Origin of the sequence: Actinacidiphila acidipaludis, from assembly GCF_019890725.1 — a bacterium.
In the GTDB taxonomy this organism is placed as follows: domain Bacteria; phylum Actinomycetota; class Actinomycetes; order Streptomycetales; family Streptomycetaceae; genus Actinacidiphila; species Actinacidiphila acidipaludis.
Genome location: NZ_JAINZZ010000036.1, coordinates 1 through 56,690 on the forward strand (window position 1 = coordinate 1; position 56,690 = coordinate 56,690).

The 56,690-nt window shown below is 71.7% G+C and carries 52 protein-coding genes and 2 tRNA genes (1 of these 54 running past the window's edge); 12 read left to right on the top strand and 42 right to left on the bottom strand.

The window, feature by feature from the left end; translation table 11 throughout:
• Positions 1-964 (bottom strand): hypothetical protein (locus K7862_RS24265; protein WP_222966049.1); only part of this gene is annotated, 964 nt, incomplete at its 3' end.
• A 193-nt stretch (positions 965-1,157) separates the two neighbouring features.
• A complete protein-coding gene (locus K7862_RS24270) occupies positions 1,158-2,636 on the bottom strand; it encodes an APC family permease (protein WP_222966051.1) in 1,479 nt (492 codons plus the stop codon).
• A gap of 159 nt (positions 2,637-2,795) precedes the next feature.
• On the opposite strand from K7862_RS24270, the gene K7862_RS24275 reads away from it, so the two are divergent.
• Positions 2,796-3,959, top strand: a complete 1,164-nt coding sequence (locus tag K7862_RS24275; RefSeq protein WP_222966053.1) for an ROK family transcriptional regulator — start codon at positions 2,796-2,798, stop codon at positions 3,957-3,959.
• 51 nt (positions 3,960-4,010) lie between these two features.
• On the opposite strand, the gene K7862_RS24280 is transcribed toward K7862_RS24275, so the two are convergent.
• The gene (locus K7862_RS24280) at positions 4,011-4,430 is read right to left on the bottom strand and encodes a DoxX family membrane protein (protein WP_222966055.1); all 420 of its coding nucleotides are present in this window, start codon (positions 4,428-4,430) and stop codon (positions 4,011-4,013) included.
• Positions 4,431-4,650: 220 nt separating this feature from the next.
• Here K7862_RS24280 and K7862_RS24285 point away from each other — a divergent pair, with 220 nt between their 5' ends.
• Entirely contained in the window at positions 4,651-5,901 is a 1,251-nt protein-coding gene (locus K7862_RS24285) for an MFS transporter (protein ID WP_222966057.1), read from the top strand.
• 29 nt (positions 5,902-5,930) lie between these two features.
• Here K7862_RS24285 and K7862_RS24290 read toward each other — a convergent pair whose 3' ends face one another.
• From K7862_RS24290 to K7862_RS24340, 11 genes are all read right to left on the bottom strand, one after another.
• Positions 5,931-7,877: a TIGR03960 family B12-binding radical SAM protein gene (locus K7862_RS24290; protein ID WP_222966059.1), complete on the bottom strand. Its 1,947-nt coding sequence runs from the start codon at positions 7,875-7,877 to the stop codon at positions 5,931-5,933.
• A 175-nt stretch (positions 7,878-8,052) separates the two neighbouring features.
• A complete protein-coding gene (locus K7862_RS24295) occupies positions 8,053-9,651 on the bottom strand; it encodes a CYTH and CHAD domain-containing protein (RefSeq protein WP_222966061.1) in 1,599 nt (532 codons plus the stop codon).
• Positions 9,652-9,699: 48 nt separating this feature from the next.
• Positions 9,700-10,896, bottom strand: a complete 1,197-nt coding sequence (rodA, locus tag K7862_RS24300; RefSeq protein WP_222966063.1) for a rod shape-determining protein RodA — start codon at positions 10,894-10,896, stop codon at positions 9,700-9,702.
• A complete protein-coding gene (gene mrdA, locus K7862_RS24305; RefSeq protein ID WP_222966065.1) occupies positions 10,893-13,130 on the bottom strand; it encodes a penicillin-binding protein 2 in 2,238 nt (745 codons plus the stop codon). The genes rodA and mrdA overlap by 4 nt, the downstream gene beginning before the upstream one ends.
• Positions 13,131-13,215: 85 nt before the next feature.
• Positions 13,216-13,905: a rod shape-determining protein MreD gene (mreD, locus tag K7862_RS24310; RefSeq protein WP_222966067.1), complete on the bottom strand. Its 690-nt coding sequence runs from the start codon at positions 13,903-13,905 to the stop codon at positions 13,216-13,218.
• 4 nt (positions 13,906-13,909) lie between these two features.
• Positions 13,910-14,992, bottom strand: coding sequence for a rod shape-determining protein MreC (gene mreC / locus K7862_RS24315; protein ID WP_222966069.1), 1,083 nt, complete (start codon positions 14,990-14,992; stop codon positions 13,910-13,912).
• 109 nt (positions 14,993-15,101) lie between these two features.
• Complete coding sequence (locus K7862_RS24320; RefSeq protein WP_222966163.1) at positions 15,102-16,124, bottom strand: rod shape-determining protein; 1,023 nt, start codon at positions 16,122-16,124, stop codon at positions 15,102-15,104.
• 208 nt (positions 16,125-16,332) lie between these two features.
• Entirely contained in the window at positions 16,333-16,746 is a 414-nt protein-coding gene (ndk, locus tag K7862_RS24325) for a nucleoside-diphosphate kinase (protein WP_222966071.1), read from the bottom strand.
• Positions 16,747-16,800: 54 nt separating this feature from the next.
• Complete coding sequence (locus tag K7862_RS24330; RefSeq protein ID WP_222966073.1) at positions 16,801-17,136, bottom strand: DUF4233 domain-containing protein; 336 nt, start codon at positions 17,134-17,136, stop codon at positions 16,801-16,803.
• A gap of 25 nt (positions 17,137-17,161) precedes the next feature.
• Entirely contained in the window at positions 17,162-18,745 is a 1,584-nt protein-coding gene (folC, locus tag K7862_RS24335; RefSeq protein WP_308012156.1) for a bifunctional tetrahydrofolate synthase/dihydrofolate synthase, read from the bottom strand.
• Between the two features lie 88 nt (positions 18,746-18,833).
• Positions 18,834-21,464, bottom strand: a complete 2,631-nt coding sequence (locus K7862_RS24340; RefSeq protein WP_222966075.1) for a valine--tRNA ligase — start codon at positions 21,462-21,464, stop codon at positions 18,834-18,836.
• Between the two features lie 116 nt (positions 21,465-21,580).
• Between K7862_RS24340 and K7862_RS24345 the strand changes: the two genes are divergently transcribed.
• A complete protein-coding gene (locus K7862_RS24345) occupies positions 21,581-22,555 on the top strand; it encodes a hypothetical protein (RefSeq protein ID WP_222966077.1) in 975 nt (324 codons plus the stop codon).
• Positions 22,556-22,633: 78 nt separating this feature from the next.
• Here K7862_RS24345 and clpX read toward each other — a convergent pair whose 3' ends face one another.
• From clpX to K7862_RS24370, 5 genes are all read right to left on the bottom strand, one after another.
• Positions 22,634-23,917: an ATP-dependent Clp protease ATP-binding subunit ClpX gene (gene clpX, locus K7862_RS24350; protein ID WP_222966079.1), complete on the bottom strand. Its 1,284-nt coding sequence runs from the start codon at positions 23,915-23,917 to the stop codon at positions 22,634-22,636.
• 230 nt (positions 23,918-24,147) lie between these two features.
• Positions 24,148-24,831, bottom strand: a complete 684-nt coding sequence (locus K7862_RS24355) for an ATP-dependent Clp protease proteolytic subunit (protein ID WP_272493240.1) — start codon at positions 24,829-24,831, stop codon at positions 24,148-24,150.
• Between the two features lie 84 nt (positions 24,832-24,915).
• On the bottom strand, positions 24,916-25,533 hold the full coding sequence (locus K7862_RS24360) for an ATP-dependent Clp protease proteolytic subunit (RefSeq protein WP_222966167.1): 618 nt from the start codon (positions 25,531-25,533) through the stop codon (positions 24,916-24,918).
• A gap of 295 nt (positions 25,534-25,828) precedes the next feature.
• Positions 25,829-27,250 (bottom strand): trigger factor, encoded by a 1,422-nt coding sequence (tig, locus tag K7862_RS24365; RefSeq protein ID WP_222966081.1) that lies wholly within the window; start codon positions 27,248-27,250, stop codon positions 25,829-25,831.
• Positions 27,251-27,420: 170 nt separating this feature from the next.
• Positions 27,421-27,497, bottom strand: a tRNA-Pro gene (locus tag K7862_RS24370).
• Between the two features lie 110 nt (positions 27,498-27,607).
• On the opposite strand from K7862_RS24370, the gene K7862_RS24375 reads away from it, so the two are divergent.
• Positions 27,608-27,681: transfer RNA gene (locus K7862_RS24375), tRNA-Gly, on the top strand.
• A gap of 65 nt (positions 27,682-27,746) precedes the next feature.
• Here K7862_RS24375 and K7862_RS24380 read toward each other — a convergent pair.
• The 9 genes from K7862_RS24380 to K7862_RS24420 form a co-directional block, all read right to left on the bottom strand.
• Complete coding sequence (locus K7862_RS24380; protein ID WP_222966083.1) at positions 27,747-28,895, bottom strand: tyrosine-type recombinase/integrase; 1,149 nt, start codon at positions 28,893-28,895, stop codon at positions 27,747-27,749.
• On the bottom strand, positions 28,895-29,098 hold the full coding sequence (locus K7862_RS24385) for a helix-turn-helix domain-containing protein (RefSeq protein WP_222966085.1): 204 nt from the start codon (positions 29,096-29,098) through the stop codon (positions 28,895-28,897). Before K7862_RS24385 ends, K7862_RS24380 begins: the two co-directional genes overlap by 1 nt.
• A 2-nt stretch (positions 29,099-29,100) precedes the next feature.
• Positions 29,101-30,489 carry a replication initiator protein RepSA gene (repSA, locus tag K7862_RS24390; protein ID WP_222966087.1) on the bottom strand — a complete coding sequence of 463 codons (1,389 nt, stop codon included), beginning with the start codon at positions 30,487-30,489 and terminating at the stop codon, positions 29,101-29,103.
• A gap of 7 nt (positions 30,490-30,496) precedes the next feature.
• Positions 30,497-30,682: a hypothetical protein gene (locus K7862_RS24395; RefSeq protein WP_222966089.1), complete on the bottom strand. Its 186-nt coding sequence runs from the start codon at positions 30,680-30,682 to the stop codon at positions 30,497-30,499.
• 93 nt (positions 30,683-30,775) lie between these two features.
• On the bottom strand, positions 30,776-31,102 hold the full coding sequence (locus tag K7862_RS24400) for a hypothetical protein (protein WP_222966091.1): 327 nt from the start codon (positions 31,100-31,102) through the stop codon (positions 30,776-30,778).
• A gap of 15 nt (positions 31,103-31,117) precedes the next feature.
• The gene (locus K7862_RS24405; RefSeq protein ID WP_222966093.1) at positions 31,118-31,309 is read right to left on the bottom strand and encodes a mobile element transfer protein; all 192 of its coding nucleotides are present in this window, start codon (positions 31,307-31,309) and stop codon (positions 31,118-31,120) included.
• Between the two features lie 18 nt (positions 31,310-31,327).
• The gene (locus K7862_RS24410; RefSeq protein ID WP_222966095.1) at positions 31,328-32,011 is read right to left on the bottom strand and encodes a DUF2637 domain-containing protein; all 684 of its coding nucleotides are present in this window, start codon (positions 32,009-32,011) and stop codon (positions 31,328-31,330) included.
• Between the two features lie 80 nt (positions 32,012-32,091).
• Complete coding sequence (locus K7862_RS24415; RefSeq protein ID WP_222966097.1) at positions 32,092-33,447, bottom strand: FtsK/SpoIIIE domain-containing protein; 1,356 nt, start codon at positions 33,445-33,447, stop codon at positions 32,092-32,094.
• Between the two features lie 6 nt (positions 33,448-33,453).
• The gene (locus tag K7862_RS24420) at positions 33,454-33,810 is read right to left on the bottom strand and encodes an SCO3933 family regulatory protein (protein WP_222966099.1); all 357 of its coding nucleotides are present in this window, start codon (positions 33,808-33,810) and stop codon (positions 33,454-33,456) included.
• A gap of 157 nt (positions 33,811-33,967) precedes the next feature.
• Between K7862_RS24420 and K7862_RS24425 the strand changes: the two genes are divergently transcribed.
• The 3 genes from K7862_RS24425 (at position 33,968) to K7862_RS24435 (ending at position 35,861) form a co-directional block, all read left to right on the top strand.
• Complete coding sequence (locus K7862_RS24425; protein ID WP_222966101.1) at positions 33,968-34,765, top strand: GntR family transcriptional regulator; 798 nt, start codon at positions 33,968-33,970, stop codon at positions 34,763-34,765.
• A complete protein-coding gene (locus K7862_RS24430) occupies positions 34,762-35,274 on the top strand; it encodes a GNAT family N-acetyltransferase (protein ID WP_308012157.1) in 513 nt (170 codons plus the stop codon). Before K7862_RS24425 ends, K7862_RS24430 begins: the two co-directional genes overlap by 4 nt.
• A 92-nt stretch (positions 35,275-35,366) precedes the next feature.
• Positions 35,367-35,861 (top strand): hypothetical protein, encoded by a 495-nt coding sequence (locus K7862_RS24435; RefSeq protein WP_222966103.1) that lies wholly within the window; start codon positions 35,367-35,369, stop codon positions 35,859-35,861.
• Between the two features lie 480 nt (positions 35,862-36,341).
• On the opposite strand, the gene K7862_RS24440 is transcribed toward K7862_RS24435, so the two are convergent.
• The 5 genes from K7862_RS24440 to K7862_RS24460 all read right to left on the bottom strand — a co-directional run bounded on the left by K7862_RS24440 (position 36,342) and on the right by K7862_RS24460 (position 38,803).
• Positions 36,342-36,545, bottom strand: a complete 204-nt coding sequence (locus tag K7862_RS24440) for a hypothetical protein (protein ID WP_222966105.1) — start codon at positions 36,543-36,545, stop codon at positions 36,342-36,344.
• Between the two features lie 164 nt (positions 36,546-36,709).
• The gene (locus K7862_RS24445; protein WP_222966173.1) at positions 36,710-36,931 is read right to left on the bottom strand and encodes a hypothetical protein; all 222 of its coding nucleotides are present in this window, start codon (positions 36,929-36,931) and stop codon (positions 36,710-36,712) included.
• Positions 36,932-37,120: 189 nt separating this feature from the next.
• Complete coding sequence (locus K7862_RS24450; RefSeq protein WP_222966107.1) at positions 37,121-37,420, bottom strand: hypothetical protein; 300 nt, start codon at positions 37,418-37,420, stop codon at positions 37,121-37,123.
• Between the two features lie 273 nt (positions 37,421-37,693).
• Entirely contained in the window at positions 37,694-38,194 is a 501-nt protein-coding gene (locus K7862_RS24455; RefSeq protein ID WP_222966109.1) for a Dps family protein, read from the bottom strand.
• Positions 38,195-38,350: 156 nt separating this feature from the next.
• Entirely contained in the window at positions 38,351-38,803 is a 453-nt protein-coding gene (locus K7862_RS24460; protein WP_222966111.1) for an Lrp/AsnC family transcriptional regulator, read from the bottom strand.
• Between the two features lie 141 nt (positions 38,804-38,944).
• On the opposite strand from K7862_RS24460, the gene K7862_RS24465 reads away from it, so the two are divergent.
• Complete coding sequence (locus K7862_RS24465; RefSeq protein WP_222966113.1) at positions 38,945-39,976, top strand: asparaginase; 1,032 nt, start codon at positions 38,945-38,947, stop codon at positions 39,974-39,976.
• Here K7862_RS24465 and K7862_RS24470 read toward each other — a convergent pair.
• Both K7862_RS24470 and K7862_RS24475 read right to left on the bottom strand, forming a co-directional pair.
• Positions 39,941-40,135 (bottom strand): hypothetical protein, encoded by a 195-nt coding sequence (locus tag K7862_RS24470; RefSeq protein WP_222966115.1) that lies wholly within the window; start codon positions 40,133-40,135, stop codon positions 39,941-39,943. The genes K7862_RS24465 and K7862_RS24470 overlap by 36 nt on opposite strands.
• 145 nt (positions 40,136-40,280) lie before the next feature.
• Positions 40,281-41,411, bottom strand: a complete 1,131-nt coding sequence (locus tag K7862_RS24475) for a PP2C family protein-serine/threonine phosphatase (protein ID WP_372461649.1) — start codon at positions 41,409-41,411, stop codon at positions 40,281-40,283.
• 159 nt (positions 41,412-41,570) lie between these two features.
• Here K7862_RS24475 and K7862_RS24480 point away from each other — a divergent pair, with 159 nt between their 5' ends.
• Positions 41,571-42,803 carry a GNAT family N-acetyltransferase gene (locus K7862_RS24480; RefSeq protein WP_222966120.1) on the top strand — a complete coding sequence of 411 codons (1,233 nt, stop codon included), beginning with the start codon at positions 41,571-41,573 and terminating at the stop codon, positions 42,801-42,803.
• A 139-nt stretch (positions 42,804-42,942) separates the two neighbouring features.
• Here the strand turns inward: K7862_RS24480 and K7862_RS24485 are convergent, their stop codons facing one another.
• The 5 genes from K7862_RS24485 to K7862_RS24505 form a co-directional block, all read right to left on the bottom strand.
• On the bottom strand, positions 42,943-43,746 hold the full coding sequence (locus tag K7862_RS24485; protein ID WP_222966121.1) for an Fpg/Nei family DNA glycosylase: 804 nt from the start codon (positions 43,744-43,746) through the stop codon (positions 42,943-42,945).
• Positions 43,747-43,750: 4 nt separating this feature from the next.
• Positions 43,751-44,239: a ribose-5-phosphate isomerase gene (locus K7862_RS24490; protein ID WP_222966123.1), complete on the bottom strand. Its 489-nt coding sequence runs from the start codon at positions 44,237-44,239 to the stop codon at positions 43,751-43,753.
• Positions 44,240-44,365: 126 nt separating this feature from the next.
• Positions 44,366-44,980 carry a biotin transporter BioY gene (locus tag K7862_RS24495; RefSeq protein WP_222966126.1) on the bottom strand — a complete coding sequence of 205 codons (615 nt, stop codon included), beginning with the start codon at positions 44,978-44,980 and terminating at the stop codon, positions 44,366-44,368.
• A gap of 278 nt (positions 44,981-45,258) precedes the next feature.
• Positions 45,259-45,645, bottom strand: a complete 387-nt coding sequence (locus tag K7862_RS24500; RefSeq protein WP_222966128.1) for a VOC family protein — start codon at positions 45,643-45,645, stop codon at positions 45,259-45,261.
• Positions 45,646-45,667: 22 nt separating this feature from the next.
• Positions 45,668-46,309, bottom strand: a complete 642-nt coding sequence (locus tag K7862_RS24505) for a mycothiol-dependent nitroreductase Rv2466c family protein (protein ID WP_308012158.1) — start codon at positions 46,307-46,309, stop codon at positions 45,668-45,670.
• 187 nt (positions 46,310-46,496) lie between these two features.
• Between K7862_RS24505 and pepN the strand changes: the two genes are divergently transcribed.
• The 3 genes from pepN to K7862_RS24520 all read left to right on the top strand — a co-directional run bounded on the left by pepN (position 46,497) and on the right by K7862_RS24520 (position 53,862).
• Positions 46,497-49,091, top strand: coding sequence for an aminopeptidase N (pepN, locus tag K7862_RS24510; RefSeq protein WP_222966130.1), 2,595 nt, complete (start codon positions 46,497-46,499; stop codon positions 49,089-49,091).
• Positions 49,092-49,299: 208 nt separating this feature from the next.
• Positions 49,300-50,316 (top strand): hypothetical protein, encoded by a 1,017-nt coding sequence (locus K7862_RS24515; RefSeq protein ID WP_222966132.1) that lies wholly within the window; start codon positions 49,300-49,302, stop codon positions 50,314-50,316.
• Between the two features lie 207 nt (positions 50,317-50,523).
• Positions 50,524-53,862: a S8 family serine peptidase gene (locus tag K7862_RS24520; RefSeq protein ID WP_262413724.1), complete on the top strand. Its 3,339-nt coding sequence runs from the start codon at positions 50,524-50,526 to the stop codon at positions 53,860-53,862.
• A gap of 143 nt (positions 53,863-54,005) precedes the next feature.
• On the opposite strand, the gene K7862_RS24525 is transcribed toward K7862_RS24520, so the two are convergent.
• Complete coding sequence (locus K7862_RS24525; protein WP_222966136.1) at positions 54,006-56,528, bottom strand: FtsX-like permease family protein; 2,523 nt, start codon at positions 56,526-56,528, stop codon at positions 54,006-54,008.
• Positions 56,525-56,690: the 3' portion of an ABC transporter ATP-binding protein gene (locus K7862_RS24530; protein ID WP_222966138.1), read on the bottom strand. The gene runs 680 nt beyond the window's last position; the window shows 166 of its 846 coding nt (coding positions 681-846); its start codon lies off the right edge, out of view; it ends in the stop codon at positions 56,525-56,527. The genes K7862_RS24525 and K7862_RS24530 overlap by 4 nt, the downstream gene beginning before the upstream one ends.

Sequence of the window (56,690 nt, forward strand, 5' to 3'; positions counted from 1 at the left end):
CGGACAGGGCGGCGCGGACGGTCCTGCGGGCCTCCGCCACGGCCTGCCGGGCCGGCCGCAGGATCTCGCGCCTGGCGAACCGCCAGGCCGTGCCCGCGGCGCGGAGCAGCGGCGCCCCGGTCCCGCGCCACAGCCAGGCGGCGGGGACGGCCACCAGCACCCGGAACAGCCAGGCCGCCCCGCGTCCGGCCGCGCGCGAGACATAGGCGGTCACGCGCCACGCGTGGCCGAGCGCGGCGGCCACCTCGCGGCCGACCGGGACGAGGACCCGCCGCCAGATGAAGGCGGCGGGCGCCACGACCAGGCGCCGCACCACCCACAGCAGTCCGCGGCCCAGGGCGCGGCCGGCCCACGCCGTCGCGAGCGCGACCGGTACCACCGCGTACCGCCACAGGGCCACCAGCGGTGCCACCAGCAGCCACCGTACGACGAGGGCCACGAAGGCCGCGGCGGCCGCGATCCCCGCGGCCACGGGCAGCAGCACCGCCCGCCGGATCCGGCCCGCCGGCCGCACGACCAGCACCCTGGCCGCCCAGCCCGCGGCCGCCCCCAGCGCGGCCAGTGCCCAGGCCGTCCCGCGCCCGGCCGGTGCGAGGACGTACCGCCACAGCGCCACGGCCGGCAGCACCAGCAGGAAACGTGCCGCCGCGGCCAGGATCCAGGCGGCCGCCCGCCCCAGGGGCGCCAGCGCGTACCGCCCCAGCACGGCCAGCGGGAGCACGAGCAGGACCTTCGCCAGCCACGCGGCCGCGAGGCCCAGGACGCGCAGGGGCGGCAGCAGCAGCCGGCGCCAGAGCCCTTCCAGCGCGGTCCGCAGGGCCCGGCCGACCGCGCACAGCGCGTCCCAGGCCAGGCGCACCGGCAGAACCACGATGACCGCGAGCACCCGGACCGGCATCCGCACGGCGACCGTCAGGCAGCCGTCACCCCCGCCGTCCGTACCGGCCGCCCCCTCCCACGTCATGCGGAGAACCTAGCCGACCGCGGTCGGGACCCCCTGCCTGTTCGCGCGTCCGCCCGGCGGCCACCGGCGCTGTGCCGGGGCCGCCGGGCGGACGACGGACGGACGGGCCAAAACGGACGGACGGGACGTCAGCCGACGTGTGCGGCAGGGAGGTTGGGCACCGGTCCCGCACGGGCGCGGCGGGACCGGCCGGTCACGCCGGGACGCCCGCGGCCTCCGGGTCGGACTCGGGATCGGCGTCGGGGTCGGCGCCCTCCAGGTACTCCTCGCTGACCTCCTTGGACCCGAACGGCCACACCTTCTCGTAGCGCGACCACAGGACGAAGGCGACGAGTCCGAGCGCCACCCACGCCAGCGACCACTCGATGGGGTGACGGCCTGGCGAGTTCTTGTCCGCGTAGCCGTAGATGACGAGCCAGCCGACCAGGGCCACGACCGCCGGCACCGGGTACAGCCACATCCGGTACGGGCGGCGCAGTCCGGGCTGGCGCCGGCGCAGCACACCGAGCGCGATGATCTGGGCCAGCGCCTGGACGATGACCATGACGGTGGTGAGCAGCTGGATGAGCGTCGCCAGGTCGGTGTGGCGGCCGATGAGGAACCCCGCCGCGGTGATCACGCCCATGGTGGCCAGGCCCCACATCGGGAAGCGGTGCCGCTCGTGCAGCTTGGCGTACGGGCGGAAGAACACCCGCTCGCGCGCCGCGTCGTAGGGGACCCGCGAGCCGCCCAGCAGCCCGGTGAAGACCGAGGCGAACGCGGTGATGAGGATGAGCACGGTGACGGTGTCGGCGGCGCCCTTGCCCCAGGTCTTCTCCAGCACCGCGGAGGCCACGGACGTGGAGGCGATGTCGTGGGGGTCGGTCATCCGGTGCCAGTCGATCACCCCGAGGGTGCCGATCTGCAGCAGCAGGTAGATCGCCATGATGCCGACGATGGAGAAGACGATGGACCGGGGCAGCACCCGGCCCGGGGTCTTGATCTCGGCGCCCATGTAGGCGGTGGTGTTGTAGCCGAGGTAGTCGTAGATGCCGATGGTCAGACCCGCCGCGAACCCGGTCCAGAAGTGGCTCGTGTTCAGCGCGAAGGCGTGCGCGGGGTAGGTGAAGGCCATGTGGCCTGAGAAGTGCGTGGCCGAGGCGATGATGACCAGCAGCACCGAAAGGATCATCACCGCCCACATCACGGCCGTGATCCGCGCGATGTGCTCGATACCGCGCCACAGCATGCCGATGACGACCACGATCATCGCCAGGCCCACCAGGTCGCCGGTGGTTTTGCCCATGTGCGGCGCCAGGTAGCCCAGGTACTGCACGAACCCGACCACGCCGGTCGACATGATCAGCGGGATGAAGAGCATCGCGGTCCACACGAACAGGAACGGCACCAGCTTGCCGCTGCGGTACTGGAACGCCTGGCGCAGATAGACGTAGGAACCGCCGGACCCCGGCATGGAGGCGCCGAGTTCGGCCCACACCAGCCCGTCGGCCAGTGCCAGGACGGCGCCGGCGACGAAGCCGAGAATGGCCTGCGGGCCGCCGAACGCGGCGACCATCAGCGGGATGGTGACGAACGGCCCGATGCCGCACATCTGGCTCATGTTGATGGTGGTGGCCTGGAACAGGCCGATTCTGCGGACGAAGCCGCCTGCGGGCGGGGGGCTGCCGGACATGGAGGCTCCCTGGCGGGTGTGGAGACGGACGGGTGTCGAGAAGGACCGCCGTGCGCGGCCCTCCTCCCCGGGCGCGGGGCGTGCTTAAGTTAAGTTCCTTTACTAACAGCGTCAAGGGGTCCGGGCCACATCCGGGGACGAGTACGTGAGAATGCCGATATGACCAGCAGCGACAACGGGCCCGACCAGCCCTGGAACCAGCAGCGGCTGCGCAGTTCCAACGAGCGCCTCCTGCTGGAACGGCTGCGCACCGCACCCGCCTCCCGCGCCCAACTCGCCCGCGAGACCGGCCTGTCCAAACCCACCGTCTCCAGCGCGCTGGCCTCGCTCGAAGCCGCCGGCCTGGTCCGCGAGGCCGGCCACCACACCCCCGAACGCGGCCGGGCCGCCGTCCTCTACACCCCCGACCCGGCCGCCGGCTACGCACTGGGCATCGACATCGGCCGCGCCTGGCTGCGCGTCGCCCTCGCCGACCTCGACGGCACCGTCGTCGCCCGCACCGACGTCCGCAACAAGGCCCGCTCCTCGGCCGCCATGGCCGACCTCGTCGTGACCACCGCCCACCGCCTGGTCGCCGGCTCCGCCGTCCCCCCGGCCGACGTCGTACACGCCGTCGTCGGCACACCCGGCGTCTACGACCCCGAGGCCCACCGCGTCCGGTACGCCCTGCACCTCCCCGGCTGGGGACGCGCCGGCCTCTTCGACCGCATGCGCGACGAACTGGGCGTCCCCCTCGCCGTCCACAACGACGCCAACCTCGCCGCCGTCGGCGAACACGCCTTCGGCGTCGGCGCCGGCAGCCGGCTCTTCGTCTACGTCATGATCGGAACCGGCCTCGGCATGGGCATCGTCGCCGACGGCCGGCCCTTCACCGGCGCCAGCGGCGCCGCCGGCGAGATCGGCTTCCTGCCCTGGAACGGCCGCGAACCCGACACCCTGGAGGACGCCGTCTCCGGGGACGCCGTCGTCCGCGCCGCCCGCGCGCTGGGCATGACCGGCCCGCTCACCGCGAAGTCCGTCTTCGAGTCCGCCCGCGCCGGACAGGCCGCGGCCGTCACCGCCGTCCGGCAGGAAGGCGAACGCCTCGCCCACACCGTCGCGGCGGTCGCCGCCGTCCTCGACCCCGAACTCGTCGTCCTCGGCGGCGGCGTCGGCCACAGCGCCGACCTGCTCCTGCAGACCGTCGGCGACACCCTGCGCCGCCTCACCCCCCTGCGGCCCAAGGTCGCGGCCAGCGCTCTCGGCGAGGACGCGGTCCTGCTCGGCGCGGTCGCGACGGCCCTGGGCACCGCCCGGGACGTCGTCTTCGCCCAGCGCACCTGACCGCCCGGCCCCACCTCAGCGGGCTACGAAGAACGCGCCACGAAGAACCCGTCAGCGGCGGCAGCGCCGGTCGGTGAGACCGTCGGCGACGAGACCCAGACCGATGCCGAGCATCCACGAGTCCTTGGCCAGCACCGTGCCCTCCTGCGTCGGGAACACACTCCCCGGCTTCCGCATCCCCGGCAGACGCGCGTAAAGCCCCAGCAACGCCCCCGAGAAACCGGTGAGAGCGACACCGGCCACCGCCGTCGGCACGAACGGCGCCAGCAGCAGCGACCCCGTCACGATCTCCCCGCACGACAGCAACCGCAGGAACTGCTGCGGCGTGAGCTTCCTGAACGCCGGATAGACCCCGCCCGCCATGCCGTGCATCGCCTCGGCCGTGGCGTCGTCCCCCTTCCACTTCTGCAGGCCCGTGTGCAGGATGAACGCCCCGGTGGCGATCCGGGGCGGGGCTTCGTGCAGCTTCATGGCCGGCTCCTCACCACTCGCGTACCGCCCCTCCCCCAGCATGACCGCCCACCGGCACGCCGCCACTCGGCAGCAGCCGCGAACGACCACCCGGCACCCAGGCCGCACAACCGGTGGTTGTGACGCGGCGGCGCGTCGGTTGTTTGCCCCGGCCGCCCGCGACTCGCTTGGATGCCGGGATCGGCCAGATCGGACGAGCGGCACGCGGAGGGCACGACACATGACGGGCAGGCGGACGCTCGGACGGAACTTCGGATGGCTCTGGGGCGCCTTCGCCGTCAGCTCCTACGGCACCTGGCTCGCCTTCGGCGCCTTCCCCCTCATCGCCGTCGTCGTCCTCCACTGCGGCCCGGCCCAGGTCGCCGCACTCGCGGCGGCCGGACGCGCCGTGGGAGCCGCCATCGCCGTACCCCTCGGCCCCTGGGTGGAATTCCACCGCAAACGCCCCGTCATGATCACCATGGACCTCACCCGGTGCGCGGCGATGGCCAGCGTCCCCGCCGCCTACGCGCTCGGACACCTCACCTACACCCACCTGCTGGTCGTCTCCGTCGTCGTCGCCGCCGCCGACCTCGCCTTCCGCTCCGCCAGCGGCGCATGCCTGAAAGCCCTCGTCCCCCCCGAGGACCTCCTCGTCGCCAACAGCCGCTTCGAGTCCACCACCTGGACCGCGACCGTCACCGGACCACCCCTCGGCGGCGCCGCCGTCGGACTCCTCGGCCCCGTCACGACCGTGATCGCCGACGCCGCCAGCTACCTGCTCTCCGCCCTCGGCATCCGCGCCATCGGCCGGGACGAACCCCAGCCCCCGCGCGACACCGCGCGACGCCTGCGCACCGCCGACCTCCTCGCCGGATGGCGCCACATCCTCGGCCACCCCGGACTGCGCCCGCTCTTCCTCAACGCGATCGCCGTCAACGGCCTCATCATGGCCTCGGACCCGCTGCTCGCCGTCCTGATGCTCGGCCGCCTCGGATTCGCCCCCTGGCAGTACAGCGTCGCCTTCGCCGCACCCTGCGTCGGCGGCCTCATCGGCTCACGCCTCGCCCGCCCCCTCGCCGCCCGGTTCGGACGGCACCGCGTCCTGGTCACCAGCGGCGTCCTGCGCGCCTGCTGGCCGCTCGGCCTGGCGTTCGTCCGACCCGGCGTCCCCGGGATGCTGCTGGTCATCGGCGTGCAGTTCGGCCTGGTGACCTGCTGCGGCGTGTTCAATCCGCTGCTGGCCACCTACCGCCTGGACGAGACCGCGGCGGACCGGGTCGCCCGCACCCTGTCCGCCTGGTCCGTCAGCACCAGCGCCGGCATCGCGGTGACCACCGCGGCGTGGGGCGTGCTGGCCGCCGTCACCGGCCCCCGCATCGCGATCGCCGCGGCCGGCCTCCTCCTGCTGGCGACCCCGCTCCTGCTCCCCCGCCGCGCGGCCGCCCCGGCCCCCGTCCCGGCCGCAGAGAGCGTGCCGACCGCCCCCTAGAACTCCCGTACCGGGGGCGGCAGTACCGCCTAACTCCCCGCGCTAGCCCCGGCGTTGACCACCGTGAGCGGAAGCAGCTTCTTGCCGGTGGGACCGATCTGGATGGCCGTGTCCATCTGGGGACAAACGCCGCAATCGAAGCACGGGGTCCAGCGGCAGTCCTCGACCTCGGTCTCGTCGAGGGCGTCCTGCCAGTCGTCCCAGAGCCAGTCCTTGTCGAGGCCGGAGTCGAGGTGGTCCCAGGGCAGGACCTCCTCGATGGTGCGCTCGCGGGTGGTGAACCAGGCGAGGTCGACGTCGAACGCGGGCAGGGCGGCCTCGCAGGCGCGCATCCAGCGGTCGTAGGAGAAGTGCTCACGCCAGCCGTCGAACCGGCCGCCGTCCTCGTAGACCGCGCGGATCACGGCGCCGACGCGGCGGTCGCCGCGGGACAGCAGGCCCTCGATGATGCCGGGCTTGCCGTCGTGGTAGCGGAAGCCGATGTTGCGGCCGTACTTCTTGTCGCCGCGGATGGCGTCCCGCAGCTTCTCCAGCCGGGCGTCGGTCTCCTCGACGCCGAGCTGCGGCGACCACTGGAACGGCGTGTGCGGCTTGGGCACGAACCCGCCGATGGACACCGTGCAGCGGATGTCGTTCTGGCCGGTGACCTCGCGGCCCTTCTGGATGACGCGCTTGGCCATGTCGGCGATCTGCAGCACGTCCTCGTCGGTCTCGGTGGGCAGGCCGCACATGAAGTACAGCTTCACCTGGCGCCAGCCGTTGCCGTAGGCGGTGGCGACGGTCCGGATGAGGTCCTCCTCCGAGACCATCTTGTTGATGACCTTGCGGATCCGCTCGGAGCCGCCCTCGGGGGCGAAGGTGAGGCCGGAGCGGCGGCCGTTGCGGGTCAGCTCGTTGGCGAGGTCGATGTTGAAGGCGTCGACGCGGGTGGACGGCAGCGACAGGCCGATCTTGTCGTCCTCGTAGCGGTCGGCGAGGCCCTTGGCGACGTCGGCGATCTCGGTGTGGTCGGCGGAGGACAGCGACAGCAGGCCGACCTCCTCGAAGCCGGTGGCCTTCAGCCCCGCCTCGACCATCTCGCCGATGCCGGTGATGGAACGCTCGCGCACCGGACGGGTGATCATGCCCGCCTGGCAGAAGCGGCAGCCGCGGGTGCAGCCGCGGAAGATCTCCACGGACATGCGCTCGTGCACGGTCTCGGCGAGCGGGACCAGCGGCTGCTTGGGGTAGGGCCACTCGTCGAGGTCCATGACGGTGTGCTTGGACACCCGCCACGGCACGCCGGAACGGTTGGGCACGACGCGGGCGATCCGGCCGTCGGGCAGGTACTCGACGTCGTAGAAGCGCGGCACGTACACGCCGCCGGTGCGGGCCAGGCGCAGCAGCAGTTCGTCGCGGCCGCCGGGGCGTCCCTCGGTCTTCCAGGCGCGGATGACGTCGGTGATCTCCAGGACGGCCTGTTCGCCGTCGCCGATGACCGCGGCGTCGATGAAGTCGGCGATCGGCTCGGGGTTGAAGGCGGCGTGGCCGCCGGCGAGCACGACCGGGTCGTCCTCGGTGCGGTCGGCGGCGGCCAGGGGGATGCCGGCGAGGTCGAGGGCGGTGAGCATGTTGGTGTAGCCGAGCTCGGTGGAGAAGCTCAGGCCGAAGACGTCGAAGGCGCGGACCGGGCGGTGGGCGTCGACGGTGAACTGGGGCACCTTGTGCTCGCGCATCAGGGCTTCCAGGTCGGGCCACACGCTGTAGGTGCGCTCGGCGAGGACGCCCTCGCGCTCGTTGAGCACCTCGTAGAGGATCATGACGCCCTGGTTGGGCAGGCCGACCTCGTAGGCGTCGGGGTACATCAGCGCCCACCGCACGTCGGTGGTGTCCCATTCCTTGACGGTGGAGTTGAGCTCCCCGCCGACGTACTGGATGGGCTTCTGGACGTGCGGGAGAAGCGCTTCCAGGCGCGGGAAGACCGACTCGACAGGCATCTCGGCGACTTTCATCAGCGGGCTGGGGAACTCCCGGGCGCGGCGGCCTCGGGAGGGATGACCCTCAAGGGTACCCGAGGGCGGTGGACGTGATTCCCGTCACCGGTTCGGGCCGGTGTCACCGGGGTCGGCGGGCGGCTCGCGGGCCGGCCGGCGTCACGAGGGCCGGCCGGCGTCACAGGGGTCGGTCGGCGTCGCGCCACGCGGCGGGCAGGCCGGCCTCGACGTCGGCGGCGATCTCGCGTTCCCGGCGGTCGAGGGCGTCGTAGGGCGCGGGGTCCTCGCCGGCCCGTTCGGCGTCCTCGCGCAGTGCGGCGAGGGCGGTCCGGCACATCACGCTGTCCTGGTGCTCGCCGAGGAGTTGCTGGACGGTCTTCATGCGCGCGGTGTGCGCGGTGGCGGCCGGGCCGAGGACGGCCTGTGCGGCCTCGGAGGAGTAGCGGGCGCGTTTGGCGTCCTTGCGGGCCTCGTGCAGGGCGGTGTCCCGGGCGTCGCCGGGTGGGAGGGCGAGGGCCGCTTCGATGCCGTGCCGCAGTCGTGCGTGGTCGCGGCGGACCGTGGCGCGGGCGGCTTCGGCGGCGGGTGCGTCGGCGGCGGGGGTGTAGGGGGGTGCGGCGAGCAGTGCTTCGAGGGCGTCGAGCAGCGCGTGGTAGCGGGGGCTGTCGAGTTCGGGGGGCGCTGCGGCGTGCGGGCCGGCCGGGGCGCCGTCGCGTTCCAGCAGGCGCCGGCGCAGGGGCCGGGTGGCGAGGGCGGGGTCGAGTTCGCCGAGCCGGTGTCCGAGGCGCTCGGTGAGGACCTCGCGGTCGCGTGCGGTGCCGAGGACGCCGGCCAGCCATGCGAGTTCGTGGCCGACGGGGTCGGTGGCGGCGCGGTCGAGTTCCTTGCGGAAGCTTTTGAGGGCGCTGCGGGCGCGGCGGGTGGCGACGCGCATGCGGTGGACCGCGTCCTCCTCGGCGCGGCGTGCGGCGGGGTCGAGGGCGAGGATCGCGGTGAGCTGTTCGCGCAGGTAGGCGGTGGCCGTGCGGCCGGCGGTGGGCGGCCGGCCGGGGGTGGCGGGGGGTGCGGCGAGGACGCCGCCGCCCAGGGCGCGGGCGAGTTTGGAGGGCGAGGTCGAGCGGTGCAGGCCGGCCGCGGCCAGGCGTTCCTCGACGGCGTCGAGGAGGCGGGGGCCGCCTTCGTGGAGTTCGACCTCGGTCTCGGACCAGGAGGTGGGGGCGGCGTCGCGGGCCTGGGCGTGGACGGTGTCGTGGGCGATCTCGGCGAGGGTGCGGCCGGTGTGGTCGAGGAGCAGTTCGCGGCGGCGGTGGGTGCGCAGCCGGACGACGGGGTTCAGCGGGTGGCCGCGGGTCAGCGCGGCGACCTCGGCGCGCAGTTCGGCGGGTGGGACGCGGTGTTCGCCGCCGGCGAAGATCGCAGCGGCGTGGGCGTCCGCGGACGGCCCGGTCTGTCCGGTGTCGGCGGGGCCGGCAACGCGCTCCGCCCCCTCGGTGCCCTCCGTCCCGAGCGGCACCCGCACCTCCGTGCGGGTGTCGGCCTCGGACGTGGGGAGCTTGAGGTGCCAGCCGGCGTCGTCACCGCCGGTGCGGCGGCGCAGGGTCACCCGGTGCGCGGCGAGGGCGAGGCCGGGCGTGTCGTAGTAGACGGCGTCGAGTTCGACGGGGTCCAGGGTGCGGGTGCCGGCGACGTCGGGGAGGCCGTCGTAGGCCGGGCGCGGGTCGGTGACACCGGCCGCGGCCTCGTACTTGCGTTCCGTCTCGCCTGCACGCTGCACCATCCTCGGACGGTAACCGCGCCGTGCCGCCCGGGGCAACGCCGCCGCGGGTCAGGCCGACATCGGGCGCTGCATCCGGACCGACTGGAGCATCCCTATGGCGATGCAGTTCGCGAACATGGATGACCCGCCGTAGGAGACGAAGGGCAAGGGGATGCCGGCGACCGGCATGATGCCGAGGGTCATGCCGATGTTCTCGAAGGACTGGAAGGCGAACCAGGCCACGACGCCGGCGGCGACGATCGTCCCGTAGAGGTCCGTCGCACTGCGGGCGATCGAGCAGGCGCGCCAGAGGATGACGCCGATCAGCGCGATGATGAACGCCGCGCCCACGAAGCCGAGTTCCTCGCCGGCCACGGAGAAGACGAAGTCGGTCTGCTGTTCGGGCACGAACTGCCCGGTGGTCTGGCTGCCGTGGAACAGGCCCTTGCCGAGCAGGCCGCCGGAGCCGATGGCGATGCGGGCCTGGCTGGTGTTGTAGCCGACGCCGGAGGGGTCCAGGGCGGGGTTGGCGAAGGCCGCGAAGCGGTCGACCTGGTACTTGCTGAGGATGCCGAGTTTCCACACCGTCAGCGAGCCGGCGAGGCCGGCGAGGATCAGTCCGAAGACCCAGCGGTTGTCGGCGCCGGAGACGAGCAGGACGCCGAGGATGATCGCGGCCAGCACCATGATCGAGCCGAGGTCCGGCATCAGCATGATGATGAGGATCGGGATCACGGCCAGCGACAGGGCCTGCAGGACCGTGCGGTTGTCGGGGTGGATCTTGTCGCCGGCGTCGACGCGGGCGGACAGCACCATCGCCATGCCGATGATGATCGCGACCTTCACGAACTCCGACGGCTGCAGGGAGAAGCCGCCTCCGATGACGATCCACGAGTGCGCGCCGTTGACGGTGGAGCCGAGCGGGCTGAGCACTGCGAGGATGCCAAGGATGGACAGGACGTAGAAGAACGGCACCACGCTCCGCATCCGGTGGTGCCCTATGGCCATCGCGCCCGCGGCGAGCGCGAATCCGATGCCGGCGTTCATCAGGTGCCGGATGAGGAAGTAGTAGTGGTCGCCGTGGGTCAGGTTGGTGCGGTTGCGGGTCGCGGAGTAGACCAGCAGCGTGCCGATGCCGCACAGCAGGACCGTGGCCAGGAGCAGCACCCAGTCCATGCGGCGCACGACCGAGTCGCGGGCGAAGAGCCTGCCGAGGGTCGACTTCTCCGGGCTGAACCGGCGGACCGAGAAGGTGTGCGCGCTCATACCACGTACTTTCTGCCGTACAGCAGCTTCTCGGTGCGGGTCGGGGTGAGTGCCGCCAGGACCGGGGCGGCTCCGCCGCCGGCCTGCGGGGCGACCGGGTTGAGGAAGGTGTCGGGGGCGGGGGCCGACAGCGCCGACTGGATCACGCCGCCGTCCGAGGAGATCTTGGGCAGCGCGTCGACGGGCTTGGGCATGATGCCCTTGCCCGGGTCGATCTCGCTGGTGTTCGGCTTGATGCCGTACATGGCCTCGTAGATGTGGCGCACGGCCTCACCGGAACCGCCGGAGCCGGTGCCGCCCTGGGAGATCGTCATGACGATCGTGTAGTCCTTGGTGTACGTGTCGAACCAGGACGTGGTCTGCTTGCCCTCGACCTCGGCGGTACCGGTCTTGGCGTGCAGCGGGATCTTGTCCTGCGGCCAGCCGCCGAACTTCCAGTCGGCGGTGCCCTCGGTGACCACGCCGGCCAGGGCCTTGTCGATGTACTTCAGCGTGGACTTGGAGTCCGGGAGCTTGCCGGTGACCTTGGGCTTGATGGGGGTGACGGTCTTGCCGTCAGCGCTGATCACGGCCTTGCCGATGGACGGCTGATACAGCGTGCCGCCGTTGGCGAGTGCGGCGTAGACCCGGGCCATCTGGACCGGTGTGACGAGCGTGTCGCCCTGGCCGATGGCGTAGTTGACGGAGTCACCGGCGCGGACCACGTAGCCGTCGGGGCAGTTCTCGATCGCGATGGCGATGCCCAGCGGCGGGTTGTGGTCGTTCTGGTGCTTCTTGGCGGTGGCGCACCAGTCGGCCTTGTTGGCGTCCCAGAAGTTCTTCTTCCACTGGCGGTCGGGGACGCGGCCGGTGACCTCGCCGGGCAGGTCGACGCCGGTCCTGGCGCCGAGGCCGAACTGGTGGGCGGTCTTGAAGAACCAGTCCTTGGGGTGCTTGGGGTTGGTGCCGCCGTCCTTCTGCCATTCCTTGTAGGCGATGCCGTAGAACACCGTGTCGCAGGAGACCTCCAGGGCCTTGCCCAGGGAGATGTCGCCGAAGCTCTCGTTCTCGAAGTTCTTGAACTCGCGGTTGCCGATCATCATCGAGGACGTGCAGGGGTAGCCGCCGTCCTCGGGGTAGCCGGCCGCGACGGCCGCGGAGGTGGAGATCACCTTGAAGGTGGAGCCCGGCGCCGACTGGCCCTGGATGGCCCGGTTCAGCAGTGGGTAGTCCGACTTCGTGTCGGTGAGCGCGGCGTAGTCCTTGGCGGAGATGCCGCCGACCCACTCGTTGGGGTCGTAGTCGGGCAGGCTCGCCATGGCGATGATCCGGCCGGTGTGGTTGTCCATCACGACCGCGGCGCCGGAGTCGGCCTTGTAGTTCTTGCCGGTGACGGTGTCGAAGGTCTTGCGGGCGGCCACCATGGCGTCGTTGAGCTGCTGCTCGGTGACGGCCTGGACGCGGGCGTCGATGCTGGTGACCAGGTCGCCGCCGGGCTGCGCCGGGGTGTCGCCGGCCTTGCCGATGACCCGTCCGAGGTTGTCGACCTCGTAGCGGGTGACGCCGGCCTTGCCGCGGAGCTGGTCGTCGTAGACGCTCTCCAGGCCGGAGCGGCCGATCTGGTCCGAGCGCAGCAGCGGGTTGGCGGACTTCTCCGACTTGGCCACCTCGTCGTCGGTGACCGGGCCGAGGTAGCCGAGCACCTGGGCGCTGCTGGCCTTGTCGGGGCTGGGGTAGCGGCGGACCGCGGTGGGTTCGGCGGTGATGCCGGGGAAGTCCTCGCGGCGCTCCATGATCTGCAGCGCCTGCTGGGTGGTCGCGGAATCGGTGATCGGGATGGGCTGGTAGGGCGAACCGTTCCAGCAGGGCTTGGGGGTCTGCGCGTCGCACAGCCGGACCTTGTCCGACACTTCCTTGGGCGTCAGGCCGAGCACGCCGGCCAGCCGGCCGAGCACCGCCGTGCCGCCGTCGCTCTGCTTGAGCAGGTCGGTGCGGCTGGCCGAGACGACCAGGCGGGTCTCGTTGTCGGCGAGCGGCACGCCGTGGTCGTCGAGGATGGCGCCGCGCACGGCGGGGGTGACGACCTGCTGGATGTGGTTGCTCGCGGCCTTGGCGTCGTACTGCTGGCCGTTGCGGATCTGCAGGTACCACAGCCGGCCGCCGAGGGTCAGCAGCAGGGACACGACGAGGATCTGGAGGATGACCAGCCGGATGGTGATCCGGGTGTTCCGTCCGGTGTCGGGGATGTTGCTCACCGCTGCTCCCTGCTCCTGCTGGCCGTGCTGTCGACGCTGTGGGCGAGGTTGACGACGTGGGCGAGGGGGCCGCCGTTGCCGCCGTTCACCTGCGTGCTCCCCTCACCAGCGAGTTGCCCTTCACCAGCCGGCCGGTGCGGCTGAACATGCCGCGGGAGGAGGCGACGGAGGATCTGCCCGGCCGCAGCCGGGAGCGGGTGCCGCCGAACCCGCCGCCCGACCCTCCCCCGAAGCCGCCGCCGAAGCCGCCGGCGGAGTCCTCGGTGACCGGGTCGTGGTCGAAGTGCCTGGCCAGTGCCATGACCAGGGGGACGATGAACGGTGCCAGCAGCAGGTCGTAGACGGCGGCGGTGAACACCAGTTTGCCCAGGCCCACATGGGCGCCGTTGGTGTCGCCGACGAGGCTGCCGACGCCGGCGTACAGCAGGGTGGTGCCGATGGCCGCGCAGATGACGACCATCATGGGGCCGGCCGCGGTGCGCAGTTGGCCGCTCTCCGGTTTGGCGAGCCCGGCCGCGTAGCCGATCACCGACAGCACGAGCGCGTAGCGGCCGACGGCGTGGTCGGCCGGCGGCGCGATGTCGGCGAGCAGTCCGGCGAAGAAGCCGACGAGGCAGCCGCCGACGTGGCCGTAGGTGATGGCCAGGCCGAGCACGGTGAGCAGCAGCAGGTCCGGGACCGCGCCGGGCAGGTGCAGCCGGGCCAGCACGCTGACCTGGGCGACCATCGCGATGACCACCAGGACGGTGGAGAGCAGGATCCGGTTGAGGCGCATGAGGTCAGCCCCCGCTGGTGGTCGTCGGGGTGGGGTTGCGGTCGGTGTTCGCGGTACCGCCGTTGGTGGCCGTGCCCTCCCCCGGGGAGACCGGAGTGCCGGGACCGGTGGGTGTGCCGCCCGGGTTCGGTGTTCCGTTGGGGTTCGGTGTTCCGTTCGGGTTGGGCGTGCCGCCGGCGCTGGGCGTGCCGCTGGGCTTCGGCGGGGCGGGCGGGGCCGGCTTCGTCGGCCGGGGCGGCAGCACGCTGTCACGCGGGTCGGTGCGCGGGCCGACGACGACCACGCCCACGACGTCCAGGCGGGTGAAGCCGACGAACGGCTGGACCAGGACGGTCTTGGTGAGGTTGCCGCCGGACGGCTCGATGCCGGTGATCTTCCCGACGGGCACACCGGGCACGAACGGCTTGCCGGCCTCGGACCCGAAGGTCACCAGGCGGTCGCCCTTGTGCACGGCGGCTTTGCCGTTGAGGAGCTGCACGCGCATCGGCTGGTTGCCCTGGCCGGTGGCGAACCCCAGTTCCATGGACCCTTCGAGGCGGGTGCCGACGGTGAAGTCCGGGTCGTTGGCGAGCAGCACGGTGGACGTCGAGGGGCCCACGGTGGTGACGCGGCCGACCAGGCCGTCGCCGTTGATGACGGTCATGTCGCGGGTGAGGCCGTCGTTGCTGCCGGCGTCGATGGTGACGGTCCAGGAGAAGCCCTGGGCCGCTCCTATGGCGATGACCTGCGCGCCCTTGATGGTGTACTGGCCCGCGCCGGCGGTCTTCAGCAGCCGGTCGAGTTCGGCGGCGCGGTTGCGGGTGATGTCCTTGGAGCCGAGCTGCTGCTTGAGCGCCTCGTTCTCCTTGCGGAGCCGGTCGATGGTGGAGGCGCGCTTCCCGGACTCCCGTACGGCGTCTATGGCGTTGCCGACCGGGTTCACGGCACTGGCGACCGAGTTCTCCACCGGGCCGAAGACCGACTGGGCCGCCTGCCGCGGCCGGTCCAGCGGTGAGTTCTCACCGCCCCGGATGTCCACGGTGATCAGCGCGAACGCCACCACCACCAGTAGCACCAGCAGAAGCCGGCTCTCCTTTGTGTCCCTCACGGGCGCCAGTCCGTGCCTTCCCTGTCGGACCCGCCGCCGCTGAGGGGCCGCGGCCGGTCGGAGCTACTGTGCGGGGTGTTTCAGGTCCTCGAAGCGGCGCTTCGCGCAGTCACCTGCGGGGTGCCGCGTCAAGGACCTGCTGGAGTGCCTCGAACTCCTCGACGCACTTGCCGGCGCCGAGGGCCACGCAGTCCAGCGGGGTCTCGGCGATGTGGATCGGCATGCCCGTCTCGTGCTTCAGACGCTCGTCGAGACCGCGCAGCAGGGCGCCGCCGCCGGCGAGCACGATGCCGCGGTCCATGATGTCGCCGGACAGCTCCGGCGGGCACTTGTCCAGCGTGGTCTTGACCGCGTCGACGATCGCGTTGACGGGTTCCTCGATGGCCTTGCGGACCTCCGCGGTGGAGATCACGACGGTCTTGGGAAGCCCGCTGACCAGGTCGCGTCCGCGGATCTCGGTGTGCTCCTCGTCGGCCTTGGAGGCGAACGCGGAGCCGATGGTGAGCTTGATCTGCTCGGAGGTGCGTTCGCCCAGAAGGAGGCTGTACTCCTTCTTGATGTGCTGGATGATCGCGTTGTCCAGCTCGTCGCCGGCCACCCGGATGGACTGCGCGGTGACGATGCCGCCCAGGCTGATGACCGCGACCTCGGTGGTGCCGCCGCCGATGTCCACCACCATGTTGCCGGTGGCCTCGTGGACCGGCAGCCCGGCGCCGATGGCCGCGGCCATCGGCTCCTCGATGATGTGCACGGTACGGGCACCGGCCTGCGTCGCGGCCTCGATGACGGCGCGGCGCTCCACACCGGTGATGCCGGAGGGCACGCAGATCACGACACGCGGGCGCACCATGTAGCGGCGCCGGTGGATCTTGAGGATGAAGTAGCGCAGCATGCGCTCGGTGATCTCGAAGTCGGCGATGACGCCGTCCTTCAGGGGACGCACCGCGACGATGTTGCCGGGGGTGCGGCCGATCATCTTCTTCGCCTCGGCGCCGACCGCGAGGATGCCACCGGTGTTGGTGTTGACCGCGACGACCGACGGCTCGTTCAGGACGATCCCGCGGCCCCTGACGTACACCAGCGTGTTGGCGGTCCCGAGGTCGACAGCCATGTCACGGCCGATGAACGACATGTTGTTCGCCATGTGGATACGTCTGGCCTTCCCGAGCGTGGGCGGAGGTTCCATCGTAGTCGCGCCCAGCGGGGCGCGGTTGCGGGGTTCCGACGCCATTGTCATCAGAACACACAGCGGACCTCAGTAATGGTGACGCCGTGTCGGAGTGTTTGGTTCCCGTGCCTTGTTCCCACTCGTTCGCGGACCATGTCCGCTGCGGGTGGGTTTAGGCCAGTGTGGGGAAGAAGATCTTGATTTCACGCTCGGCCGACTCCTCGGAGTCCGAGGCGTGCACCAGATTCTCCCGCACGATGGTGCCGAAGTCCCCCCGGATGGAGCCGGGCGCGGCGGCGATCGGGTCGGTCGGGCCGGCCATCGTGCGTACGCCCTCGATGACCCGCTCGCCCTCGACCACCAGGGCGACCGCGGGACCGGACGCCATGAAGTCCATCAGCGGCTCGTAGAACGGCCGCCCGACGTGCTCGGCGTAGTGCTGCTCCAGCGTGGCCCGGTCCAGCGTGCGCAGTTCGAGGGCGCTGATCGTCCAGCCCGCCTTGCGCTCGATGCGGCCGAGGATCTCGCCGACCAGGCCGCGGCGGACGGCGTCCGGCTTGAGAAGGACGAGGGTGCGCTGGGACACGATGCGACTCCAGATGCTCAAAAGAATGTGCGACGCGAGCCTACAAGGCGCGGCTCAGCCGGTGTGCGCCGCGTTGCGTGCCCGGATCTCGTCGACCTTGCGGCCGTAGTGGATCGAGGCCCACCACAGGCCGGCGAAGATCGCCCCGAGGACGAACATGGTACCGACCACGAAGCCACTGATGACGAGACCGATCTGCAGCGCCCAGCCCACCGCCACCGCGCCCGGCCGGTTGATGAGACCGCACAGCAGGATGCACACCGCCATGGCGATGCCGCACACCGTCCACACCTGGCCCATCGACAGGTCCGGGTGCTTCATCGCCACCAGCCCGGCGAAGCCGATGACGAAGAACTCGCCGATCAGCGTGCTCGAACACAGCGTCCGCATGCCCAGAGCCCCTTCAGTCCGCGTTTCACTTGCGGCCCAGCAGCAGCCGGGCCTCTCCGACGGTGATCACCGAGCCGGTGACGAGGACGCCGGCACCGGCGTACTCGCCCTCCTCCTCGGCGAGGGTGATGGCCGCCTCGAGGGCGTCGTCCAGGCGTGTCTCGACCTGCACCCGGTCCTCGCCGAACACCTCGACGGCCAGCGCCGCCAGTTCGTCGACGTCCATGGCGCGGGAGGTGGAGTTGCGGGTCACCACGACCTCGGCGAGCACCGGTTCGAAGGCCTCCAGCAGCCCGCGCACGTCCTTGTCGCCGCTCGGGCCGATCACACCGACCAGATGGGTGAACCCGAACACCTCGCCGATCGCGGCCGCGGTGACCTGCGCGCCGGCCGGGTTGTGGGCCGCGTCGAGCACCACGGTCGGGCTGCGCCGCACCACTTCGAGCCGTCCCGGTGAGGTGACGGTGGCGAACGCGCCGCGGACGGTGTCCAGGTCGAGGGTGCGCTGGTGCATGCTGCCGATGCCGAAGAACGCCTCGACCGCGGCGAGTGCCACCGCCGCGTTGCGCGCCTGGTGCTCGCCGTGCAGCGGCAGGAAGACCTGCTCGTACTCGCCGCCCAGGCCCCGCAGCGTCAGCATCTGCCCGCCGACGGCCACCTCGCGGTGCAGGACGCCGAACTCCATGCTCTCGCGGGCCACCGTGGCGTCGACCGCCACGGCCCGCTTGAGCAGCACCTGGGCGGCGTCCGCGGGCTGCTGGGCGAGGACGGCGGTGGCGCCCTTCTTGATGATCCCGGACTTCTCGCCCGCGATCTCGCCGGGCGTCGAGCCGAGCCGGTCGGTGTGGTCGAGGGCGATCGGGGTGACGACGGCGACCTGGCCGTCGACCACGTTGGTGGCGTCCCAGGAGCCGCCCATGCCGACCTCGACGACGGCGACGTCCACCGGCGCGTCGGCGAACGCCGCGTACGCCATGCCCGTCAGCACCTCGAAGAACGACATCCGGTGCGGCTGCGACTGGTCGACCATCCCGATGTAGGGGGTCAGGTCGTGGTACTGCTCGATGAACTTCTCGGGGGCGATCGGCCGGCCGTCCAGGCTGATCCGCTCGGTGACGGACTGCACGTGCGGGCTGGTGTAGCGGCCGGTGCGCAGCTCGAAGGCGAGCAGCAGCCGCTCGATCATCCGGGCGGTGCTGGTCTTGCCGTTGGTGCCGGTGATGTGGATCGACGGGTACGAGCGCTGCGGGTCGCCGAGGATGTCCATCAGCGCGTTCATCCGGTCGAGCGACGGGTCGAGCTTGGTCTCCGGCCAGCGGCCGAGCAGCTCCTCCTCGACCGCCCGCAGGGCGCGGTCGACCTCGGGGTCGGCCGGGCGCGCCGGGATGTCGTCCTCGGGCGCGGGGGGCGTGACCTGGGTGCGCAGCGTGCGGCTGCCCGCCTCGATGACGGCCATGTCGGCCTCGCGCGGGCCGTGCTCCGAGAGGTCGTCGTCGGCGTCGCTGTCGTCGGCTCCATCGGTCCGGCGGGCGAAGCCGACGTAACCGTCGTCCGCGGGCTCGGCGTCGTCGGCGGATCGCCCGAACGGATCGTCGCTGGGGGTGCTCACAGCGACCAGTCTACGGAGCCCCGGCGCGTGCTCCGCGCCTGGCCCGCGGGTCGGAACCCGCGGGCCGGTGACGGATGACGCGTCCGGCTCACGCCTCGGGCAGCGCGGCGATCTGCGCGGTGATCCGGGCGATGTCGGCCTCGGCGGTGGCCAGCCGCGTGCGGATCTTGGCGACGACCGGCTCGGGGGCCTTGGCGAGGAACGCCTCGTTGCCGAGCTTCCTGGTCGTGTCGGCCTTCTCCTTCTCCGCCACGGCCAGGTCCTTCGCCAGCCGCTTGCGCTCGGCGGCCACGTCGATGGTGCCCGACAGGTCGAGGGCGACGACCGCGCCGGCCACCGGCAGGGTGGCGGTGGCGTTGAAGCCCTCGCCCTCCGGCTGGAGCCGCAGCAGCTGCCGGATCGCGTCCTCGTGCGGCGCGAGCAGCGTGCCGTCCAGGGTGAGCCGGGCCGGCACCCGCTGGCCGGGCTGCAGGCCCTGGTCGGACCGGAAGCGGCGGACCTCGGTGACGACCCGCTGGACCTCGCCGATCTCCGCCTCGGCGGCCGGGTCGCGGAACCCGCTGTCCTTCGGCCAGTCGGCGACGACCACCGACTCCTTGCCGGTGAGCGTGGTCCACAGCGTCTCGGTGACGAACGGGATGACCGGGTGCAGCAGCCGCAGCATCACGTCCAGGACCTCGCCGAGGACCCGGCCGGACACCTGGGCGCCCTCACCGCCCTTGAGGAACGTGGTCTTGGACAGCTCCACGTACCAGTCGAAGACCTCGTCCCAGGCGAAGTGGTACAGCGCGTCGCTGAGCTTCGCGAACTGGTAGTCCTCGTAGTACGCGTCGACCTCGGCGACCACGCGGTTGAGCCGGGACAGGATCCAGCGGTCGGTGGCCGACAGCTTCTCCGGCTCCGGCAGCGGGCCCTCGACGCTGGCGCCGTTCATCAGGGCGAACCGGGTGGCGTTCCAGATCTTGTTGGCGAAGTTGCGGGACGCCTTGACCCAGTCCTCGCCGATCGGCACGTCCGCGCCCGGGTTGGCGCCGGTGGCCAGGGTGAAGCGGACGGCGTCGGAGCCGTAGGCGTCCATCCAGTCCAGCGGGTCCACCGAGTTGGGGTTGGACTTGGACATCTTCTTGCCGAACTCGTCGCGCACCAGGCCGGTCAGCGCGATGGTGTGGAACGGCACCACGCCGTCCATCGCGTAGAGGCCGAACATCATCATCCGGGCGACCCAGAAGAAGATGATGTCGTGGCCGGTCAGCAGGACGTCGGTCGGATAGAACTTCTCCAGGTCCGCGGTGCGGTCCGGCCAGCCGAGCGTGGAGAACGGCCACAGGCCGGAGGAGAACCAGGTGTCCAGGACGTCGGAGTCCTGCGTCCAGCCCTCGCCCGCCGGCGGCTTCTCGTCCGGGCCGACACACACCTGCTGCCCGTCGGGCCCGTACCAGACCGGGATGCGGTGGCCCCACCACAGCTGCCGCGAGATGCACCAGTCGTGCATGTTGTCGACCCAGTCGAAGTACCGCTTCTCCATCTCCTTGGGGTGGATGGTGACGCGGCCGTCGCGGACCGCGTCGCCCGCGGCGCGGGCCAGCGGCTCGACCTTGACCCACCACTGCAGCGACAGGCGCGGCTCGATGGTGGTGCTGCAGCGCGAGCAGTGGCCCACCGAGTGCACGTAGGGCCGCTTCTCGGCGACGATCCGGCCCTGTTCGCGCAGCGCGCCGACGATGGCGCTGCGCGCCTCGAAGCGGTCCAGGCCCTGGAACGGCCCGTGCACGGTGATGATGCCGCGCTCGTCCATGACCGTGATGGATTCCAGGTTGTGGCGCTGGCCGATCGCGAAGTCGTTGGGGTCGTGGGCCGGGGTGACCTTGACCGCGCCGGTGCCGAACGCGGGGTCGACGTGGGAGTCGGCGACGACCGGGATGGTGCGGTCGGTGAGCGGCAGCTTGATCCGCCGGCCGACCAGGTGCCGGTAGCGCTCGTCGTCCGGGTGGACGGCGACCGCGGTGTCGCCGAGCATCGTCTCGGCGCGGGTGGTCGCCACGACGACGGTGTCCTCGCCCTCGCCGTACTTCAGCGAGACGAGCTCGCCGTCGTCGTCCTGGTAGTCGACCTCGATGTCGGAGATCGCGGTCAGGCAGCGCGGGCACCAGTTGATGATCCGCTCGGCACGGTAGATCAGGCCGTCGTCGTAGAGCTTCTTGAAGATGGTCTGGACGGCGTTGGACAGGCCCTCGTCCATGGTGAACCGCTCGCGGGACCAGTCGACGCCGTCGCCGAGGCGGCGCATCTGGCCGAGGATCCGGCCGCCGTACTCCTCCTTCCACTGCCACACGCGCTCGACGAAGGCCTCACGGCCGATGTCGTGCCGGGACTTGCCCTCCTCGGCGAGCTGCTGCTCGACCTTGTTCTGGGTGGCGATGCCGGCGTGGTCCATGCCGGGCAGCCACAGCGACTCGTAGCCCTGCATGCGCTTGCGGCGGGTCAGCGCGTCCATCAGCGTGTGCTGGAACGCGTGCCCCAGATGGAGTGAACCGGTGACGTTGGGCGGCGGGATGACGATGGTGTACGCGGGCTTGTCGCTCTTGGCGTCCGCCTCGAAGTAGCCGCGCTCTACCCAGCGCTCGTACAGCTGCCCCTCTACCTCGGCCGGTGTGTACTGGGTCGGCAGTTCGGGGGTGCTGTTCTGCCCGCTCGCGGGGCGCTGAGTGTTGTCGGTCACGCCAGGGATTCTACGGGGGCCGGGCACGCTGTTACGAACCAGTTGCTCTCCCGGCGTGAGAAACCCCCGGGGCATCCGGGAGGATGGGCGAACTCGTTAACGGAGGGGACGAACCCATGAGCTACAACCAGCCGCCGCCGAACCCCTATGGGCAGCAGCCCCAGGGCGGCGGTTACGGCCAGCCCCAGCAGGGCGGCTACGGTCAGCCGCAGCCCCCGCAGCAGGGTGGCTACGGTCAGCCCCAGCCCCCGCAGCAGGGCGGCTACGGCCAGCCCCAGCCCGGATACGGCTACCCCCAGCAGGCCCCGCAGCCCGGTTACGGGCAGGTACCGCCGCAGCAGCCCTACGGACAGCCGCAGCCGCAGTACGGCCAGCAGCCCGGGTACGGCTACCCGCAGCAGCCCGCTCCGCCGCAGGGCGGCGGGGGCAGGAAGACCGGGATCATCATCGGCGTGGTGGTCGCCCTGGTCGCGGTCGGCGCCGGCGTCTTCTTCGTCACCAGGGGCGGCGGCGGCAGCGGCAGCGCGCTCAAGGACGACGGCAAGAAGTACAAGCTCGTCACGCCCGACTCCGTCGCGACGGAGTACAAGAAGGACGCCGGCAGCGACACCAGCCTGACCGACTCCGACAAGTCGGACTTCCAGAAGGCCGGCGTGCAGAACCCCCAGGGCGCCGGCGCCGACTACAAGTCGGGCAGCGGGCTGACCGTGAAGGCCCTCAACTTCCAGGGCGTCTACGGCACCGTCAAGGACCCGGAGAAGACGGTCGACGCGGCGTTCGCCCAGGCCGCCAAGGAGGACAACGACTCCAGCGGCAAGACCGAACTCCAGGGCAGCCCGCAGACGTTCCACCCGGCGGGCATGGACGACGCGGTCCTGAAGTGCCAGCAGATGAAGTACACGCCGACCGACAGCAGCGGCGGCCCGAAGTCGTTCACCATCCCGGTGTGCGTCTGGGGCGACTACAGCACCATCGGCGTCATCGGCGTCTCGGACGCCGCGTCCATCCTCGGCGGCAAGACGCAGTCGCTCTCGGACGCGGCGAACATCGCCGCCCAGGTCCGCAAGGACGTCCGCGTGCCGCTGTCCTGACGCGGCACCGCAGCAGACAAGGGGGCGCCCGGTCCTGTTCGTTCGGACCGGGCGCCCCCTCGTGTGTGCCGAGCGTCGCTACGCGCTCTTCTGCTCGCCCTTGCCGACGATCCGCGGCTCGCGCGGCACCAGCGTCGGGTTGACGTTGTTGTGCACCACGTCGGCGCTGATCACGACGCGGGCGACGTCCTTGCGCGAGGGCACCTCGTACATCACGGACATCAGCACCTCCTCCATGATCGCGCGCAGGCCGCGGGCGCCGGTCTGCCGCAGGATCGCCTGGTCGGCGATGGCCTCCAGCGCGCCGCGCTCGAACTCCAGCTCCACGCCGTCGAGTTCGAAGAGCTTCTGGTACTGCTTGACCAGCGCGTTGCGCGGCTCGACCAGGATCTGCAGCAGCGCCTCACGGTCGAGGTTGTGCACGCTGGTGATCACCGGCAGCCGGCCGATGAACTCGGGGATCATGCCGAACTTCACCAGGTCCTCCGGCATGATCTCGGAGAACTGGTCGGCCATGTCGAGTTCGCGCTTGGAGCGGATGGTCGCGCCGAAGCCGATGCCCTTGGCACCCGCCCGGGACTCGATGATCTTCTCCAGACCGGCGAAGGCGCCGCCCACGATGAACAGCACGTTCGTGGTGTCGATCTGGATGAACTCCTGGTGCGGGTGCTTGCGTCCGCCCTGCGGCGGCACCGACGCGGTGGTGCCCTCCAGGATCTTCAGCAGCGCCTGCTGCACGCCCTCGCCCGAGACGTCGCGCGTGATCGACGGGTTCTCGCTCTTGCGGGCGACCTTGTCGATCTCGTCGATGTAGATGATCCCGGTCTCGGCCTTCTTGACGTCGTAGTCGGCCGCCTGGATCAGCTTGAGGAGGATGTTCTCCACGTCCTCGCCGACGTAACCGGCCTCGGTGAGGGCGGTGGCGTCCGCGATGGCGAACGGCACGTTGAGCATCCGGGCCAGCGTCTGCGCCAGCAGCGTCTTGCCGGAGCCGGTCGGGCCCAGCAGCAGGATGTTGGACTTCGCCAGCTCGATCGCGTCGTCGTGGCCGGGGCGGCCGTTCTCACCCGCCTGGACGCGCTTGTAGTGGTTGTAGACCGCGACCGACAGGGCCTTCTTGGCGGGCTCCTGCCCCACCACGTAGCCCTCCAGGAACTCGTAGATCTCCCGGGGCTTGGGCAGGTCCTCCCACCGCACCTCGGAGGACTCGGCGAGCTCCTCCTCGATGATCTCGTTGCAGAGGTCGATGCACTCGTCGCAGATGTACACACCGGGGCCTGCGATGAGCTTCTTCACCTGCTTCTGGCTCTTTCCGCAGAACGAGCACTTCAGCAGGTCTCCGCCGTCACCGATGCGTGCCACGAGGTCTTTCCCCTTCGCCTGGGATCCGCCGACCTTCAACGGAGCCTGGTGCTTCTCTCATCGACGGTACCTTGCCGCACCCCCGGTGTGGGCCCCCCTTGGACGGAACGGGCTCTGCGAGTCCGTGGGAGGCCGCTCACACCGGGGCGTGGCGAACCGTCTGCGGGCCCCTGCCGGTCCACCGTCTCGGCGGCGTCCGTCAGGGTCCCTCCAGCGTGGTGCAGCCGCCGTCAGACGCTGACGGAGGACTTACGGGTGGAGACGATCTGGTCGATCAGGCCGTACGACAGGGACTCCTCAGCGGTGAGGATCTTGTCACGCTCGATGTCGTCGCGGATCTGCTCGATCGGCGTGGTGGAGTGCTTCGCGAGCATCTCCTCCAGCTGCTGGCGCATCCGGATGATCTCGTTGGCCGCGATCTCCAGGTCGGACACCTGGCCGCGGCCGGTCTCACTGTACGGCTGGTGGATCAGCACGCGGGCGTTGGGCAGCGCCATCCGCTTGCCGGGGCTGCCGGCCGCCAGCAGGACGGCGGCGGCGGAGGCCGCCTGGCCCATGCAGACGGTCTGGATGTCCGGCTTCACGAACTGCATGGTGTCGTAGATCGCGGTCAGCGCCGTGAAGGAGCCGCCGGGGCTGTTGATGTAGACGGAGATGTCCCGGTCCGGGTCCATCGACTCCAGGCACAGCAGCTGCGCCATGACGTCGTTGGCCGAGGCGTCGTCGATCTGCACGCCGAGGAAGATCACGCGCTCCTCGAAGAGCTTGGCGTACGGGTCGTACTCGCGCACGCCCTGCGAGGTCCGCTCGACGAAGCGCGGGATGACGTAGCGGGCCTCGGCGCCGAGGACGCCGGGCCTTTCGGCCATGGTGCGCTCGTACAGGCCGCTACCGGGGAAGTTCAAGGGGTTCATGGGGTTGAGACCACCGTCCTGGTGAGGAAGAGCTTCGAGAGGTCGGGTGCCGGGATGCCGGTGCCGGGACGCCGTGCCGGGGGCTCAGGCGCTCGGGCCGCCGGCACCGGTGCCACCGCCGCCGGGGACGTGCGCGGCGGAGAGCATGACGCCGTCCAGCAGGCCGTACTCCTTGGCCTCCTCGGCGGAGAACCAGCGGTCGCGGTCGGAGTCCTTGGTGATCTGCTCGAAGGTCTGGCCGGAGTGCTGCGCGATGAGCTCGGCCATCCGGCGCTTGGTGTAGAGCAGCTGCTCGGCCTGGATCTTGATGTCGGTCGCGGAGCCGCCGAGGCCGGCCGAGGGCTGGTGCATCAGGATGCGGGTGTTCGGCAGCGCGAAGCGCTTGCCGGGGGCACCGGCGGTCAGCAGGAACTGGCCCATCGAGGCGGCCATGCCCATGGCGATCGTGACGACGTCGTTCTTGATGAACTGCATCGTGTCGTAGATCGCCATGCCGGCGGTCACGGAGCCGCCGGGGCTGTTGATGTAGAGGTAGACGTCCTTCTCGGGGTCCGCGGCGAGGAGGAGCAGCTGCGCGGTGATCTTGTTGGCGATATCGTCGTCGACCGCCTGGCCGAGGAAGATGATCCGCTCGCCGAGCAGTCGGTTGTAGACCTGGTCGCCGAGGCCACCGGAAGTCGGCTCGCCGGCGGCGGAGGGCATCGGAGTCGTCACGTATCCACCTGCTCGTTGTCGGACGGTAGACAGACCGTCACAGGGTCTTCGTCAGGGCCGGGGCGCGGCCGGCGCGGTGTTCTCACGCTCACCGCGCTGCTGCACCTCTGCCCTCCTACTTGTGGACCCTAACGCGCAGGTGGGGCCCAGCAATCCCCTACGCGGAACTGTTCGCTGATAGCGCAGGGTGGGGGCGGCGGTGCGCGGGCGTGATCGCGCCGGGCGCCCTACGGGCACGGGCCCGAACGCCGTGCGGCGTTCGGGCCCGTGTCGCGTGTGCGGATCAGGACTTGTCGGAGGTGTCCCCGGCGTCCGCCTGCTCGGCGTCGCCGTCGGTCGCGGCGGCCTCGGCGTCGTCACCCGACACCTCGACGGTCTCGCCGGTCTCGTCCTCGTCGTCCTCCAGGTCCACGACCTCACCGTTGGTGTCGGTGACCTTGGCGGCCTCGACGACCACGGCCAGCGCCTTGCCGCGGGCGACCTCGCCGACGAGCATCGGCACCTGGCCGCCCTCGACGACCGCCTGGGCGAACTGGTCGGGGGTCATGCCGGAGGTGGCGGCGCGGCGCATGAGGTGCTCGGTGAGCTCCTCCTGGTTGACCGAGAGCTTCTCGCGGTTGACCAGCTCGTCGAGGATGAACTGGGTCTTGATGCCCTTGACGGACTGGGCCTCGACCTCGGCGTCGTACTCCTCGCGGGTCTTGCCCTCGCGCTCCAGGTAGCTGTCCCAGTCCAGGCCGAGGGCCGGGAACTGGTGGTGCTCCAGGTTGTGCGTGCGGGTCTCGATCTCGTCCTTGAGGAGCTTCTCCGGGATCGGGACCTCGACCAGCTCGATGAGCGCGTCGAGCACCTTCTCCTGGGCCTGGGTGGCCTGGTCGTAGGACTTCATGCGCTCCAGGCGCTTGCGGCTGTCGCCGCGCAGCTCCTCGAGGGTGTCGAACTCGGACGCGAGCTGGGCGAAGTCGTCGTCCAGCGTGGGCAGTTCGCGCTCCTGGACGTCGGTGACGTCGACCTTGACGCTGGCCTCGCGGCCGGCCGCGGAGCCGCCCTTGAGCTCGGAGGTGAAGGTGGCCGAGCCACCCTTCTCCAGGCCGGTGACGGCCTCGTCGATGCCGTCGAGGAGCTGGCCGGAGCCGATGGTGTAGCTGACGCCCTTGGCGACGCCGTCCTCCAGCACGCTGCCGTCGACGGACGCCTCGAGGTCGACCACGACGACGTCGCCGTCGGCGGCGGCGCGCTCCACCGGGCTGGTGGAGGCGAAGCGCTCACGGAGCTGCTCGAGGGACTTCTCGACGTCCTCGTCGCTGACCTCGACGGCGTCGACGGTGACCTCGATGCCGGTGTAGTCCGGGATCTCCAGGGTCGGGCGGATGTCCACCTCGGCGGTGAACTTCAGCTCGTCACCGTCGTTGAACTCGGTGATGTCGACGTCGGGCTGCCCGAGGACGTTGAGCTCACCCTCGTTGACCGCGTCCGTGTAGAACTTCGGCAGCGCGTCGTTGATGGCCTCTTCGAGGACCGCGCCACGGCCGAACCGCTGGTCGATGACGCGCGCAGGGATCTTGCCCTTGCGGAAGCCCGGCACCGTGACCTGCTGGTTGATCTTCTTGTACGCCGCGTCGAGGCTGGGCTTGAGCTCCTCGAAGGGCACCTCGACAGTGAGTCGAACCCTGGTCGGGTTCAGAGTCTCGACGGCGCTCTTCACGGTTGGGTCTCCTTGGGGCTTTACGTTGATGGGGGCGATGCGATGTGCGGTCGGTGCCGCGGTCCGGTCGCCTGGCGGCCCATCCTACCGGGTACCACAAACGCGGCGGACGGGGTCGTACGGCCGCACCGGGCGGCTCGTGCCCAGTTCCCCGTCCTGACAGGAACTGCTGGTCGGGGTGGCCGGATTCGAACCGACGGCCTTCCGCTCCCAAAGCGGACGCGCTACCAAGCTGCGCCACACCCCGCTGGTGCGACACGTAGAGTACATGTCCCCGTACGCGTGGGCAGCCGGTATTCACCCACCGCTGCACCGGTTCGACCGGCTAGTATGCGATGTGCCAGAATCACAGGCGCTGCGGGCGTAGCTCAATGGTAGAGCCCTAGTCTTCCAAACTAGCTACGCGGGTTCGATTCCCGTCGCCCGCTCCACACCGAAACGGCCCAGGTCGCGGACGAAATCCGCAGCCCGGGCCGTTGTCGTTTCCGATCTCGGTTCAGTCCTCCGTGCCCGCCACGTGCCCGTTTCGGCGAGAACCGCGCTTGAGCGCCTTCACGATCATGCCGTCGATGCCGTCCGCGATCTCCCGCTCCCGCTCCTGGTTCCCGTGCTGGTAGATCAGCGCAGCACGGCTGGATCCGTGGCCGAGCCTGATCATCAGCTCACGTGTGCTGGCGTCCGTCCGGGAGGCCAGGGTGTTGCCGGTGTGCCGAAGATCATGGAAGTGCAGGCCCTTGATTCCGACATCAGTGCAGGCCTTACGCCACAGGCCGAGGAAGTGGTTCCGGCGAGGGGTGGCCCCCTTCGGGCCGACGAAGACTCTGCCCTGAGCACCACGCTCTGCGTACAGCTCCAGGTGCAGGGTCACGGCAGGCATGATCGACTCGGGCACGGCCACGGTGCGCTTGCCCGCCTCGCTCTTGGGCGCCTTGTAGACCCGCGACCCGTCGTTCAGCTCCGAGACGGCCCCGCGCACGCGGATCACCCGGCGGTCGGTATCGATGTCCTGCCGGCGGAGTCCCATCAGCTCACCCCAGCGCAGTCCGCAGAACGCGGCGAGGAGGACGAGCGCCCGGTACCGGGGGCGCACGGCGCCGGCCAGCGCGAACACCTCGGGGATGGTCGCAGTAGGCCGTTCGGGGGTGTGGACGGTGCCGCCGTTCCTGATCTGGCATGGATTGCGCCTGATCAGGTCGTCCGCCACGGCCGTGGTCATGATCGTGCGAAGCAGGGCGTACGCCTTCGCGATCGTGGGAGCCCCCGTGCCCGCTTCCAGCCGATCCCGACGCCACGACCGGACGGCCGCAGGTGTGATGTCCGCGATGGTCATCCGGCCGAAGGTCGGCGCCAGGTGGACGCGCAGCAGGATGCCGTACAGCTCCGCCGTGCTCGCCGCGAGGGGACGTTCCTTGATCCACGCCGTGGCGTAGGCCTCGAAGGGAACGCGGCCCGCGTCCGGGTCCCGCCAGTCCGGCTGCCGCACCTCGGTCTGCCGCTCGGCGAGCCAGTTGTCAGCGTCCCGCTTCGTCGCGAAGGTGTGCGGGGCCGGGCGGTCGATGCCATCGGGACCCCGGTAGCGGGCCTGAAAGCGTCCTGATGGCAGTTTGCGGACCCGTCCGAAGGCGCGGCGCTTGCTGCCTGCCATCAGGCCACCCCCCGCAGCAGCCGAGGCCGGCACGGCTCCACAGTGTGGGCGGCGATGTACTCGCGCAGCGCGCTCTCAGGGATGCGCACGTGCCGCCCGACCTTGACGAAGGTGATCCGGCGTTCCTCGATCAACCTGCGCGGGAAGCGCACCGTCGTGCCGAGCCATTCGGCCGCTTGCTGGACGCTGAGAAGCCTGTCCATGGTCACCACTCCCCCGTGTCGTCGGTGAGGTCTGCGCGTGCTTGGCGTGCTGTTTCGCGTGCTTGGGTGATATCGCGGTGGATCTGGGCGGCGAGCCAGGATTCGCCGGGGGTGTGGCCGTGGCCGGCGTAAGTCCAGTGCGCGAGCACGAGCGTTGTCGCCTCCGGGTCGGTGTCGAGATCGGACAGGCCCAGGTCCCGGCGTTCCTGCTGGGCGCGGTAGTCGGCCCGGGCGTCCCGGAGGGCGCCGAGGGTGGTGGAGTAGCGGCGGGCTTTGGTGGAGAAGTGGCCCCGGAAGCCGAGCATGTGAGCCCAGTCGCGCAGCTTGCGGTCCGGGTAGAGCGGGTGCAGGTCGAGGCAGGCAGCGATGAGCCGGGCGGGGTGCTCGGGGACGTCGAGGAGGACCAGAGCCTCTTTGTTGCCGATGCGCCGGTCGACAGTGCCGGTGGTCTCTGCTGCCTTGGTGGCGTACTTGGCGACGTAGGAGGCGACGGCCTGTTCGGTCAGTTCCTCGCCGTCCCCGAAGGCCCCGATGGGCTGCACGTCGAGCTGTGTGCCCCAGCGCAGGGTCCGGGCGGGCTGGTCCCCGGCAGCGGGCAGGGTCACCGTGGCGCGGGCGGCAGCCGCGCGTAACGCGTCTTCGAGCAGGCCGGCGGTCGCCCAGGCGGGCGGGGCGGTGTCGGGTCCGTCCGGTCCGTCGAAGCGGATCACGGCGTGGAAGTGGATCGCGCCACGCTTCTGGTACTCCGCGACCTTCCCGTACGAGACCCGCAGCCGCTCCCGGAGCTCCCGTTGGGTGATCCCGACGCGGGCCGCCAGCTCCCGGCGCAGGTAGATGGTCACGTACCGCCACAGGTCGGAGGCGTGGTTGTTCCACAGCACCGCGCCCGCGTAGTCGTACGTCTCCGGGTCGAGCGGTGTGCCCAGCTCCGGGGCGTCCTCACTGTGTGCGGTGCCGCAGCGGCAGCGGCCTGCGGTGGGGCGGTTGTGGACGGGGCCGAATGAGGGGGCGGTGAGGGTGGCGAACACCCGAGGGTGATCGGTGACGGTCTCGGGGACGCCTTTGCCGCCGGTGAGGCCGGAGAGGATGAGTTGGTAGGTGTCGCCGGCGTAGGTCCAGGCGCAGGCCGGGCAGCGCGAGGCCCGACGGTTGCCGCAGGCGACACGGAGCCGCCCGCCAGGCTCATCACTGGTGTCGTAGGAGTAGAGGACCTGGCCCGTCGCCGGGTCCAGGGTGGTCGTCGAGCCGACCAGGTGGATGGGGTCGGAACAGCCGCCTGTGCGGCGTACCTGGTGGTTCCAGCGGTCAAAGCCGGGAAGCCCGGCCACCCGCAGGAAGTCCTGCCACGTGGCCGGGTCCAGGCCCGCCGGAGGCGCGGCGGTGACGGTCACTCCCAGCTCACCTCCCAACCGTGGCGAGGGCGCGGCGGGCGGGGGCGGTACCGGTGCCCCGGCAGGCGGGGCAGGTGGCGGTGATGGTGCGGCGCGATCCGTCGCGGTTGCGTCCGCCCGTGGTGATGGCGACGGTGGGGAAGCCGTCGCAGTGGCCGCAGACGCGGCCCGAGGCGTGGGTGTGCTGGGGCATGATGGTGAGTCCCTTTCGGGTCCAATGGATCAGGAAGTGGTCAGGCGCCCGGGGCGGACGAAACTTGGCGGTAGAGGCCGTCCCGGGGGCCGTTCAGCGGTGCTTGCGGTCGTCCTTGAGCAGCGAGCGGAGCACGACCGCGACGAGCGCCAGCGACGCAGCGGTGATCGCGACCGCGAGGAGCATGGAGACCAGGACGACGCCGACGACCAGGACCACGGCGGTGCCGCCGACGACGAGGGTGGCGACGCTGCCCGGGGTGAGCTGCACGACCGGGCGGCCGGACTGCGGGGTCTGAACCGGCACCGGGGCCGGGGTGGTGGGCTGAACCGGCGTCACGGGGGCTACGACGGGAGCGGCGGCCGGGGGCGTGCTGGGTGCGGTGTAGGTCTGCGCGGGTGGGTACTTGGGCGTGAGCATCGGGCGTGTCCTTCCTCAGCGGGTGGTGCAGGTGTGGGTGCGGGCGGCGAGTTCGGCGGCGGCTCGGGTGGCGTAGCTGTTGGACCAGCCGCAGCGCGGGGCGGTGCAGGCGGCGACGGTCTCGCGGCGGCCGTGGCGGTCGCGGTGGTCACCGATCTCCACGGGGCCGATGCGGGCGACGTTGCTGAAGCGCTCGATGCGGGGCATGGCAGGTTCTCCCTTCGGTCAGGTGAGTTGGGCTGCGATGGCGTCGGCCAGCGGTGCGGGGACGCCGAGGCGAGCGCGCAGCGTGGCGCTGTCGATCAGCTGGCCAGTCGCGGCGTGGTGCGCGTCGGCGACCTTCCGGGCGTGCGCGATCAGCGCGGCCGGGACCGATACGGCAGGCACCGGCGATGCGGCGGGCAGCTCGGGCGTGCGGGGCGGTGCGGCGGGTGCCGGCGGCTGGTCTGCGCGTTCGACGGAGACCGGCTCGGCGGCCGCGACGGCGGCCAGGTGCTGGGCGGTGTCGGGGATGAGGCGGTGGACCTGGCGCATGAGGGCGCCGAAGGCGAGAAGCGCGGCGAACGGTGGAACCGCGGCGACCACGTAGTGCAGGAGCGGTTGGTGCGGGCCGACGCCAGCGACGTTCAGGCCGATGGAGCCGAGCGAGCCGGTCACGGTCAGGCCGATGGCCCACCAGTCGGTACGGGCGCGCAGTGCGGCGAGGAACATCAGGACTTCACCGGCGACGATGAACAGGTCGAGAGTGGCGGGCCAGGCCCAGCGGCGTTCCGGTGAGGCGGCGAGGCCGTTGTGCCGGGCCACGTCCGCCAGGTGCGCGTAGGACAGCCAGAACGCGGCTGCGGTCAGCACGACGATCACGACACCAGCGGCGATCACGGCGGCCCGTTCGGCATCCGACTTGGTCACGGCAGTTCCTCCTTCCAGGCATGGGGCGGGTAGGGACCTGGCGCGAAGGCGGTCGCGCCGACCGTGAGGGGTGGCGCTGTTCAGGCGGTGGCCGGAGCCGGGGCGACGGCCGGAGGAGTGCTCCCGGGCAGCGGCGGCAGGACGGGCCGGAAAGCGTCCAGGGCAGCCACGTCGGGAGTCAGGTGCGCGTACCGGTTGCAGGCCGCAACCGCATCACGCAGCGAGGTGTCCGGGGTCCGGACGCGGGCCCAGCCACCGGAGGTGTCCGCCGCAACGGCGGTCCCCGGCTGTTCCGGGGCGATGGACAGGACCGATCCGAGGGCTTCGGGTGAGATGTCGCCGAAGGCCATCTTCGCGGAGGCTTCGTCGTTCACGCGGTGGCAGACCCGCCCGGTGAGCTGGGCGCGGAGCATGGTCGCGCCGTCGCCCAGTTCGGAGCCGAAGCGCTGCCCGCACACTTCCAGGTAGATGCCGGCGGCCCGAGCGAGCTGCCCGAGGCGGATCAGGGCGGTGATGATCCGCTCCCGCCGCTTCTTCTCCGACGCCGAGGCGACGAGGAGAAGTTCGGCGACCTCGTCGACCATGACCACGATCGGTATCGGGCGGATCTTCTCGGGCAGGCCCCAGATGTCGGACGTGATCTCCGCATCGGATGTGTCGGCGCTGATGCGCTGCGCGGTCCGGATGACCTGGAACCGCTCGATCATCTCCGCAACGAGCGCTTCCAGCAGATCGGCAGCCGTGTCGGGGTTGTCGGCCAGGGCGGTGAAGCGGCGGGCCAGGGGCGCCAGTTCCACGCCCTGCTTGCAGTCGATGCCCACCAGGGCGACCGGCTGACGCGCCAACTCCTTGACCAGCCCGCGCTGGTAGACCGACTTCCCCGACTCGGTCGCGCCTAGGACCAGACTGTGCGGGACCTTGCGGAAGTCCCGGTAGTGCACCCCGCCGTCCTCCCGCATGGCCACCGGCACCCGCAGCGCCGAACGCTCCGAGCGCACCGGCAGATGCACACGGGAAAGGACGTCGTAGCCGGTCATGGACAGCTCCAGCACCCCGGAGCGCAGTTCCTTGACCGTGACCTGGTGCAGTCGCCAGGCATGCCGCAGCCGGTCAGCGGCAGTGATCACGTCGAAGGCGTCCTGCCCCGGCTGGAGCCGGACCCGGGCAACCAGACCCGTGCGGGTGGTCCGCAGCCGCAGCAGCTTCGGCGGACGGTTGGCCGGCATCTCCCGGCGTAACGCCCGCGCCACCGCGATACGAGCCCGCGACGGCGGAACGGTCAGACCGCACGCGTCCATCACGCTGCCGTACGTCCAGCCGACCCGGACCCGGGCCACCGGACCGCCGACGACCATCCGGTACAGATCCGGGCGGACCCGGCGCAGGATCAGCACACCCGCGATCCCGACGCCGGATAACACCAGTACCGTCACCATCACAGGTCAGCCCTTGCCGTTCGACGCGGCGGCCGGCACCAGCGAGGTGACCGCGACGGCGCGGAAGCTGATCCCGTGCCGCTTCTGCCCGTTGAACTCGTTCTCCCAGTCCCGAGCCCTCAGACCCGTCACCGCCACCAGCGTGCCCGGGGTGAGCGTCGCGTCGATGCCGGTCTCCGGCACGGTCACCTGGAACAGGTCGCCCTGCCCCTCGTCGGAGACCAGCAGGCCGACCGTCTTCAGCGGCGCACCGGTCTCGCGGTCGATCGCGATCTCACCGGTCTGCTTGTTGACCAGCTTCGGGACGGGCGGCGTCGCGACGAACACCGCAGCGGTCGAGAGGTCGATCTTGAACGATGCCATGATGGCAACTCCCTTGTACGAGGGAGGAAGCGGCGGCTTGCTTGGAGGTAGGGCGCCGCTTCCAACTGGCTTGAGCCACTTACTGGCTTAAGCCAGTTGAACACATAGCTGACGCCGCGTCAAGACACTGGCTTGAGCCACCTGTATGCTGCTGGTCATGAGCCCGTCCGCCCCTTCTCCCCAGCAGCCGCCGAGCCGGCGTATCGCCGAAGAACTCCGCAAGCGCATCGAGCGCGGAGAGTTGGCAGCGGGTGACAAGCTCCCGTCTGAGCGGGCGCTAGCCGAGGAGTACGGTGCGGCGCGCAACACGGCCCGGGAGGCCGTACGCATCCTCGCCGAGCAAGGACTTGTGACGGCGAAGCACGGCAAGGGCGTGTTCGTGCGCCAGCCGCAGCGACTGTTCCGGTTCGGCAGCGATCGGTACTCGATCAAGAACCGGGAGACCGGGCTCACGCCATTCCGCCTTGAGGCGAAGCGCCAGGGGAAGACGGCCCGTATCGACGTCCTCAGCATCACGCGCGAGGTACCGCCGGCCGACATCGCCGAGAGGCTGCAAGTCTCCGCCGACGACGCGAGCGTGGTCCACCGGGAGAACCACTACTTCGCGGACGACGAGCCCGTACAGATCGTCTCCACCTACATCCGGTGGGGGGAGGCGCAAGGCACTCTCCTGATGCAACCGAAGTCCGGGCCGAACGGCATCTACGGCCGTCTCGAAGAACTCGGGCACGTCATGACACGCGTGCGCGACGAGATCAGCGCCCGCATGCCCACGCCGCACGAGGCGGCACTTCTCGACCTGCTCCCCGGTGTCCCGGTGCTCGAAGTGCTCCACACCAGCCTGGACCAGAACGGTGAGCCATTCGAGGTCACCCGCTACGTCCACCGTGCCGACCAAACCGGCCTGCTCTACGAACTCCCCGTCGAACAGCCGACTCCCCCGGAGGCCCAGTGACCAGCATCGCCATACGGCCGATCACCGATGCCGACGTGCCCGGCGCAGCCGCAGCACTGATGAACGTGCACGAGACGGACGGCTACCCGGTTGAAGGCGTCGAGGACCCCGAGGCGTGGATCCGACCACCAGCCGTCTTGAGCGCGTGGGTCGCGGAAGAGTCAGGGACGATCGTCGGCCATGTGGCGGTGATGCGCCCGCAAGGGGAAGGGGCGGTGAGCCTGTGGCAGGACCGGAGCGGCGAGGGTGAGGAGCGAATCGGCGTTCTGGCACGGCTCTTCGTCGTCCGTGAGGCACGCAAGCACGCGGCCGGCGAACGACTGATGCGCGCAGCCATGGACTACGCCAAGCAGAACTCTTTGCGGCTCGTGCTCGACGTGATGACGAAGGACACCGGAGCAATCCGCCTCTACGAGCGTCTCGGCTGGAAGCACATCGGCGAGGTCTCACACTACTTCGGCGCCGGACAGCAGATCCCCGCGGCCTGCTACGTCTGGCCTGCCACCTGAGGAGGCTCGCCCGAACCTGCTGCCCGCTGAAAGGTCAGGTCCGAGCCGGGGCCCGTGCAGGCACGAGTGGAATCGTTCACTACGCTCCCTACATGCACAAATGCACTGCCCTGTTCACCGTGGTTCCGGTCGTTCTACTCGCCGGTGCCTGTGGTGGACACGATTCCCACTCCACTCGGGACAACACTGCCCGCGCCGCCACGCCGTCCACCACGCCGGCCGCCGCCAACCCCGCGCTTCAACGACGACCCGCATACGAGCAGATCACCTCTGAAGTGACGCGAGACTTCCAACAAGCGCACATACCGGACGATCTAGCAGATGACGGACGTTTGGACGCCGAGGACTACTGCTCCATCAGCCTGGGACGCCTCTTTCCAGAGAGCGGCCACGCGCACGCCCGGGAGGACATGGTGACGCTCCTCCGAGGGGAAGGCTGGAAGCCTGCCACGACCTCCGGTACCGACGAGACCCACTTGGCCCGCAATGGCTGGGACCTGTTCATCACCCGAGACGCCAACATGGCGGGTAGCGGCGGCGCCGCGTACCAATCGCTCAGGGTCAGCGTCAATTGCAACAAGGCCTGACCGTCGAGCGGCGGTTGTTACAAGTTTCTCTACCTCATCAAGCTCCCGGCGTCGCTGACGCTCCGCCGGGCGCGCGTCTGGCGCCCGGCCGCGCCGTCGCTCCTGCCTCCGTCCCGCTCGGCACGGCCAGCGCCGCGCGCGCCCACGAGGGGGAGGCCGATGGCATGAGGCGAGACCGCACAGCCCAGGTCAAAGAGGTGCCTCCGGCGGGGGCGCTCAGGCTCCGAGATGGACCAGGCCCGGCCGGCGACCGCGGGATCGTCGTGGGAGGGGTGCGGGAGCTCCCATCCCGACTGCCATCGACCCGGGACAAGCCGAGCAGACGCGGCCCCTGGCGTCCAGGTCGTTCGTACAGTGGCGCGCTCCACCTGGACGCCAGGAACCACGCCCGCTCCACTGACGTGCGGGCCGACGGCAGACGGGATGGGAGACGGGGGCGGTCATGGGGCTGGGCGCCGGAGGATCGCACCCGAGTTGTCCTCACGAGTAGAACCCTTCGCCGTACTCCTCGGGTCCGACCGTGAAGTCGGCTGGCCTATCCCGGCGCAGCTCGTCGTAGCGGATCTGGAAGACATCCAATGCTTCAGGGATCGAGCACCCCAAGGTCTCGCGGATCGTGACCAAGGCAGGGATGATCCGCCGCGTCAGGATGTCGCGGTCTACGCTCGCGGGTAGTTCCGCCATGACCCCTCCGACGACGCCGTACAGCAGCGGAGTACAGCAACCAGAGCGACCGCAGTCAACCGAATTCGGCCCTCGCACCTCCCCGAACCAGTCGGGATGACCTCAGCGTCGTCCCGCCCGTAGTTCGCATCGAGACGCAACGCGGTCCACATGAGACATGCTGATCACACGAACGGTGACAGGTCCTTGCTCTCCAGATGGGCAAGCAGCGAGTCCAGACAGGCGTCTGCTGTGCCCAGGTCCGCACGAAAGAACGAGTCCTCGCCAAGCGGGCCACCGCTGACAATCACCATCCATGCCTTCCTGTGCTCGATCATCCGGTCGCCATCGACCTTGAACACGGTCGTAATCCCGCGCTCGGCCAGCCATTCCATCAGCTCCAGCATGTCCACTCGCACCCCTCCGTGGAGATCATCCCATCCCCGGAGCGCGTATTCCCTGGGCCGTCTCTGGGCCGTCCGGGGCCGCACAAGGACGACCAATGCTGACAACCGTTGACGGCTTGCTCGCAGGTCACAGCGTTGGTCGCGTACCGGGTCCCAGGTCAGCGGGGCCCCACGTCACTTCCAGAAGATCTAGTCGGCATCTCGGGGCAGGTAGGCGTCCCGAGTTGCGTAGTGGATCACGGCCTCGCACTTCTGAAGTCCCGTGGGTTCCGTCCCGTTCCTCCATCGCGACCACACCTCGATCACTTGATGGGCAAGCTCAGCCTCGATCAGGTAGACGAACCCATCGGGCGCACTGTCGTCATCCGAGACACACGTCGCGGAAGTGGCGGACCAGGGCTCAGCCGCATGCAGAGTCGCGTCTTCCGGCACTTCATCGAGTTGGTCGAGAACTTCGATCAAGCTGCGGCCGGATACCAGGATGGCCATGGTGGTGACAGTAGCGCGTGCCCCCCACGTGCCCGTCTCACGGGCTAGCAGGGGGGAACCACGGGGAACAGCGGGCAGGATGCCCCGGAGGCCCTGTACGGGGCCGTACGAGGCCACGCTGGGGGCACCGCACTGGTCTTCCAAACTAGCTACGCGGGTTCGATTCCCGTCGCCCGCTCTTCAGCACTGCGGCCCAGGTGGCGGACGAGATCCGCTCCCTGGGCCGCGGTCGTCTCCTGCCGCGCACGGGACCGGCGGACCGGGCGGCGGAGGTCAGGCGGACTGGTTTTCCGCGTGGACCATCCAGGCGTACTTCTCCAGCGAGTCGATGATCGCGTGGAGCAGGTCGGCGGTGGAGGGGTCCTCGCTGTCGATGCGGTCGTGGTGGGTGCGCAGGGTGTCGGCGGTCACCCGCAGACGGGTGGTGATCAGCTCGACGACGTTCTTCACGTCCACCGCGCCCTGCGGGAAGGCGGGGAGCGTGGTGCTCGCCACCACCGTGTCGGTGCGGCCGTCGGGGAAGGCGGCCAGCGCGCGCATCCGCTCGGCGATGGTGTCGGCGGCCTCCCGGGCCTCCTCGACGATCTCGTCGAGCTGCAGGTGCAGGTCCCGGAAGTTGTGGCCGACCACGTTCCAGTGGGCCTGCTTGCCCTGGAGGTGGAGTTCCACGAGGTCGACCAGGATCTGCTGCATGGCCTGGACGAACTCGGCCGAGGCCGTGAATCCGGCGACGTCCTTCTCCGAGCGGCGGGAACCCCCGGGGGCTGCGGTCATGGCGTGATCTCCTTCGGCAAGCACCGCGCTACAGCCCCCGGCTGGGGAGGCCCGATCTCTACCCGGTCCAGCGTCGTGGAGGCCCCGCGGCGCCGCCACCGCACCTGACCCGCCCGGGTGGCCTGCCCGGTTCGCCCACCCGGGCGGCCCGCGCGCTCAGTCGACGGGCACGCCCTGCGGCGACTTGATCCGCTTCATGATCATCTGCGAGTTGACGTCGCTCACCCCCGGCAGGGCGATCAGCGTGTCGGTCCAGAACCGCTCGTACGCGTCGGAGTCGGCCACGGCGATCCGCAGCAGGCAGCCCGGCGCGCCGTAGAGGCGGTAGGCCTCGACCACGTCGGGGGTGGACTGCAGCTCGTTCTCGAACGCGGCGACCGAGTCGCGGTCCCGCCGCACCTCGACGGAGGCGAAGACCTCGAAGCCCCGGCCGACCGCCGCGGGGTCGACCACCGCCCGGTACGTCTGGATGACCCCGTCGTCCTCCAGTTGGCGGACCCGCCGCAGGCACGGGGACGGCGTGAGGCCGACGCGCGCGGCCAGTTCCTGGTTGCTGAGCCGCCCGTCGGCCTGGAGCTCGCGCAAGATTCGTCTGTCGATGGCGTCCATGGTGGCATCTCCTACCACGAAACGGCCGGACGCCAGTCAGATTTCGCAATCATATGGCAGGTCTACGCGCATATCATTGTTCTGGAGCCAGCTGCCCGCTGCGCGCCGTCCCAGAAATCCCCCGTTGGAGGCGAAGGCATCGTGCGACACGTCGTGGTCATCAGCACCGGAGGCACCATCGCCAGCCGCTGGCAGGGCGACGGCTACGCGGCCGAGGCCGCCGGGCAGGAGGTCCTCGCGGCGGGCGCGGTCCCCGAGGGCGTCGACGTGCGGGTCGTGGACCTGTTCACCGTCAACAGCTCCCAGCTCACCACCGGCCACCAGCTCCGCCTGCTGCACGCCGTGCACGACGCGCTGGAGGACCCCGCGGTCGACGGCGTCGTCGTCACCCATGGTACGGACACGCTGGAGGAGTCGGCCTTCTTCGTGGACCTCTTCCACGCCGACCGCCGCCCGGTGGTCTTCACCGGGGCCCAGAAGCCGATGGACGCCGAGGACGGCGACGCCGCCGGCAACCTCTACGACGCGCTGCTGACCGCCGCCACCGGCCGCGACATCGGCGCGGTGATCGTCTTCGCCGGGCAGGTCTTCGCCGCCCGCGGCACGGTCAAGAAGCACACCGTGGACCTGCGCGCCTTCGGCGACCCCGACGGGCTGCCGCTCGGCCGGGTCGAGTTCGGCCGGGTCACCTGGGGACGGCACCGCCCCCGGCCCGCGGCTCTCCCGCTGCCCCCGCGCGACGTGGCGGCCCCCCGGGTCGACATCGTGACCCACCACAGCGACGGCGACGCCGTGCTCTTCGAGGCGGCGCTCGGCGCCGGCGCGCGGGGGGTCGTGGTGGAGGGCACCGGCGCGGGGAACACCAACCCCCAGGTCGCGGCGGCGGTGGGCAAGGCCGTCGCCGACGGCGTGCTGGTGGCGATCAGCACGCGGGTCGCGGCCGGTGCGGTGACCCCCCTCTACACGGGCGGCGGTGCCGTCGATCTGGCCGCCGCCGGCGCCCAGTTGACGGGGACGCTGCGCCCCGGCCAGGCGCGGATCGCGGTGCTCGCCGCACTGCTGGCCGCGCCCTCCCCCCAGGAAGCCCCCGAGACGCTGCGGCAGGTGCTGGCCGCCGCCCCGCAGTCGCTGACCCGGTCAGATCTTTATCTGGTTGATCGTGTCGGCAAGTGACGTCAGGAACCGGTTGACCGACGGCGCCATGTTCGTCGAGGCGAGGAAGAACCCGAACAGCGCGGCGATGATGGCCGGTCCGACCTTTATCGACTTGCTCCGGATCATCACCACCAGGACGATGGCCAGCAACAGCACGGCGGACAGGGAGATAACCACAGCGGATCACTTCCTCAATCGGTAATTCCTTGCCGGTCCGGGGACCGTGCCGCCGCCCCCGCCTCGCCCGTACACATGGTGCCATCGCCCACGGACGCGGGAGACCACATTGCGACCGCGGGACCCATAGTCCCATTCCCGAGCGTCAGTCCCTGCACACCACCAGCAACGCCCGGTCATCGTTGACGTCTTTGGCGACAGCCTCGATCAACCGCCAGGCGGAGCCCCGGAATCCGGTGGCGACGAAGCGGTCCGCCTCGCCCATGAGGCGGTCCATGCCCTCGGTGATGTCGCGGTCGGAGGTCTCCACCAGGCCGTCGGTGAACAGCATCAGCACGTCGCCGGACCGCAACGTGCCCTTGACGCCGTGGAATTCCGCCCCGTCGTACACCCCGAGCAGGGGCCCCTCGGCCGACTTCTCCTCCCAGCGGCCGGTGCCGGCGTGGAGTTGCACCCCGGGGAGGTGCCCGGCGGACAGCAGTTCGTAGTCGCCGCTCTCCAGGTCCAGCACGAGATGGACCGAAGTGGCGAACCCCTCTTCCCAGTTCTGGCGCAGCAGGTAGCCGTTGGCGGCGCCGAGGAAGGCGTGCGGCGGCAGCGAGCCGAGCAGGCCGCCGAACGCGCCGGACAGCAGCAGCGATCGCGACGCGGCGTCCATCCCCTTGCCGGAGACGTCGGTGAGCACCGCCTCCAGCACGCGCCCGCCGGAGGTGCGGGTGGCGACCACGAAGTCACCGGAGAAGGACTGCCCGCCGGCCGGCCGCAGGGCCATCTCGGCGTGCCAGCCCCCGGGCAGGCGCGGCAGCCTGCTCTGCACCCGGATGCGCTCGCGCAGGTCGAAGAGCATGGTGTGGCCGCGGCGCCACGGGACGCCGACCCGGGCCCGGAACTGAGCGATGATCAGACCGGTGAGCGCGACCGCGGTCACCACCAGGACCGAGCCCGGCGTCACCCGGGCCGGCCCCTCCCGGTACGGCCCCAGGGCCGCGGACTCGGCGACCAGCGCGACCGCGGAGGCCGCGTAGAGCAGCAGCAGGCTCGCCGGGCGCAGCAGCAGCCCGCCGGCCAGGATCGGCAGCGCCAGGGCGCTGGGCGGGCACCACTCGGGCATCAGCACGGTGGTCCAGGCGAGGGCCGGGATGGTCAGGGCGACGGCGGCCAGGCCCGCCCAGTCCGAGGCGTCACCGCGGAAGTAGTCGACGGCGGACCGGCGCACGCCGAGGCGGGCCCGGTGCAGCCATCTGCTCCACCTCAGGCCCAGACCTTCCCTTGCCACGTCTTTTGCCATGTCCCGGCGACCCTACCCATCGAGCGGCCCGCCGTGCAGGGCGGAGTGGCGGTGAGCCGCGACGGATCGGCCGGGTGCGGGCGCCGCGCCGCGGCGGGCGGGGAAAATGCGTTCGCCCGGCGGGTCGGCGCCTGGTAGGCAGAGGGCATGACGACGACCGATGTGCGGGTGCTGCAGCCGGACCAGTGGGAGCTGTACTACGAGCGGCTGGAGCGGGCGTTCGGCGGCCCGCCGGAGCCGGCTCAGGAGCGGGAGCTGTGGCGGCGGATCGTCGAACTCGAGCGGATGCTGGCGGTCTGGGACGACGGCGAACTCGTCGGCACCGCGGGCGCGTTCTCGTTCCGGATGACGCTGCCGGGCGGTGCGGCGGCCGACGTCCCCGGCGTCACGATGGTCAGCGTCCAGCCGACGCACCGGCGCCGCGGGGTCCTCACCGCGATGATGCGCCGCCAGCTCGACGACTTCCGGGAGCGGGGCGAGCCGTTCGCCGTGCTCACCGCGTCCGAGCCGGCGATCTACGGGCGGTTCGGGTACGGCGTCGCGAGCCGGCAGCTGCGCGGCAGCGTGGACACCACGCGGGTCGCCTTCCACGCGCCCGAGGGCGTGGACCGGGTGCGGTTCCGCCTGGTGCCGCCCGCCGAGGCCGTGGAGGCGTGTGAGCGCGTCTACGCGCAGGTGGTGCCCCGGCGTCCCGGCATGCTGGCCCGCCGCCCCGGCTGGGAGCAGGAACCGGTGCTGGACCCGCCGGCCTCCCGGGAGGGCGCCGGCCCGCTGCTGTGCGTGCTGGCCGAGGTCGACGGCGAGGTGCGGGGCTACGCCCGGTACGCCACGCACCCCGGCTGGAAGCCCAGCGGCCCGGACGGCACCGTCAGGCTGCGCGACCTGGAAGCACTCGATCCGGTGACGTACGCGGCGCTGTGGCGCTATCTGGCCGGGGTCGACCTGATGGCGCGGATCACCTTCTGGAACCGGCCGATGGACGACGCCCTGCTGCAGCTCGTGTCCGACATCCGCCGTTGCGAGCTCGCTTTCCGCGACAGCCTCCACCTGCGGCTGGTCGACCTCCCGGCGGCGCTGTCCGCCCGCACCTACGCGGCGCCGGTGGACGTCGTGCTGGACGTCGAGGACGCCTTCTGCCCCTGGAACAGCGGGCGTTGGCGGCTGACCGGCGACGGCAAGGGGGCCGGCTGCGTCCGCACCACCGACGCGCCGGAGCTCGCGCTGTCGGTCAGGGAGCTGGGCGCGGCCTACCTGGGCGGGCCGAGCCTGCGGTCGATGGCGGGCGCCGGGCTGGTGCGCGAACTGCGCGAGGGTGCGCTGGCCGAGACGTCGGCGGCGTTCCGCAGCGACGCGGAGCCCTGGCTGCCGCACCGGTTCTGAGATCGACGCCCGCGGGGCGGGCGGCTGTGGTCCGTCCCGCGGGCGGCATCTGCGTGCGTGGGGCGGGGCAGCGCGTGCCCCGAGCACGGTCCGCGGGTCCGGGCCGAACCCCGGACCGGCTGGACGCGCGGGTCCAGGCTCAGGTCGCCGGGGGCTGGCAGCCGGGGCACCAGAAGAGGTTGCGGGCGGCCATCGGCTGGGTGCGGACCTCGGTGCCGCACACCAGGCACGGCTGCCCGGTCCGCCGGTAGACGTAGACCTCGCCGCCGTGGTCGTCCTGGCGCGGCGGCCGTCCCATGGCCTCGGGCTCGTGCTCGGGCCGCACGGTGTCGATCCGGTTGGCGCGCACGCCGGCCCGCATCAGCTCCACCAGGTCGGCCCACATCGCGTCCCACACCGGCCGGGTCAGCGCCCTGCCGGGCAGGAACGGGTCCACGCCGTGCCGGAACAGCACCTCGGCGCGGTACACGTTGCCGACCCCGGCGAGCACCTTCTGGTCCATCAGCAGGGCCGCCACGGGTATCCGGGACCGGGAGATCCGGTTCCAGGCCCGCTCGGGGTCGTCCCCGGGCCGCAGCGGGTCGGGGCCGAGCCGGTCGTGCACGGCCTGCTTCTCGCCGTCGGTGATCAGCTCGCACGCCGCAGGCCCGCGCAGGTCCATGGTGTGCGCGCCGCCCTCCAGGCGCAGCCGCACGGTGTCGCTGACGACGCCGTCGAAGGTGACCTTGCCGATCAGGCCGAGATGGATGTGCACCCAGCCGGTGGCCGCGAAGCCGAGGAACAGGTGCTTGCCGTGCGCGTCCGCGGCGTCGAGCACGCCGCGGTCCAGCAGGGCGGCGCTGTCGGCGAACTTGCCCTGCGGGCTGCTCGCCCGCACCTGACGTCCGCCGAGCAGGCCGAGGCAGTCCTCGGCCAGCCGGTGGATCGTATGGCCTTCGGGCACGCGGTCAGTCCTGCTGCGGGTGACCGGCCGGGATCGGCGGGAGCTCACCGGTGGCCTCGTACGCGGTGAGCATGTCGATGCGGCGCTGGTGCCGCTCCTCGTGCGAGTACGGGGTGGCGAGGAAGATCTCGACGAACTTGGTCGCCTCGTCCTGGGTGTGCATCCGGCCGCCGATGCTCAGCACGTTGGCGTCGTTGTGCTCGCGGGCCAGCGACGCGGTCTGCTCGCTCCAGGCGAGCGCGGCGCGGACGCCCTTGACCTTGTTGGCGGCGATCTGCTCGCCGTTGCCGGAACCGCCGATCACGATGCCGAGGGAGCCGGCGTCGGCGGCGGTGCGCTCGGCCGCGCGCAGGCAGAAGGGCGGGTAGTCGTCGACGGCGTCGTAGATGTGCGGGCCGCAGTCGACGGGGTCGTGACCGTTGGCGGTCAGCCACTCCACGAGGTGGTTCTTCAGTTCGAAGCCGGCATGGTCGGAGCCCAGGTACACGCGCATGCGGCCAGTCTCCCATCCCGGTCCGGCCCCCGCCCCTCCGGGGCTCGGCCCCGGAGGGGGGTTCCGCGGGGCCGTGAGGCCGGGCGGCTGGTGCGCTGCCGGGACGGCTGAGCCGTCTCCGCCGGCTCAGCCGGCCGCGTCGTCTCCGTCGTGGTGCAGGAAGCGCCACGCGGCGGGCAGCATGCCCATCGCCAGCGCGGCCTTCAGCGCGTCGCCGAGGAGGTAGGGGCGCAGGCCGAGATCGACGGCCTGGGTCGCCGACAGGTGCGCGGAGTACGCCAGATAGGGGACGCCCACCGCGTAGACGACGGCCGAGCCGAGCACCATGACGCCCGCCGTCCGCAGCACCGTGCGGTCCCCGCCGCGCCGGGCCAGCGCCCCGACCACCGCCGACGCCAGCATCATGCCGAGGATGTAGCCGAAGCTCGGCATCGACCAGCCCGACGAGCCCTCGGCGAACCACGGCAGGCCGGCGACACCCGCCGCCGCGTAGAGCCCGAGGGACGCGAAGCCGCGGCGCGCCCCGAGCGCGGTGCCCACCAGCAGCGCCGCGAACGTCTGCCCGGTGACGGGCACCGGCGACCCCGGCACCGGCACCGACAACTGCGCTGCCAGGCCGGTGAGGACGGCGCCGCCCAGCACCAGCGCGGCGTCGCGCACCCGGGCGCGGGCGGCGGAGGAGGCGGGGACCAGGTCGGCCAGGACGAAACGGGCTGCGGGTGCTGCGGTGCTGCTGCTCATCGGGACTCCGCGGGGTCTGGGGTGCGTCGGCGGGAGGGGACACCGTGACGCTAGCCCAGCGCCCCGGAGCCGATCATCGTGAGACCCCCACAAAGCCGCGTGCCGCCGCTTGGAGACTTCCGTACACCCTGAAGCCAGCCGTACCACCCGGCGGTTGAGTGCGTTTCAGCAGGTGAAGTGAGCCACGTCACGTGTCGCCGTGCCGCGCCGGGCGCTCCGGAAGAGGTTCCGGAGGCGCCTCGGCGCGGTCGGTCCACTGTGGGACTCCGCCAATGCGCTCAGGCGGGCTCGATGAGGTCCCAGCGGTTGCCGTAGAGGTCCTGGAAGACCACGACGGCGCCGTACGGCTCGTAGCGCGGCTCCTCCTCGAAGACCACGCCCTCGGCGACCATCCGCTTGTAGTCGCGGTCGAAGTCGTCGGTCGTGAGGAAGAGGCCGACGCGGCCGCCGGTCTGGTCGCCGATCCGGCCGGCCTGCGCGGGAGTGCTCGCGCGGGCCAGCAGCAGGCCGGTCTCCCGGGAGCCGGGCGGCGCGACGACGACCCACCGGCTGCCGTCGTCGCGTGGGGTGTCCTCGCGCAGCTCGAAGCCGAGGGCGCGCGTGTAGAAGTCGATGGCCTCGTCGTACTCGCGGACGACGAGGGCCGTCAGGCCGAGGTGTGGCATGGCCGCAGGTGCTCCCGGTCGGTCAGTCGAAGATGGGGCCCTGGGTGCGGGTGCGCTTGATCTCGTAGAAGCCGGGCACCGAGGCGACCAGCAGCGTCCCGTCCCACAGCTTCGCGGCCTGGTCCCCGCGCGGGGTCGGGGTGACGACCGGCCCGAAGAAGGCGATCTGCTCGCCGTCGGAGCCGGGCACCGCGATGACCGGGGTGCCGACGTCCTGGCCGACCTTGTCGATGCCCTCCTTGTGGGAGGCGCGCAGCTGGGTGTCGTAGGTGTCGCGGTCGGCGTGGTCCGCGAGCTCGACGGGCAGGCCGACCTCCTCCAGGGCGGCGACGATGGTCTCCCGCTCCCGGGGCAGGCCCTGGTTGTGGAAGCGGGTGCCGAGCGCGGTGTAGAGCGGGCCGACGACCTCGTCGCCGTGCTCCTGCTGGGCGGCCACGACGACGCGGACCGGGCCCCAGGCGTCGCGGAGGAAGGCCGCGTACTTCTCGGACAGGGTGTCGAGCTTGTCCTCGTTGAGCACCGCCAGGCTCATGACGTGCCAGCGCACCTCGACGGGCCGGACCTTCTCGACCTCCAGCATCCAGCGCGAGGTCATCCAGGCCCAGGGGCACAGCGGGTCGAACCAGAAGTCGGCGGGCGTCTTCTCGGCGTCGGTGGTGGTCACGGTGCTACTCCTCGTACGGATGCCTCTGCGGACGGCTGCGGGGTACCTGATCCCCTACGACGGAGAACGCCCGGCCGGCCCGGGGTCATTCCCCGCCGCCGCCCGCCGGGGGCCCGCCGCGCTCCCGTGGGAGGATGCCAGAGCTGTGATCCAGCACGACCATCAGGGAAGACAAAGGAGTCCGCCTGTGCCCGGCGAGAACCTCAGCCGCGAGGAGGCCCGCGACCGGGCCGCGATGCTGTCCGTCGAACGCTACGACGTGGCGCTGGACGTCCGCTCCGCCGTGGGACCGGCCGATCCCGCGGGACCCCGGACGTTCCGGTCGACGACGGTGATCGAGTTCCGCTGCTCGTCGCCCGGCGCGTCGTCCTTCGCCGACCTGGTGGCCCCCTCGGTCACCTCCGTGCGGCTCAACGGCCGCGACCTCGACCCCGCCGTGGTCTTCGACGGCGCCCGCATCGCGCTGGACGACCTGGCCGAGCGCAACACCCTGATGGTCGACGCCTCCTGCGCCTACAGCCGCACCGGTGAGGGCCTGCACCGCTTCGAGGACCCCGAGGACGGCGAGGTCTACCTCTACACGCAGTACGAGCCGGCCGACTCGCGCCGGGTCTTCGCCAACTTCGAGCAGCCGGACCTGAAGGCCCCGTTCACCTTCCAGGTGACCGCGCCCGAGGGCTGGACCGTGATCAGCAACGCGGAGCCGGACGGCGAGCCCGTCCCCGCGGACGGCGGCGGCAGCGTCGTGCGGTTCCAGCCGACGCAGCCGATCTCCACCTACATCACGGCGGTCGTCGCCGGCCCGTACCACGTGGAGCGCGACCACTACGCCCGGACCTTCGAGGACCGCGGCGTGCTCGACATCCCGCTCAGCGCGCTGTGCCGCCGGTCGCTGGCCAGGCACTTCGATGCGGACGAGATCTTCGAGGTGACCAAGCAGGGCCTGGACTTCTTCCACGACCACTTCGACTACCCGTACCCGTTCGGGAAGTACGACCAGGCGTTCGTGCCGGAGTACAACCTGGGCGCGATGGAGAACCCGGGCTGCGTGACGTTCCGCGAGGAGTTCATCTTCCGCGGCAAGGTGACGCGGGCGTCGTACGAGCACCGGGCGAACGTGGTGCTGCACGAGATGTCGCACATGTGGTTCGGCGACCTGGTGACCATGCGCTGGTGGGACGATCTGTGGCTGAAGGAGTCCTTCGCGGACTTCATGGGCGCCTTCTCGCAGGTCGGCGCGACCCGCTACACCGAGGGCTGGATCACCTTCGCCAACCGCCGCAAGTCGTGGGCCTACCGCGCGGACCAACTGCCCTCCACCCACCCGGTGGTGGCGGACATCCGCGACCTGGAGGACGCCAAGCTCAACTTCGACGGCATCACCTACTCCAAGGGCGCGGCGGTGCTCAAGCAGCTCGTCGCCTACGTGGGCCAGGAGGCGTTCCTGGAGGCGGCGCGGCGCTACTTCAAGCGCCACGCGTACGGCAACACCACCCTGGACGACCTGCTGTCGGTGCTGGTGGAGACCTCGGGCCGGGACATGGCCGCCTGGTCGCGCTCCTGGCTGCAGACCGCGGGCGTCAACTCGCTGACCCCGCACGCGGTGTACGACGAGCAGGACCGGATCACCGAACTGACCGTGCTGCAGACCGCGGACGGCGAGCAGCCCGAACTGCGCCCGCACCGCGTGGCGGTGGGGCTGTACCGCCGGGTGCCCGGCGGCGCGGTGGAGCGTTACGCCCGCGCCGAACTGGACGTGGCCGGCCCGTCGACGGCCGTGGCGGAACTCGCCGGGCAGCCGCGTCCCGACCTGATCCTGGTCAACGACGACGACCTGACGTACTGCAAGATCCGGTTCGACGAGGCCTCGCTGGAGACCCTGCGGTCGCACCTGGGCGACGTGTCGGACCCGCTGGCCCGGGCGCTGGCCTGGGCTGCGGTGTGGAACATGACCCGGGACGCGCTGATGCCGGCCCGCGACTACCTGGCGCTGGTGCTGCGGTTCGCCGGCCGGGAGAGCGACATCGGCGTGCTGCAGTCGCTGCACCAGCAGGCGCGCACCGCGCTGACCCACTACGTCGCGCCGCCGGGGCGCGAGGAGGCGGCCCGCGAGCTGGCCGAGGGCGCGCTGCGGGAGCTGCGCCAGGCCGAGCCGGGCAGCGGCCACCAGCTCGCCTGGGCGCGGTTCTTCGCCGCGGTGGCCGGCTCGCCGGCCGATCTGCAGCTGCTGCAGGGCCTGCTGGCCGGCTCGGCGAAGATCGACGGGCTCGACGTCGACCAGGAGCTGCGCTGGACGTTCCTGGAGACGCTGACCGCCGAGGGCCTGGCGGACGAGGGCGTGATCGCGGCCGAGCGGTCCCGCGACGACACCGCCTCCGGCCACCGGCACGAGGTGCGCTGCCTGGCCGCGCGCCCGTCCGCGGCGGTGAAGGCCGCGGCGTGGACGGACGTGGTGGAGTCGGACAAGCTGTCCAACGCGCTGGTGGAGGCGACCATCGCGGGCTTCGCGCAGGCCGGGCAGCGCGAGCTGACCGCGCCGTACACCGAGCCGTACTTCGCCGCCATCGAGGACCTGTGGGCGGAGCGGTCGATCGAGATCGGGATGGCCGTGGTGCGCGGCCTGTTCCCGTCGCTGCAGGACCGGCAGGAGACGCTGGCGGCCACCGACGCGTGGCTCTCCGGCCACCCGGACGCCGCTCCCGCACTGCGCCGGCTGGTGCTGGAGGCGCGCGACGACCTGGCGCGCGCCCTGCGGGCACAGGAATGTGACGCGAGGCGCTGACTCCCCTCCGCCCAGGGCGTGTTGAGGGCGGGGAAAGCACGGCGCCGAGGGGCGGTCCCGGCTGGTCGGGGCCGCCCCTTCACCCTGATGGGTGAACCATGCTCTTCGGCATCCGAACTGGTGGACTTTAGCCCGCTGTTGTCCCGTTTTGTCGACGGGCCTGTAACAGCGGTTACCCACGGGTTCGCCGCTGGGCAAGCCTCTGACCATGACCACGAACCACCGCACCCCCCACACCTCGAAGGCCCCGGGCGTCCCGTCCGGCGACACCGGCGTGTTCAGCGCACGCCTGCTGCGGGAGCGCGGCCTGTCCCCCGCGCTGATCGCCGAGCGCTGCGCGCCGGGCGGGCCGTGGCAGCAACTGCTGCCGGATGTCTACCTGTTGCACCCCGGGCCGCCCAGCAGCCGCGAGCGCGTCCAGGCCGCGCTGCTGTACGCCGGCCGGGACCCCGGCCGGCACGGCCCCCTCGGCGGCGGCCGGGAAGCGATGGTGACCGGCCGCGCGGCGCTCGCCCTGCACGGCTTCACCTCGGTGCCGCCGCTGGCAGGGCAGCAGCGGATCGACGTCCTGGTCCCCCACCAGCGCCGGCTGCGTGACGCGGGCGACGTCGCACTCGTCCGGGTCCGCGCGCTGCCGAACCCGCAGGAGCTCTGCGGCCTGCCGTGCGTGCCGGTGCCCCGCGCCCTCGCGGACGCCGTCACCGCGCCGGACGACCCCGACATCATCCGGCGGATGCTGACCGAGGCGGTGCTCGCCGGGTACTGCGACGGGGCCGCGGTACTGCGGGAGCTGGCCGAGGCGGAGTCGCTGGACCTGCCGCACGTCGCCGCGGCCCTGCCCGCGCTGCACGCCGCCGACCGCACGATGGGCGAGGACCGGCTCTACGCCATGGTCCGCTGCCACCGACTGCCCGACCCGCTGTGGAACGTGGAGCTGGTGCTGCCCGGCGGCCCTCCGCTGGGCGGGGTCGACGCGTACTGGCCGGACGAGGCGGTGGCGGTGGTCGTGGACGCGCGGGCGGCGTCGGCCGGGCACGACGACGACGCCTGGGTGCGGCACGCCCGGCAGCGGGAGCGGCTGGAGGCGCTGGGCATCACGCTGGTGCACCTGACGCCGGCCAAGCTCGGCAGCGCCCTGGAGCAGCAGGCCGCGATCGTCAGGACGGCCCTGATGGCGTCCACGGACCGGACACCGGCGGCGTATGTGGGCGTCATCCCGCGCTGACGCCTTTTGCCCGGAACGCCACCGCCGCAACGGCCGGTCTTTTGCCCGCGCTGGTCCCGTTGTGTCCTCGATGGCGGTGGCGGAAACCCGTCATCGCCAGGCCATGTGCAGGTCAACACTCCCCAAAGGGCGCCCCATTCCATCAGGGTGAGCGGTCGTACGACTCCGCACTTCGAACAGTCCGCGACCGTCCGAACAGGGATGCCCATGCCACTCGATCACATAGCCGGGAAGAGACGCGCGGCCCGGATCGCGCTCGCCGCGGGCCTGGTCGCCGCGCTGTCGGCTGCCGGGCCCTCGCTCGCGGTCGCCGACCCGGCTCCGCAGGCCCCCGCCGCGACCGGTTCCACCGCCGGCACGCCGGCCGGCGACACCCCGGCCAAGGACGCGCCCGACAAGCTCGGCTCGGCCGACGCCTCGCTCCTGGAGAAGGCCAAGGCGGACGGCGACAAGAACGTCACGTTCATGGTCGCCACCCAGCCGGGCCAGACCGGGCAGGTCACCGCGAAGCTGCACGCCCAGGGCGCCAGCGTCGGCATGACCTACGACGACCTCGGCTACGTCCGCGCGACCGTGCCGACCGGCAAGGCCGACGCCGCGCTGACCGCGGCCCAGAAGCTGCCGCAGGTCCTGGCGATCGACCTCAAGCAGGAGATCAAGCTCGACGACCCGGCGCCGGCCGCCGACACCACCAGCGCGGCCGGCGGGCACGCGGGGCACGGCGGCACGACCACCTACTCCGGTCCCGACGCGCACACCCCGGCGAAGAACCCGTACCAGCCGGCGTTCGAGACCGGCGCGGTCGACTTCGTCAAGGACCACCCCACGGAGGACGGCCGCGGCGTGACCATCGGCATCCTCGACTCGGGCGTCGACGTCGGCCATCCGGCGCTGCAGAGGACCACCACCGGCGAGCGGAAGATCGTCGACTGGGTCACCGCCACCGACCCGATCCTCGACGGCGACGCCACCTGGCGGCCGATGGTCACCGCGGTGTCCGGCACGTCGTTCACCGCCGCCGGCCGCACCTGGACCGCGCCCACCGGCGACTACCGGTTCAGCACCTTCGCCGAGGCCGCCACCAAGGGCGGCGACATGCAGGGCGACCTGAACCGCGACGGCGACACCACCGACGTGTGGGGCCTGCTGTACGACCCGGCGGCCGGCACCGTGCGGGTCGACCTGAACAACAACGGGGACTTCACCGACGACACCCCGATGAAGCCGTACAAGGACGGCTTCCAGATCGGGCACTTCGGCACCGACGACCCGGCGACGGCGATCTCGGAGTCCATCCCGTTCACGATCGAGATCCGCAAGGACGTCCCGATGGACCCCTACGGTGGGACCTGGGTCGGCAAGAAGGCGGACTTCGTCAACATCGGCGTGGTGCAGTCCGAGCACGGCACCCACGTGGCCGGCATCACCAGCGCCAACGGGCTGTTCGGCGGGAAGATGAACGGCGCCGCGCCCGGCGCGAAGATCGTCTCGTCGCGGGCCTGCACCTGGTCCGGCGGCTGCACCAACATCGCGCTCACCGAGGGCATGACCGACCTCGTGGTCAACCACCACGTGGACGTGGTCAACATGTCCATCGGCGGTCTCGGTGCCCTCAACGACGGCGCGAGCGCCCGCGACCAGCTCTACAAGCGGCTGATCGACACCTACGGCGTCCAGCTCGTGATCTCCGCGGGCAACGACGGCCCCGGCGTCAACACCATCGGCGACCCGGGGCTCGCCGACCACGTGCTCAGCATCGGCGCCTCCATCTCCAAGGAGACCTGGGCGGCCGACTACGGCTCCCAGATGACCGTGCCGTACTCGCTGCTGCCGTTCTCCTCCCGCGGTCCCCGCGAGGACGGCGGGCTCGCCCCGGTGCTCACCGCGCCCGGCGCGTCCATCAACTCCGTGCCCACCTGGGAGGCGGGCGCGCCGGTGAAGGAGGCGGGCTACGCTCTGCCGCCCGGCTACGCGATGCTGCAGGGCACCTCGATGGCCTCCCCACAGGCCACCGGCGCCGCGGCGCTGCTGCTCTCGGCCGCCAAGGACCACCGGATGACGGTCAGCCCGGCCCAGCTGCGCACCGCGCTGATCAGCACCGCGCGCACCATCCCCGGTTTCCAGACCGTCGACCAGGGCGCAGGACTGGTGTCCGTCGGCCCGGCCTGGGACCTGCTGCGGCGGGGCGGCACCACCGACGCCTACACCGTGAAGGCGCCGGTGAACACCACCCTGTCCGGCTTCCTGCAGACCCCCGGCTACGGCACCGGCGTCTACGACCGCGAGGGCGGCCTGACCACCGGTCAGCAGCGCACCTACAGCGTCACGGTGACCCGCACCTCCGGCGCGGCCGCCGCGCAGTGGCAGACGCTGACCTGGGCGCACAACGACGGCACCTTCCGGGTCGAGGGCGGGCCGCTGGTCCGGCTCCCGCTCGGCGTCCCGGTGACCGTGCGGATCACCGCCAAGCCGCGGTCGGCCGGCGTGCACAGCGCGCTGCTGAACGTCGACGACCCGCTGACCCGCGGGACCGACACCCAGATCGCCGCGACCGTGATCGTCTCCACCCCGGTGGCCGCCCCCGGCTACACCCTGGAGCGGTCCGGCACGATCCAGCGCGACGTCACCCGCTCGTACTTCGTGACCGTCCCGGCGGGCGCGACCTCGCTCGAGGTCGCGATGGACGGGATCGCAACGGGCAGCCAGACGCGGTTCATCACCATGCACCCGTACGGTGTGCCGCTGGACTCGACGCAGACCATCGACTGCTACCCCAACTACACCAACCCGGCGAACACCTGCCGGCCCGACGTGCGGTCCTACTCCCAGCCGATGCCCGGCGTGTGGGAGATCGAGGTGGAGGCCCGGCGCACCTCGCCGCAGCTCGACAACCCCTACCACCTGACGGTGACCGTGCTCGGCGCGTCCTTCGACCCGGCCGTGCAGACCGTCGACCAGGTCAAGGTCGGCACCGCGACCCCGGTGACCTGGACCGTCGGCAACGCGTTCGCCGGGCTGGAGGGCCGGCTCAAGGGCGGGCCGCTCGGCTCCGCGCTGACCGCCACGCCGACGATCACCCAGGGCGCGACGCAGACCACCCAGCTCACCCTGGGCTCGGGCGTCTCGCGGCTGGACGTCTCCATCGGCTCGCCGTCGGACACCGCGGCCGACCTCGACCTGTACGTGTACCGCGACGGCGTGCTCGTCGGGCAGTCCGCGGACGGCGACGCCGAGGAGTCGGTGAGCCTGGCCGACCCGGCCCCGGGGACGTACACCTTCGAGGTGGACGGCTACTCGGTGCCGTCCGGGTCGACGACGTACGCGTACAAGGACGTGTACTACTCGGCCGGCCTGGGCTCGGTGAGCGTGGACGACTCCGCGGTCGTCCACCTGCCGCACGGCGCGAGCGCCCAGGTCTCGGCCTCGGTGCTGGCCTCGGCGGCGGCGCCCGCGGGACGGCAGTTCTTCGGTGAGGTCCAGCTCCTCGACGCGCGCGGTACGGTCGCCGGGACCGGCAGCGTGCTGATCGGCACCACAGTGCCGTAGCGGGGCCGTAGCAGGGCCGCAGCAGGGCCGCAGCAGGCCATTCGGCGGGGAGAAGGCGGGGCGGGCGCTCAGGGGGCGCCCGCCCCGCACGCTTTCCCGCCCCCGCGCCACGCTCGCTCCCCCGGGGCGGCCCGGCCCGGCTCCTACGGCCGGGCCGCTCCGCGGAGGAGGGCGCGGGCCGGCAGGAGCGTGGCGGCCAGCGACAGGGCCAGCGCGCCGCAGCCGATGACCAGGGCGGTGGCGGGCGGCACATAGGGGCTCCCACCGGTCGTGCCGCGGGCGATGGGAACCAGCGTGATCCACGCGATCGCCGAGCCGAGGACCAGTCCCGCGACCGCCACCAGCAGCGCCTCCCAGCGCAGCATCCCGAGCACCTGACGGCGGGTCGTCCCGGTCAGCCGCAGCAGCGCGACCTCACGGCGGCGGTCCAGCACCGTCATCACCAGCGTGTTGGCCGCGGCCACCGCGGCGAAGCCGCCGAGGACCAGCGCCATCACCCGGTTCGCCCAGGCGTTGAGCTGCAGGTCCTTGTCGGCCTGCGCCCGGTAGCCCGCCCGGTCCGTGACGGTCAGTCCGGGCACGTCCAGACGGGCCAGCGCCGTGCGCACGTCCGCCGGGCGGGCCCCGGGACGGTCGTGCACCAGCACCTGGCTGTCGAGGGCGGTCGCCGCGTGCTCCGCCACCGCCGCCCGCGGCAGCAGCAACCCGCCCAGCCCCAGGCCGCGTTCATAGACCGCCACGACGCGGGACCGCACCGGCGTGCCGTCGCCGAGCCACAGCGACAGCGAGCCGCCGACCTTCACGTGCGCGGTGCCGGCGAGCAGCGTGTCGACGGCGACCGTGCGGCCGTCCCCCGTCAGGTCGGCGAGCGAGCCGCTGCGCACCCCGAGGCGGAGCACCCCGGGAAGAGCCTTCACATCGCCCCCGACGCCCAGCACGGTCGCGGAGTCCAGCGCGCCGCCGGCGCGGTAGAGCGCACCCGTGCGCAGCACGCCGACGGCCGCGTCCACGCCGGGGATCCGGGCGGCCCGGTCGGCGGTGGCGGCGGGCAGCCCGGGCCCGGCGCTGCCCAGCACCTGGTCGGCGGCAACTCCGTCCCTGATCTGCCGGCTCGCGGTGTGGGTGATCGTGCCCTGCATGCACAGCAGCGTTCCGCAGAACGCCGTGACCAGGACGATCGGTGTGATCGCGGACGCCAGCCTGCGGGCGTTGGCCCGGGTGTTGGCGGCCGCCAGCGCGCCGGGCGCGCCGCCCGACCGCAGCGGCCACCCCAGCACGGTCGCGGCGAGCCACGCCAGGACCGGGCCGAGCAGCGCCACCGCCACCATGAAGCTGAAGACCACGCCGAGCGCGACCGACGCCGCGTCGTCCCCCGTCTCGTGCGCGGCCACCGCGGCCAGCACGCACCCGCCGGCGGTGGCCGCGACGCCCAGCACCGTGCGGATCACCCCGGGCCGCCGGCGCTCGACCGCCGCCTCGCCCAGCGCCTGGCTGGGCCGGGCCTTCGAGGGCCGCCGCGCGGCGAGATGGCCGGCGGCGAGCGAGGCCAGCACGCCGGCGCCGACCGCGACCACCATGGGGATCCAGCCGACGGACAACCGGGCGCCCCTCGGCACCGCGCCCTTGTCGACGAGCTGACCGAACCACCAGTGGGCGAGGGCGAGGCCGGGCAGGATCCCGGCCGCGCCGGCCACGGGGGCGACGAGCATCGCCTCGGTCGCCACGGTGCGCCGGATCTGCCGCGGGGTGGCGCCGACCGCGCGCAGCAGCGCGATCTCCCGGCTGCGCTGGCCGACCGCGAGGGCGACGGTGCCCATGACCACGAACACCGCGGTGGCGGTGGCGATCCCGCCGAACGACCCGCCGATCGCGGTCAGCAGCTCGCGGGCGGAGGCCAGCGTGGGCTGCTCGGCCGCGCCGCGTCCGTCGCCGGTCCGCACCTGTACGCGCGTGCCGACGGCCTGGCGGGTCTCGTCGGCGAGCCGGTCCGTCGGGATCCCGGGCGCCCCGAACACCGCGATGGCGTCGGCCCTGCCCGGGTGGCCCGACAGAGCGGGCGCGGCGGTGTCGGCGAAGTACGCGGTGGCGGTGGCCTTTCCGGACTCCCCCGGCCGCGCAGGCTCCCCGGTCAGCCCGGCGACCCGGTAGGTGTGCGTGCCGCCGGGCGCGGCGAACCGCACGGCGTCGCCGGGGCCGAGGCCCGCCGCCCGCGCGGTGGCCGCGTCGAGCACGACCTCGCCCGCACCGGGCGCGTGGCCCCGCGTGACGGCGGAGCCGTCGACGGCGTGGGCGGCCCAGTCGCGGCCGGTGAGCGGGGGAAGGTGCGCGGACTCCACGGGGAACGCGATGTCGGCAACGGCGGCGGCGACGCCGGGCCGGGCGGCGATCCGCGCCGCGAGCCCGGCGTCCAGCCGCGGCTGGTCGGTGAGCGCCTCGGCCTCGGTGTCGCGGTTGTCGCCGTGGCCGGTGGTGATCCGCGCCTGCGGGTCGGGGGCCACCACGACCGGCACGTGCGCGTACCGCACCGGTGCCACATGGGCGGTGACCCCGGTCTGCAGCATGGTGCCGCAGGCCGTGACGACCGCGGCCGCGAACAGCAGCGCGATGAAGGTGCCCGCGAAGGACGCGGGCCGGAACCGCACAGAGGCGCGGGCGAGCCCGTTCACGCGGCCGCCCCCAGCCTGCCGGGGCCGGCGGTGGACGCGGTGAGGGCGACCATCCGGTCGGCGACGGTGGTCGGGTCCGGGCGGGTCAGCTCGCCGGCGAGGGCGCCGTCGGCCAGGAAGACCACGCGGTCGGCGTACGAGGCGGCCACCGGGTCGTGGGTG

What these genes read in the sequence shown, in the direction of transcription:
- K7862_RS24270 (WP_222966051.1), bottom strand. Translation starts at nt 2,636, where the DNA reads ATGTCCGGCAGCCCCCCGCCCGCAGGCGGCTTCGTCCGCAGAATCGGC.
- K7862_RS24275 (WP_222966053.1), top strand. Translation starts at nt 2,796, where the DNA reads ATGACCAGCAGCGACAACGGGCCCGACCAGCCCTGGAACCAGCAGCGG.
- K7862_RS24280 (WP_222966055.1), bottom strand. Translation starts at nt 4,430, where the DNA reads ATGAAGCTGCACGAAGCCCCGCCCCGGATCGCCACCGGGGCGTTCATC.
- K7862_RS24285 (WP_222966057.1), top strand. Translation starts at nt 4,651, where the DNA reads ATGACGGGCAGGCGGACGCTCGGACGGAACTTCGGATGGCTCTGGGGC.
- K7862_RS24290 (WP_222966059.1), bottom strand. Translation starts at nt 7,877, where the DNA reads ATGCCTGTCGAGTCGGTCTTCCCGCGCCTGGAAGCGCTTCTCCCGCAC.
- K7862_RS24295 (WP_222966061.1), bottom strand. Translation starts at nt 9,651, where the DNA reads ATGGTGCAGCGTGCAGGCGAGACGGAACGCAAGTACGAGGCCGCGGCC.
- rodA (WP_222966063.1), bottom strand. Translation starts at nt 10,896, where the DNA reads ATGAGCGCGCACACCTTCTCGGTCCGCCGGTTCAGCCCGGAGAAGTCG.
- mreD (WP_222966067.1), bottom strand. Translation starts at nt 13,905, where the DNA reads ATGCGCCTCAACCGGATCCTGCTCTCCACCGTCCTGGTGGTCATCGCG.
- K7862_RS24320 (WP_222966163.1), bottom strand. Translation starts at nt 16,124, where the DNA reads ATGTCGTTCATCGGCCGTGACATGGCTGTCGACCTCGGGACCGCCAAC.
- K7862_RS24330 (WP_222966073.1), bottom strand. Translation starts at nt 17,136, where the DNA reads ATGCGGACGCTGTGTTCGAGCACGCTGATCGGCGAGTTCTTCGTCATC.
- K7862_RS24345 (WP_222966077.1), top strand. Translation starts at nt 21,581, where the DNA reads ATGAGCTACAACCAGCCGCCGCCGAACCCCTATGGGCAGCAGCCCCAG.
- K7862_RS24355 (WP_272493240.1), bottom strand. Translation starts at nt 24,831, where the DNA reads ATGAACCCCTTGAACTTCCCCGGTAGCGGCCTGTACGAGCGCACCATG.
- K7862_RS24360 (WP_222966167.1), bottom strand. Translation starts at nt 25,533, where the DNA reads ATGCCCTCCGCCGCCGGCGAGCCGACTTCCGGTGGCCTCGGCGACCAG.
- K7862_RS24380 (WP_222966083.1), bottom strand. Translation starts at nt 28,895, where the DNA reads ATGGCAGGCAGCAAGCGCCGCGCCTTCGGACGGGTCCGCAAACTGCCA.
- K7862_RS24385 (WP_222966085.1), bottom strand. Translation starts at nt 29,098, where the DNA reads ATGGACAGGCTTCTCAGCGTCCAGCAAGCGGCCGAATGGCTCGGCACG.
- K7862_RS24395 (WP_222966089.1), bottom strand. Translation starts at nt 30,682, where the DNA reads ATGCCCCAGCACACCCACGCCTCGGGCCGCGTCTGCGGCCACTGCGAC.
- K7862_RS24400 (WP_222966091.1), bottom strand. Translation starts at nt 31,102, where the DNA reads ATGCTCACGCCCAAGTACCCACCCGCGCAGACCTACACCGCACCCAGC.
- K7862_RS24405 (WP_222966093.1), bottom strand. Translation starts at nt 31,309, where the DNA reads ATGCCCCGCATCGAGCGCTTCAGCAACGTCGCCCGCATCGGCCCCGTG.
- K7862_RS24415 (WP_222966097.1), bottom strand. Translation starts at nt 33,447, where the DNA reads ATGGTGACGGTACTGGTGTTATCCGGCGTCGGGATCGCGGGTGTGCTG.
- K7862_RS24420 (WP_222966099.1), bottom strand. Translation starts at nt 33,810, where the DNA reads ATGGCATCGTTCAAGATCGACCTCTCGACCGCTGCGGTGTTCGTCGCG.
- K7862_RS24425 (WP_222966101.1), top strand. Translation starts at nt 33,968, where the DNA reads ATGAGCCCGTCCGCCCCTTCTCCCCAGCAGCCGCCGAGCCGGCGTATC.
- K7862_RS24435 (WP_222966103.1), top strand. Translation starts at nt 35,367, where the DNA reads ATGCACAAATGCACTGCCCTGTTCACCGTGGTTCCGGTCGTTCTACTC.
- K7862_RS24440 (WP_222966105.1), bottom strand. Translation starts at nt 36,545, where the DNA reads ATGGCGGAACTACCCGCGAGCGTAGACCGCGACATCCTGACGCGGCGG.
- K7862_RS24445 (WP_222966173.1), bottom strand. Translation starts at nt 36,931, where the DNA reads ATGCTGGAGCTGATGGAATGGCTGGCCGAGCGCGGGATTACGACCGTG.
- K7862_RS24450 (WP_222966107.1), bottom strand. Translation starts at nt 37,420, where the DNA reads ATGGCCATCCTGGTATCCGGCCGCAGCTTGATCGAAGTTCTCGACCAA.
- K7862_RS24455 (WP_222966109.1), bottom strand. Translation starts at nt 38,194, where the DNA reads ATGACCGCAGCCCCCGGGGGTTCCCGCCGCTCGGAGAAGGACGTCGCC.
- K7862_RS24460 (WP_222966111.1), bottom strand. Translation starts at nt 38,803, where the DNA reads ATGGACGCCATCGACAGACGAATCTTGCGCGAGCTCCAGGCCGACGGG.
- K7862_RS24480 (WP_222966120.1), top strand. Translation starts at nt 41,571, where the DNA reads ATGACGACGACCGATGTGCGGGTGCTGCAGCCGGACCAGTGGGAGCTG.
- K7862_RS24490 (WP_222966123.1), bottom strand. Translation starts at nt 44,239, where the DNA reads ATGCGCGTGTACCTGGGCTCCGACCATGCCGGCTTCGAACTGAAGAAC.
- K7862_RS24495 (WP_222966126.1), bottom strand. Translation starts at nt 44,980, where the DNA reads ATGAGCAGCAGCACCGCAGCACCCGCAGCCCGTTTCGTCCTGGCCGAC.
- K7862_RS24500 (WP_222966128.1), bottom strand. Translation starts at nt 45,645, where the DNA reads ATGCCACACCTCGGCCTGACGGCCCTCGTCGTCCGCGAGTACGACGAG.
- K7862_RS24515 (WP_222966132.1), top strand. Translation starts at nt 49,300, where the DNA reads ATGACCACGAACCACCGCACCCCCCACACCTCGAAGGCCCCGGGCGTC.
- K7862_RS24520 (WP_262413724.1), top strand. Translation starts at nt 50,524, where the DNA reads ATGCCACTCGATCACATAGCCGGGAAGAGACGCGCGGCCCGGATCGCG.